General features: G+C 70.7%; 51 protein-coding genes and 1 pseudogene (2 of these 52 only partly in view). 26 read left to right on the top strand and 26 right to left on the bottom strand.

Annotation, left to right across the window (positions count from 1 at the left end):
- Positions 1-305, bottom strand: the start of a protein-coding gene (locus OG507_RS33785; RefSeq protein ID WP_327370898.1) for an FAD binding domain-containing protein. 586 nt of this gene lie to the left of the window's left edge; only the first 305 of its 891 coding nucleotides appear in the window; the start codon lies at positions 303-305; its stop codon lies beyond the left edge, outside the window.
- Positions 306-565: 260 nt separating this feature from the next.
- Between OG507_RS33785 and OG507_RS33780 the strand changes: the two genes are divergently transcribed.
- Together OG507_RS33780 and OG507_RS33775 are read left to right on the top strand one after the other, a co-directional pair.
- A complete protein-coding gene (locus OG507_RS33780) occupies positions 566-2,320 on the top strand; it encodes a PucR family transcriptional regulator (protein ID WP_327370897.1) in 1,755 nt (584 codons plus the stop codon).
- A gap of 163 nt (positions 2,321-2,483) precedes the next feature.
- Entirely contained in the window at positions 2,484-3,269 is a 786-nt protein-coding gene (locus tag OG507_RS33775) for a hypothetical protein (RefSeq protein WP_327370896.1), read from the top strand.
- A 55-nt stretch (positions 3,270-3,324) separates the two neighbouring features.
- On the opposite strand, the gene OG507_RS33770 is transcribed toward OG507_RS33775, so the two are convergent.
- Positions 3,325-4,161: a GntR family transcriptional regulator gene (locus OG507_RS33770; protein ID WP_327370895.1), complete on the bottom strand. Its 837-nt coding sequence runs from the start codon at positions 4,159-4,161 to the stop codon at positions 3,325-3,327.
- Between the two features lie 145 nt (positions 4,162-4,306).
- On the opposite strand from OG507_RS33770, the gene OG507_RS33765 reads away from it, so the two are divergent.
- Positions 4,307-5,155 carry a (2Fe-2S)-binding protein gene (locus OG507_RS33765; RefSeq protein ID WP_327370894.1) on the top strand — a complete coding sequence of 283 codons (849 nt, stop codon included), beginning with the start codon at positions 4,307-4,309 and terminating at the stop codon, positions 5,153-5,155.
- A gap of 191 nt (positions 5,156-5,346) precedes the next feature.
- Positions 5,347-6,423, top strand: coding sequence for a DUF2637 domain-containing protein (locus tag OG507_RS33760; RefSeq protein ID WP_327370893.1), 1,077 nt, complete (start codon positions 5,347-5,349; stop codon positions 6,421-6,423).
- Positions 6,424-6,533: 110 nt separating this feature from the next.
- Here OG507_RS33760 and OG507_RS33755 read toward each other — a convergent pair whose 3' ends face one another.
- Positions 6,534-6,896 carry an ATP-binding protein gene (locus OG507_RS33755; RefSeq protein ID WP_327372192.1) on the bottom strand — a complete coding sequence of 121 codons (363 nt, stop codon included), beginning with the start codon at positions 6,894-6,896 and terminating at the stop codon, positions 6,534-6,536.
- 354 nt (positions 6,897-7,250) lie between these two features.
- Between OG507_RS33755 and OG507_RS33750 the strand changes: the two genes are divergently transcribed.
- Positions 7,251-7,643 (top strand): ribonuclease domain-containing protein, encoded by a 393-nt coding sequence (locus OG507_RS33750; protein WP_327370892.1) that lies wholly within the window; start codon positions 7,251-7,253, stop codon positions 7,641-7,643.
- A gap of 94 nt (positions 7,644-7,737) precedes the next feature.
- Positions 7,738-8,127, top strand: coding sequence for a barstar family protein (locus OG507_RS33745; protein WP_327370891.1), 390 nt, complete (start codon positions 7,738-7,740; stop codon positions 8,125-8,127).
- A gap of 49 nt (positions 8,128-8,176) precedes the next feature.
- On the opposite strand, the gene OG507_RS33740 is transcribed toward OG507_RS33745, so the two are convergent.
- The 8 genes from OG507_RS33740 to OG507_RS33705 form a co-directional block, all read right to left on the bottom strand.
- The gene (locus OG507_RS33740; RefSeq protein ID WP_327370890.1) at positions 8,177-10,498 is read right to left on the bottom strand and encodes a M9 family metallopeptidase; all 2,322 of its coding nucleotides are present in this window, start codon (positions 10,496-10,498) and stop codon (positions 8,177-8,179) included.
- 401 nt (positions 10,499-10,899) lie between these two features.
- Complete coding sequence (locus OG507_RS33735) at positions 10,900-11,628, bottom strand: GntR family transcriptional regulator (RefSeq protein ID WP_327370889.1); 729 nt, start codon at positions 11,626-11,628, stop codon at positions 10,900-10,902.
- Between the two features lie 88 nt (positions 11,629-11,716).
- On the bottom strand, positions 11,717-12,661 hold the full coding sequence (locus OG507_RS33730; protein WP_327370888.1) for an ornithine cyclodeaminase family protein: 945 nt from the start codon (positions 12,659-12,661) through the stop codon (positions 11,717-11,719).
- A complete protein-coding gene (locus tag OG507_RS33725; protein ID WP_327370887.1) occupies positions 12,658-13,659 on the bottom strand; it encodes a proline racemase family protein in 1,002 nt (333 codons plus the stop codon). Before OG507_RS33725 ends, OG507_RS33730 begins: the two co-directional genes overlap by 4 nt.
- A gap of 74 nt (positions 13,660-13,733) precedes the next feature.
- Positions 13,734-14,642 (bottom strand): dihydrodipicolinate synthase family protein, encoded by a 909-nt coding sequence (locus OG507_RS33720; RefSeq protein WP_327370886.1) that lies wholly within the window; start codon positions 14,640-14,642, stop codon positions 13,734-13,736.
- Between the two features lie 62 nt (positions 14,643-14,704).
- Positions 14,705-16,231, bottom strand: coding sequence for an FAD/NAD(P)-dependent oxidoreductase (locus OG507_RS33715; protein ID WP_327370885.1), 1,527 nt, complete (start codon positions 16,229-16,231; stop codon positions 14,705-14,707).
- Positions 16,212-16,538, bottom strand: coding sequence for a (2Fe-2S)-binding protein (locus tag OG507_RS33710; protein ID WP_327370884.1), 327 nt, complete (start codon positions 16,536-16,538; stop codon positions 16,212-16,214). Before OG507_RS33710 ends, OG507_RS33715 begins: the two co-directional genes overlap by 20 nt.
- 35 nt (positions 16,539-16,573) lie before the next feature.
- On the bottom strand, positions 16,574-17,740 hold the full coding sequence (locus OG507_RS33705; protein ID WP_442811061.1) for an NAD(P)/FAD-dependent oxidoreductase: 1,167 nt from the start codon (positions 17,738-17,740) through the stop codon (positions 16,574-16,576).
- Between the two features lie 159 nt (positions 17,741-17,899).
- Here OG507_RS33705 and OG507_RS33700 point away from each other — a divergent pair, with 159 nt between their 5' ends.
- Positions 17,900-21,013 (top strand): alpha-mannosidase, encoded by a 3,114-nt coding sequence (locus tag OG507_RS33700; protein WP_327370882.1) that lies wholly within the window; start codon positions 17,900-17,902, stop codon positions 21,011-21,013.
- A gap of 29 nt (positions 21,014-21,042) precedes the next feature.
- On the opposite strand, the gene OG507_RS33695 is transcribed toward OG507_RS33700, so the two are convergent.
- The 3 genes from OG507_RS33695 to OG507_RS33685 all read right to left on the bottom strand — a co-directional run bounded on the left by OG507_RS33695 (position 21,043) and on the right by OG507_RS33685 (position 28,083).
- Positions 21,043-22,785, bottom strand: coding sequence for a pyruvate dehydrogenase (locus tag OG507_RS33695; RefSeq protein WP_327370881.1), 1,743 nt, complete (start codon positions 22,783-22,785; stop codon positions 21,043-21,045).
- Between the two features lie 65 nt (positions 22,786-22,850).
- Positions 22,851-24,188, bottom strand: coding sequence for a protein phosphatase 2C domain-containing protein (locus OG507_RS33690; protein ID WP_327370880.1), 1,338 nt, complete (start codon positions 24,186-24,188; stop codon positions 22,851-22,853).
- A 127-nt stretch (positions 24,189-24,315) separates the two neighbouring features.
- The gene (locus OG507_RS33685) at positions 24,316-28,083 is read right to left on the bottom strand and encodes a S8 family peptidase (RefSeq protein ID WP_327370879.1); all 3,768 of its coding nucleotides are present in this window, start codon (positions 28,081-28,083) and stop codon (positions 24,316-24,318) included.
- A gap of 210 nt (positions 28,084-28,293) precedes the next feature.
- On the opposite strand from OG507_RS33685, the gene OG507_RS33680 reads away from it, so the two are divergent.
- Both OG507_RS33680 and OG507_RS33675 read left to right on the top strand, forming a co-directional pair.
- Positions 28,294-29,283, top strand: a complete 990-nt coding sequence (locus tag OG507_RS33680) for a helix-turn-helix domain-containing protein (RefSeq protein WP_327370878.1) — start codon at positions 28,294-28,296, stop codon at positions 29,281-29,283.
- 104 nt (positions 29,284-29,387) lie between these two features.
- Positions 29,388-29,870, top strand: a complete 483-nt coding sequence (locus OG507_RS33675) for a DUF456 domain-containing protein (RefSeq protein ID WP_327370877.1) — start codon at positions 29,388-29,390, stop codon at positions 29,868-29,870.
- Between the two features lie 100 nt (positions 29,871-29,970).
- Here the strand turns inward: OG507_RS33675 and OG507_RS33670 are convergent, their stop codons facing one another.
- Both OG507_RS33670 and rsgA read right to left on the bottom strand, forming a co-directional pair.
- Positions 29,971-31,320: an AlkA N-terminal domain-containing protein gene (locus tag OG507_RS33670; protein ID WP_327372191.1), complete on the bottom strand. Its 1,350-nt coding sequence runs from the start codon at positions 31,318-31,320 to the stop codon at positions 29,971-29,973.
- A 71-nt stretch (positions 31,321-31,391) separates the two neighbouring features.
- Complete coding sequence (gene rsgA / locus OG507_RS33665) at positions 31,392-32,576, bottom strand: ribosome small subunit-dependent GTPase A (protein ID WP_327370876.1); 1,185 nt, start codon at positions 32,574-32,576, stop codon at positions 31,392-31,394.
- A 362-nt stretch (positions 32,577-32,938) separates the two neighbouring features.
- On the opposite strand from rsgA, the gene OG507_RS33660 reads away from it, so the two are divergent.
- Positions 32,939-33,439 carry a DUF5949 family protein gene (locus tag OG507_RS33660; protein ID WP_327370875.1) on the top strand — a complete coding sequence of 167 codons (501 nt, stop codon included), beginning with the start codon at positions 32,939-32,941 and terminating at the stop codon, positions 33,437-33,439.
- Between the two features lie 89 nt (positions 33,440-33,528).
- On the opposite strand, the gene OG507_RS33655 is transcribed toward OG507_RS33660, so the two are convergent.
- The 6 genes from OG507_RS33655 to OG507_RS33630 form a co-directional block, all read right to left on the bottom strand.
- Positions 33,529-33,939 carry a rodlin gene (locus OG507_RS33655; RefSeq protein WP_327370874.1) on the bottom strand — a complete coding sequence of 137 codons (411 nt, stop codon included), beginning with the start codon at positions 33,937-33,939 and terminating at the stop codon, positions 33,529-33,531.
- 120 nt (positions 33,940-34,059) lie between these two features.
- Positions 34,060-34,260, bottom strand: a complete 201-nt coding sequence (locus tag OG507_RS33650) for a hypothetical protein (RefSeq protein ID WP_327370873.1) — start codon at positions 34,258-34,260, stop codon at positions 34,060-34,062.
- Positions 34,261-34,527: 267 nt separating this feature from the next.
- Entirely contained in the window at positions 34,528-34,938 is a 411-nt protein-coding gene (locus tag OG507_RS33645) for a rodlin (RefSeq protein WP_327370872.1), read from the bottom strand.
- A 185-nt stretch (positions 34,939-35,123) separates the two neighbouring features.
- Complete coding sequence (locus OG507_RS33640) at positions 35,124-35,414, bottom strand: hypothetical protein (protein WP_327372190.1); 291 nt, start codon at positions 35,412-35,414, stop codon at positions 35,124-35,126.
- A 246-nt stretch (positions 35,415-35,660) separates the two neighbouring features.
- Positions 35,661-35,894 (bottom strand): chaplin, encoded by a 234-nt coding sequence (locus OG507_RS33635; protein ID WP_327370871.1) that lies wholly within the window; start codon positions 35,892-35,894, stop codon positions 35,661-35,663.
- Positions 35,895-36,188: 294 nt separating this feature from the next.
- Entirely contained in the window at positions 36,189-36,590 is a 402-nt protein-coding gene (locus OG507_RS33630) for a rodlin (RefSeq protein WP_327370870.1), read from the bottom strand.
- Between the two features lie 484 nt (positions 36,591-37,074).
- On the opposite strand from OG507_RS33630, the gene OG507_RS33625 reads away from it, so the two are divergent.
- Positions 37,075-37,953, top strand: a complete 879-nt coding sequence (locus tag OG507_RS33625) for a chaplin (protein ID WP_327370869.1) — start codon at positions 37,075-37,077, stop codon at positions 37,951-37,953.
- A gap of 134 nt (positions 37,954-38,087) precedes the next feature.
- On the opposite strand, the gene OG507_RS33620 is transcribed toward OG507_RS33625, so the two are convergent.
- Positions 38,088-39,317, bottom strand: a complete 1,230-nt coding sequence (locus OG507_RS33620; RefSeq protein WP_327370868.1) for an acetyl-CoA C-acetyltransferase — start codon at positions 39,315-39,317, stop codon at positions 38,088-38,090.
- 139 nt (positions 39,318-39,456) lie between these two features.
- Positions 39,457-40,356: a LysR family transcriptional regulator gene (locus OG507_RS33615; protein ID WP_327370867.1), complete on the bottom strand. Its 900-nt coding sequence runs from the start codon at positions 40,354-40,356 to the stop codon at positions 39,457-39,459.
- A 176-nt stretch (positions 40,357-40,532) separates the two neighbouring features.
- On the opposite strand from OG507_RS33615, the gene OG507_RS33610 reads away from it, so the two are divergent.
- The 4 genes from OG507_RS33610 to OG507_RS33595 all read left to right on the top strand — a co-directional run bounded on the left by OG507_RS33610 (position 40,533) and on the right by OG507_RS33595 (position 44,293).
- Complete coding sequence (locus OG507_RS33610; RefSeq protein ID WP_327372189.1) at positions 40,533-41,444, top strand: CoA transferase subunit A; 912 nt, start codon at positions 40,533-40,535, stop codon at positions 41,442-41,444.
- Between the two features lie 26 nt (positions 41,445-41,470).
- Complete coding sequence (locus tag OG507_RS33605) at positions 41,471-42,232, top strand: CoA-transferase subunit beta (protein WP_327370866.1); 762 nt, start codon at positions 41,471-41,473, stop codon at positions 42,230-42,232.
- 40 nt (positions 42,233-42,272) lie between these two features.
- Positions 42,273-43,835: a 3-hydroxyacyl-CoA dehydrogenase gene (locus OG507_RS33600; protein ID WP_327370865.1), complete on the top strand. Its 1,563-nt coding sequence runs from the start codon at positions 42,273-42,275 to the stop codon at positions 43,833-43,835.
- A gap of 65 nt (positions 43,836-43,900) precedes the next feature.
- Positions 43,901-44,293: a VOC family protein gene (locus OG507_RS33595; protein ID WP_327370864.1), complete on the top strand. Its 393-nt coding sequence runs from the start codon at positions 43,901-43,903 to the stop codon at positions 44,291-44,293.
- On the opposite strand, the pseudogene OG507_RS33590 reads toward OG507_RS33595, so the two are convergent.
- Positions 44,233-45,020, bottom strand: a pseudogene (locus OG507_RS33590) (DUF6597 domain-containing transcriptional factor). The gene OG507_RS33595 and the pseudogene OG507_RS33590 overlap by 61 nt on opposite strands.
- Before the next feature lie 69 nt (positions 45,021-45,089).
- Positions 45,090-46,289, bottom strand: a complete 1,200-nt coding sequence (locus OG507_RS33585) for a YihY/virulence factor BrkB family protein (protein WP_442811060.1) — start codon at positions 46,287-46,289, stop codon at positions 45,090-45,092.
- A 17-nt stretch (positions 46,290-46,306) separates the two neighbouring features.
- Here OG507_RS33585 and OG507_RS33580 point away from each other — a divergent pair, with 17 nt between their 5' ends.
- The 11 genes from OG507_RS33580 to OG507_RS33530 form a co-directional block, all read left to right on the top strand.
- Complete coding sequence (locus OG507_RS33580) at positions 46,307-47,944, top strand: acyl-CoA dehydrogenase family protein (RefSeq protein WP_327370862.1); 1,638 nt, start codon at positions 46,307-46,309, stop codon at positions 47,942-47,944.
- Positions 47,945-48,266: 322 nt separating this feature from the next.
- Complete coding sequence (locus tag OG507_RS33575) at positions 48,267-49,484, top strand: helix-turn-helix domain-containing protein (RefSeq protein ID WP_327372186.1); 1,218 nt, start codon at positions 48,267-48,269, stop codon at positions 49,482-49,484.
- Between the two features lie 80 nt (positions 49,485-49,564).
- Positions 49,565-50,155, top strand: a complete 591-nt coding sequence (locus OG507_RS33570) for a GNAT family N-acetyltransferase (RefSeq protein WP_327370861.1) — start codon at positions 49,565-49,567, stop codon at positions 50,153-50,155.
- A 170-nt stretch (positions 50,156-50,325) separates the two neighbouring features.
- The gene (locus OG507_RS33565; RefSeq protein ID WP_309500612.1) at positions 50,326-50,409 is read left to right on the top strand and encodes a putative leader peptide; all 84 of its coding nucleotides are present in this window, start codon (positions 50,326-50,328) and stop codon (positions 50,407-50,409) included.
- 114 nt (positions 50,410-50,523) lie between these two features.
- Positions 50,524-52,221: a nitrite/sulfite reductase gene (locus OG507_RS33560; RefSeq protein WP_327370860.1), complete on the top strand. Its 1,698-nt coding sequence runs from the start codon at positions 50,524-50,526 to the stop codon at positions 52,219-52,221.
- A complete protein-coding gene (locus OG507_RS33555) occupies positions 52,218-52,397 on the top strand; it encodes a hypothetical protein (RefSeq protein ID WP_327370859.1) in 180 nt (59 codons plus the stop codon). Before OG507_RS33560 ends, OG507_RS33555 begins: the two co-directional genes overlap by 4 nt.
- Entirely contained in the window at positions 52,394-53,095 is a 702-nt protein-coding gene (locus tag OG507_RS33550; protein ID WP_327370858.1) for a phosphoadenylyl-sulfate reductase, read from the top strand. The genes OG507_RS33555 and OG507_RS33550 overlap by 4 nt, the downstream gene beginning before the upstream one ends.
- Positions 53,096-53,118: 23 nt before the next feature.
- On the top strand, positions 53,119-53,664 hold the full coding sequence (cysC, locus tag OG507_RS33545; protein ID WP_442811059.1) for an adenylyl-sulfate kinase: 546 nt from the start codon (positions 53,119-53,121) through the stop codon (positions 53,662-53,664).
- The gene (gene cysD, locus OG507_RS33540; protein ID WP_327370856.1) at positions 53,661-54,596 is read left to right on the top strand and encodes a sulfate adenylyltransferase subunit CysD; all 936 of its coding nucleotides are present in this window, start codon (positions 53,661-53,663) and stop codon (positions 54,594-54,596) included. The genes cysC and cysD overlap by 4 nt, the downstream gene beginning before the upstream one ends.
- The gene (locus OG507_RS33535) at positions 54,597-55,937 is read left to right on the top strand and encodes a sulfate adenylyltransferase subunit 1 (RefSeq protein ID WP_327370855.1); all 1,341 of its coding nucleotides are present in this window, start codon (positions 54,597-54,599) and stop codon (positions 55,935-55,937) included. It abuts the gene before it with no gap.
- Between the two features lie 243 nt (positions 55,938-56,180).
- On the top strand, positions 56,181-56,947 hold the 5' portion of the coding sequence (locus OG507_RS33530; RefSeq protein WP_327370854.1) for an aliphatic sulfonate ABC transporter substrate-binding protein. It continues 346 nt past the right edge of the window; 767 of the gene's 1,113 nt are visible here — the first part of the coding sequence; it begins with the start codon at positions 56,181-56,183; the stop codon falls past the right edge of the window.

The following is a 56,947-nucleotide window of genomic DNA, read 5'->3' as shown; positions in this document are numbered from 1 at the left end:
CCGCGATTGCGGATCTGCGGCGATGCGACGGTGTGCGAGGCGAGCGCAAGACCGGGCAGCTCGGCCCGCAGGTGCTCCATGATGTGGCTGTACGGCACGGAGGCGCCGAGCCGCACGTTCTCCTGGCTCACCTCCCACTCGGACAGCTCACCGATGCGGTTCAGGTCCAGGAGGTACTCGGGCCGCCGGTGGTCGAAGTTGATCTCGACCATCACATCGGTGCCGCCCGCGATGGGCACAGCCGTCGGGTGCTCGGCCTTGGCGGCGAGCGCCTCCTCCCAGCTGGCGGGGCGAAGGAAGTCCATGAGTGGCTCTCTTCTTCTCAATCGGGTCGTTCGCTGGGGCTGGGGACGGCCGGCCCTCGATTGGCTCGTTCATGTGCTGTTAACGCGGTGTGTGGCCCAGTACACAACCGGGACTCCACGCGGTGCAGTCACCGAAACCATGAAGGAGTTGGCTGGTCTCCGTCCTCGTCTTGTAGATTCGAACGAATGGCGGGGCTCAGTAACCTCACCGCAATACCCAGTTTTCACCCGCACCAACGAAAGAGATCGGCGGCAACGACATGCGGCTGCGCGCCCTGCTGGAAACCGATGCGCTGGGCCTGCGGCTGCTCGGCGGCGAGGACGAACTCGACCGGTCCGTCCGCGGCGTCATGACCACCGACCTGCGGGATCCGAGCCGCTATCTGACCGGCGGCGAACTGGTACTGACCGGCCTGGCGTGGCGCCGGGACGCGGCGGACTCGGAGCCGTTCGTACGGATCCTCACGGGCGCCGGGGTCGCCGGGCTGGCGGCGGGCGAGGCGGAACTCGGCGAGATCCCGGGCGATCTGATCGAGGCGTGCGAGCGGCATCACCTGCCGCTCTTCGCCGTCCATGAGACCGTCGCGTTCGCAACGATCACCGAACATGTGGTGCGCCAGGTGTCCGGCGAGCGGGCGGGTGATCTGGCGGCGGTCGTGGACCGGCACCGCAGGCTCATGACCTCGGGTCCGGCGGGCGGCGGCCCCGAGGTGGTCCTCGATCTGCTCGGCTCCGACCTCGACCTGCACGCCTGGGTGCTCTCCCCCACCGGCCGGCAGATCGCGGGCGCCGGTGACGCACCGCTGGCCGGAACGGTCGGCGCGGCGCTCGCCGGCCACCATCTGGCCGCCACCCGCACCGGCCGCCGGGCCCCGCACCGGGCCACGGTCGAGGGCATCACGTATTCGCTCTTCCCGATCCGCAACGCCGTGCGGGGCGCGGTCCCCGCCTCCCGCGACGTGCGCGAGTCGGTGCTCTCCGACTGGCTGCTCGCCGTCGAGGCGGACGCGAGCGACTGGCCGCCCGCCCGGCTGGATCTGCTCCAGGGCGTCACCCAGCTGATCGCCGTCGAACGGGACCGGCGCGACGCGGCCCGTACGGTACGCCGCAGGCTCGCCCAGGAAGTCCTGGAACTGGTCCAGACGGGTGCCGCGCCGGCCGAGATCGCGGCCAGGCTGCGGGTCGCCGCCCCGGTGCTGCTGCCGGGCCTCGGGACCGCGCCGCACTGGCAGGTCGTGGTGGCGCGGGTCGAGTGGGGCGGCGCGGAGGGCTCCGCCGCGGCGGGCGGCCCGGCCGGAAGCTCCGGCTCCGCCCTCGCGGGCGGCCCGGTCGCCCAGGCGCTGCTGGAGGAGATCCTCGTCGACCCCGCGGTCGCGGGCCCCGAGTCCGCGGACCGGATCGCGGTCGCCCACACGGGCGACGAGGCCGTCGCCCTCGTACCGCTGCCCGCCGTCACCGCGCCCGTACCGGCCGACGAAGCCGACGCGGCGTACGCCGGGGAGTCCGCCGGTCAGGACCCCGCGCTCCACGCCGATGTGCTGCTCGCCGCCGTCCGCGAACCGCTCTCCGCGGGCCTCGCCGACGACGGCCGGCTGACACTGGGTGTCAGCGCGGCCGTGCACTCGCCCGAAGGTCTGCGCGGCGCCCTGGAGGAGGCCCGGCACGCCCGCCGGGTGGCGGCGGCCCGCCCCGGCCGGGTCTGCGCGGCCGGCCACCACGAACTGGCCTCGCACGTCCTGCTGCTGCCGTTCGTCCCCGACGACGTGCGCCGCGCGTTCACCGCACGGCTGCTCGACCCGCTGCGCGACTACGACCGGCGCCACCGCGCGGAGCTGATCCCGACGCTGGAGGCGTTCCTGGACTGCGACGGTTCCTGGACCCGCTGCGCGTCCCGGCTCCATCTCCATGTCAACACGTTGCGCTACCGGGTCGGGCGAATCGAGCAGTTGACGGGGCGTGACCTTTCGCGCCTGGAGGACAAGCTCGATTTCTTCCTCGCCCTGCGTATGAGCTGACTTCCAAGCCCTGCCACGGCTCCGGGCGGGTCCGGTCGTTTGTGAAATCTTTCACCTGACATTGACCCGACCCCTTGGCCCGGCGTGCCATTCCGTGCTGAGATGCGGCCAGACTCAACAGCTCAATGGCGTGCTCGGGGAGGGCAATGTGGCGCATACCGCCATGTCTGGTTCCGGAACGACAGCAGATGACGATCCGCCGCTCCAGACAGCGGTATGGCGGCTGCGATCACGCGCCTGCTGGACGGACGCCGCCGCGCTGCTCGAACAGGACGCCGCCACCGATCCGGCGGCGGCCCTCCAGCGGACCGCGCTGCTGACCGAGCGCTGCCTGTACACCGGGCAGGGCTGGACCGACGCCGAGGACGCCTTGCGCACCGCCGAGGCGCTGGCCCAGGACGACGCCGAACGCGGTGCGGCCGCCTGTGAGCGCGGCCATCTGGCGTACGCGTCGACGCTTCTGGGAGTACGTGACCGGGCCGACGAGGCCAGCGTCGCCCTGAGCCGGGCCGCCGCACTGCTCGCCCCGTCCGCGCCGGGCCGCCCGCTGCTGGACTTCCGCCGGGGCCTGATCGCGCAGAACATCGCCGACTCGCCGCAGGCCGCGCGCGCCGCGTACCGCAGGGCCCACGCCGGTGCCACCGCCCAGGGCGACGCGCTGCTGCTCTCCTCGACCTGGCGTCATCTCGCCCTGCTCGCCCTGCGCGACGGCGAACTGGCGGAGGCGCGGCACGGCTTCGCCGAGTGCCTGCGGATAAGGGAGGAGCTCGGCTATCTGATCGGTACGGCCCCGGCCCTCATCGCGCTGGCGGACTCCGAGCCGGAGCCCGAGGCCGCGACCCGGCTGCGCGCCGAGGCCGGCCGGCTCTTCCGGCTGCTCGGGGGCGTACCGACGTGGCTGGCCCCGCATCTGGACCCGCCGCCCCCGGAGACGGCCGGGGCGAACTGAGAGGGCCCGGCAGCAGGCGTCATGGCCGCCGGCCGGGCCGACAGGGCCGCACGGTTCAGCCCTCGGCGCCGGTGAAGTGCTCCCGTACGAGCGACTGCACGACGGCGAGGTCCTTGGCGATGAGCGCGTCGAGCAGGGCGGTGTGTTCGGCGGCGTCGGCCAGGAGGTCGGCGCGGCGGGTGACGGGATTGTTCCCCAGGGGCCACTGGGAGCGGCGGTGCAGATCGTCTGCGACCATCACCAGCTGCTCGTTGCCGCAGAGCGCGAGGACCGCGCTGTGGAAGACCCGGTCGGACTCGGCGTAGCCGGCCCGGTCGCCCACGGCCGCGGCCGCTACGGTGGCGTCGGCCAGCGGGCGCAGTGCGCACCAGCGGGCGGGCGGGACGCTGCGGGCCAGTCGCAGCATGACCGGGACCTCGATCAGGGCCCGCACCTCGGCCAGCTCGGCCAGCTCACGCGGGCCCCGCTCGGACACCCGGAAGCCGCGGTTCGGTACGACCTCGACGGCACCCTCGATGGCCAACTGCTGCATGGCCTCACGCACCGGGGTCGCGGAGACCCCGAAGCGGACACCGAGGACGGGGGCGGAGTAGACCTGCCCGGGGACGAGCTGACCGTCGACCAGGGCGGCGCGCAGGGCGTCCAGGATCTGGCCGCGCACGGAGTGACGCCGTACCGCATGGCGCGGGGCGGTCGGCCCGCTGTGGGTGTGCTCGCCACGCACCTGCTCACTGCGGGGCTGTTCACCGCGAGCCTCATCACCGCGTACCTGTTCACCGCGAGCCTGATCGCCGCGTGACTGCTCGGGCACCCGGACGGAGGCCGGGGTCGCCATGGACGCGATGGACGTGTGCGACGTCCGTGCCTGCTCACGCCCTCTGCGCTGCTCCACTGGGACCTCCTCGGCCTGCCGCGGGCGCGGCTCGCGTGCGCCATGCCCCTGTGCACGATAGGCGCAGGGGGCCGCAGTTCAAACATCGATCCGTTCGGGTAAGGTAAGGCTTACCTGCAAACGATCCCGATTCGGCGGTCCCTGCATGACACCCCCCGTTCTCCTTCCCGGTACCACCGCGTCCGCCGTGACGGGCGCGTACGCACGCCTGGCCGAGGTCTTCCCCGGGCTGCGCGCAGAGGTGCTGACGGACGGCGAGAGCGCCCCCCGCGATTCCGGCTGGGTGGGAGCGCACGAGCTGGCCGCCGGTGGTGCCGCGCTCGACGCCTTCCTCGCCTGGGACCACGAGCAGGTGGTGCGGGACTACGGGCAGCAGCCCCGCCCCGATGTGGTCGCAAGCTTCGGACTGCACCGGTACGCCTGGCCCGCCTGCCTGCTGGTGACGGTGCCGTGGTTCCTGCACCGGCGAGTGCCCCGGGTCCCCGTCGAGGATGTGTCGTTCCAGCGGACCCTGGGCCATCTGACCCTCCGCGTAAGGGAATTCGCCTGCCTCCCGGACGATCCGGCGGCCGGGCTGCCGGGTGCCCGGGTGGTCTCCGACGAGGCGGCGCTGCGGGCAGAGGTGCTCGCCGCCGTGGCCGACCACATCGGCCCGGTGCTGGACGGCTTCGGACCACGGATGCGGCGCGGCAAGCGGGCGCTGTGGGGCATGGCGACGGACGAGGTCGTCGAGGGCCTCTGGTACATCGCCCATCTGCTCGGCGAGGAGCGGCGGGCGATGGCCGAGCTGGAGGCGCTCCTGCCGGGCACCACGAAGCCGTACGTCGGCACGGCGGGCTTCCGTGAACTGACCGGGCCGAACGGCGAATCGCTGCCCACCCGCGACCGGGCGAGCTGCTGCCTCTTCTACACGCTGCGCCCCGAGGACACCTGCGTCACCTGCCCGCGCACCTGTGATGCCGAGCGCGTACGGAAACTGACGCCCACTCACTGATCCACACCGCCCGTACGGGTAGTACTATTCGAACACAGATCAGTGGCCGTGTACGGATATTCGATCAGATCCCGGCTATCCGTATGCCCTGCCAACCCAATGGCGTTCTCTTGCCCCGAAACCCCCTGAGCGTGACGGGGTTTCGGCAATCATGGCGCCCGAAATGCCCTACGCGATGCAAGGGACCGCGCATGAGACTGACCGACATATCGCTGAATTGGCTGCTTCCGGGCGCCGTGCTGCTCGCGGGGGTCCTGGCGGCGGTGGCGGTGGTCGCACGCGGCAAGCGCGCCGCTGACAACTCCGCGGCCGACGACAGCTGGGAGCGCAGCGAGGAGCGTCGCCGACGCAAGGAGGCGCTGTACGCCACCGCCTCGTACGTCCTGCTGTTCTGCTGCGCCGCCGTCGCCGCCGCACTCTCCTTCCACGGGCTCGTCGGCTTCGGCGAGCAGAACCTCGGCCTCTCCGGTGGCTGGGAGTATCTCGTTCCGTTCGGCCTCGACGGGGCCGCGATGTTCTGTTCCGTACTCGCGGTGCGCGAGGCCAGCCACGGCGACGCGGCGCTCGGATCGCGGCTGCTCGTATGGACGTTCGCCGGTGCGGCCGCCTGGTTCAACTGGGTGCACGCGCCGCGCGGAATCGACCACGCGGGCGCCCCGCACTTCTTCGCGGGGATGTCGCTCTCGGCGGCCGTGCTCTTCGACCGCGCGCTGAAGCAGACCCGCCGGGCCGCGCTGCGCGAGCAGGGCCTGGTGCCCCGTCCGCTGCCGCAGATCCGGATCGTACGGTGGCTGCGCGCCCCCCGGGAGACCTTCGGCGCCTGGTCGCTGATGTTGCTGGAGGGCGTACGTACCCTGGACGAAGCGGTCGACGAGGTGCGTGAGGACCGGCGGGAGAAGGAACAGAACCGCCTCCGCAGGAGGGACCAGGAGAAGCTGGACCGGGCCCACATCAGGGCGCTGAACCGGCAGAACCGGGCCTGGCGCCGGGTCGGCCGGGGCGGCACCCAGGTGGACGTCCAGGCGATCGCCCCCGCGACGGCCTCCGCGCAGTCCGTCGTGGAGCCCGCCATATCCGAGCCGGGACAACTGCCCCTGCGCGCCCGGCCGTCCCTGCAGGCCGTGACGGGTCCGAGCTCTCACGCCTCGGACCGGAACGCGAATGACCCGATCACCGTCGACCTCACCGCCGAGGACGACACCCAGGCACTGCCCCGGCTCGACTCGCTGGAGCGGAAGCTGAAGGATCTGGAGCAGCAGTTCGGCTGATCCGCCGCACGAGGCCCTGACAGCTGATCACTCGCACGAGGCCCTGACGGCCCGGACCCTTCCGCGCTCTCAGGGCCTCTTCGCGCTCTCCGGGCTCCCTCAGGGCACTCTCAGGATCTTTCGCCGTCCAGCTCGAACCACACGACCTTGCCCAGAGCGTGCGCGCCGACCCCCCAGGCGTCCGCGAGGCTCTGCACCAGAATCAGCCCCCGGCCATGCGTACCGTCGTCGGCGTTCGGTACGTACGACAGGGGCATTGCGGGCACGAAGTCCCGTACCTCCACCCGTAGTTTCGCGGGCACCACGCTCACCGTGACGACCGCGCCGCGCCCGGTGTGGACCAGTGCGTTGGTCACCAGCTCGCTGAGCAGGAGCTCCGCCACCTCGGCCGGCTCAACCCGCCACCGGTAGCGCAAGAACTCCCGCAGCGCACACCGCACTTCGCTCACGGCCGCCAGATCGGTGCGGTCCAGTCTGCGGTGCAGCCGGACCGGCTGCTGTCCCCGGGCCCCTGGCTCGTGCGCCTCCCCGCCCGCCCTGGCATCGGCATCTCCGTGACGCTCCATCGTCTCCCCCGCCCGCACAGTGAATCGCCCCCTTCTCGACTTCTCATCGCGCTCCTTCGCGGAACACCTTCACGGGGATGCATGCCCCACTGGCGGGCTGCCACGCTTGTCGATTCATCAATAAGTGAACAGGGAACGGGCGATACCGTCCGGAGCTGCGGACACACGGCTGTCACATTCCCACCCCTCCGGTTAACTCCCAAAAAATTCACACCGGTTGGCGTTGACGGGACCATGTCTACGCGCGTCATCATGATGGCTATGCGAATCCCCCCACGGATCACCACGCTCGGTGGCGCAGCCGCCCTCCTGTCCGTCCTGCTCGTCGGCAGCCCGGTCACCACGACCGCCACGGCCTCCGCCGCCTCGGTCGGCAGCATCTGTTACTCGGCACTGCCCGCCCAGGCACACGACACCCTCGACCTCATCGACGAGGGCGGCCCGTTCCCCTACTCGCAGGACGGTTCCGTCTTCCAGAACCGCGAAGGCGTCCTGCCCAGCCGGAGCACCGGCTACTACCACGAGTACACGGTCATCACTCCGGGCTCCCCGACCCGCGGCGCGCGCCGGATCGTCACGGGTGAGGAGTTCCAGGAGGACTACTACACCAGCGACCACTACGCCACGTTCGACCTGATCGACCAGGGCTGCTGACGCCCGGTCATCCGAGCCGATCCGCGCCGTAGCCCCCCACCTGCGGCGCGGATCACAAACCTCCGGGAAGCGGTCGGAGTTGTACCCTCCCCACATGACCGTGACCTATGTGATCGACGGCTCCCGGGTCACCGGCCTGGAACAGTTCTGGGAAGTGATCGGCGAGGCGGTGAACGGCCCCGGCGGATACTTCGGCCGCAACTTCGACGCCCTCGCGGACTGCCTCGGCGGTGGAATGGGCACCCCGGACGACGGCGACTTCGTCTTCGAATGGCGCGACCACGCCCTCTCCGCGCGGGCCCTGGGCCATGAGGAGACGGCGCGGTATCTGCGGCAGAGCCTGAGCCGGGTGCACCCCAGCAACAGATCCGCGTTCCGGCAGCGGCTCGACGAGGCCCTGGCCGGGCGCGGACCGACACTGTTCGACCTGCTCGTGGAGACCCTGAGAGACGGAACGGCACCCGGCGCCCTACGGCTGTTGTGAGCCGTGGAGCGCCGGGTGCCTCGTATACGAAGGCACTCCGTACCGGCGCTCAGTAGTGAGTGGAGACGGTCACACCGTCGAAGCCCTCGACGGCGTGGAGACTGATGAAGTGGGCTCCGGCCGCCGGGTGGTCGATGGTCAGCGTGTGCGCGTTCCCGGCGCCGACGGCCCGCTGGGAGTACGCACCCGTGGTCGCCCAGCCGTCCGCGCCGTAGTAGAGGTCGGCGTCGCCAGTGCCGCCCGACGCGGTGATCGTCAGCCGGGCGGTGCCCGCCGGAATGTAGAGGTACAGATAGGAGTAGTTGCCCCGGGTCGCGGCGAGCCCACTGCGCCTGCAGTCCTTGCCCAGCTCCCGGGTGTCGCCGCCCGTGCACTCGGCCGAGGGGTCGGTGGGCGGGTCGGTGACGGTACCGCAGCTGCCGGCCGCGCAGGCGGTCAGCCAGGCGTTCCAGTCGGCGTCGTAACGGCTTCCTATGGTCGAGGTGAGCAGGGTGCGGGCGCCGTTCCAGTCGCCCCTGCGATAGAGGCCGAGGAGGGTGTCCACGTCCGCGCGGTGGGACTGCAGCATGTAACGGACCGCCAGATAGCCCCAGTTGTAGACGCGGATCTGGTCGGCGTTGTCGTACGTGGTGTCGAACAGGGTCCGCAGGGTGTAGGTGTGGGCCGCGGCCCGGGCGACGGCGTCGTCGTACGTGACATCGCGGTACGAGTACGAGACGTACTCCGCGAAGCCCTCGACCCACCAGATGGTCGGCGTGATCGTTCCGGCGTCGAAATCGCCGTACATGTCGAAGCGGCCGTCAAGGTAGTGCGTGTACTCGTGGTTGAGGTTCCAGATCTGGAACTCGGGGCGGACCCACTCGGCCTCGTAGGCGATGAACCGGGGCTGGTTCCCGGCGGCCGAGGGATCACCCTCCAGGTACATGCCGCCGTTGTCGGTGTCGATGCCGTAGATCGCGCCGGCGTAGGTCTGGTAGTCGGTGCTGGAGTCGAAGACCACGACCTCGATGGTGGTGTTGCGGTCGCCAACGACCGGCCCCTGGTCCCGGGCGATGCCATGGAAGTAGGAGTCCTGGCCGCGCAGACTGGTACAGCTCGCGGCGAGGTCCGCGGCGGACATCTGCTGCGCCAGGATGCGGATGCTGTCGCTGCAGGCGTGGTTGACGGGCAGGACGGCGCTCTTGAGACGCTGTGCGAGGTCGCAGGTGCCGTAGTACGAGCAGTTCGCCCTGTCGTAGGCGTCGGCCATCTCCGCGACACCGACCCAGAGCGGGGCGGTGGGGCCGGTGAGGGAGCTCCGGCCGAGCAGTCCGGCGGCGAGCGGACGCACCGACGGTCGCAGTGATGCCTCCTGGAGGAAGCGGCCCAGCTCGCGCCCGGCGTTGGAGGTCAGGTACGACCGGTCCGTACCCAGCAGGTCGAGATGGCGCGATGCGAAGTCGTGGAGCGCGTCCAGCAGACTCGGATCGGACTCCACGGCACTGATGAACTCCGGCAGTTGGTGACCGCGGAATGTCACCGTGTATACGTTGTTCAGCGCGTTGAGCATGTACCAGGAGCCGTCGTACGAGGCGTCGTAGTCGGCCAGCATCCGCTTGACGACATACAGGTAGCGGGCATTCTGCTCGGCGCTGTCGATCAATGTGACGGCCTCGGCCAGGGTCTCACCGTTGGCGTCGGTGACGTCGAAGGCGTGGGAGGCGCCGAAGAACGCGTCGAGCCCGCCCTGCACGGCCATACGCAGCTGCGGCCCGTAGCTGCCCACGGTGCCGGGGTCGTAGTACTGCACGTAGTACCCGGCCCGGAGATAGAGGACCAGCTGGGGCATGCCGGTGCTGCTGTCCCCGGGATAGGCGGCCGACCCCTCGCGCAGGGCGCCGGCGACGGTGACCATCTGCGCCTCGCGGAAGGCCAGATAGCCGTCGTTGCCCTTGACCCCGAACAGCGTGTTGACGCAGTCGGCGGTAGATGCCTTGATCTGCTGGACGAGGGCGCTTCCGGTGCGGCCGGTGAAGTCGCCGACCTCGCAGGCGGCCGCGGGCCGGGCCCCGGCTCCGGCCTTCATCGAAGGAGCCGGGTGGCTCGGGAGCGCGGCGCCGGGGTCGTCGTAGTCGCGTCTGAGCGCGTCCTTGGACGCGGACAGGGGCGGCCGGTCGGCGGCCTTCAAGGCCTTGCGGCTGATGTGGGCGGCGTCGTTGGCGGGCGCGGTCGGCGCCTCGGCGGCGGGGCCGGTGCGGTCGGTCGCGGACGGTGCGGTGGGGCGCTGCTGGACGGCCTGGCTCGGTGCGGAGAGCAGGCCCAGGCCCAGGCATGCCGCCAGGACCGCAGTGGACAGTCCGGTCAGTCTCTGTCGAACCGTTCGGTTCTTCACGTGCCGCCTCCCAGCGGAGTGGTGACCGCGCGACCGCGCGCGGCTGTGGGGGAATGCGCGGGGGCCGGGTCGGGCCGGGTCCGACTTCGGCTCACGTTGTGACATGGACACGACCCATTCCCTCTGTGCGCTGTACAATGGCACATGTCACATGTCCTTCGGAAGCCCTCTCGTACGCATTCGCCTCCGCGTCAACTCCCCCAGCCAGCAACGGATTTCAGCCGAAGCCCGCGCTCGCACCCGGTCGCCGCCACCGGTACGGGCGCTCGGCGGCGTGGCCCCGTCCGTCGATGCGACGGTGACGGGGTTCGAGGATGTGGTGGAAGTCTTCCGCGGGCGCGACGGCACGCGTGGCGAGCGCTGCTTCGCGCTCCCTGGAACTCCCGGACGAGGCAGTCGGTTCAGGCTTCGGCGACCGGCAGCGGCACCCTTTTGATCCGCCTGTCTCCCGTGCCCGTGTCGCGCGCCTGCTCCTCGGCCCAGAGGTTCCTGACATGTGACATATGGGTCAGCATGCGTCGCTCGGCGCGCTGTGCGTCACCGGCGATCATGACATCGAGCAGTTCGACGTGCTCCTCGGCCGATGCGGTCAACATTCCCGTCGCGGCAAGCCGGTTCAGCCCGAAGAGGCGCGACCGCTTGCGCAGATTGCCGACCTCCTCCACCAGCCGACGGTTGCCGGCCAGGGCGAGCAGTTCGAGATGGAAGCGGCGGTCGGCCTCCAGGTAGCCGATGATGTCGTGCTCGGCAGCGGCGGCGACGATCTCCAGGGCGAGCGGCCGCAGCGCCTTCAGCTCCTTGGCCTTGCCCATCCGGGCGATGCGCCCGACGGTGGGGACCTCGATCATGGCCCGGAGTTCGGTGAAGTCGTCGAGATCCTGCTCGGTCAACTCGGTTATCCGAAAGCCCTTGTTGCGGACCGCTTCGACCAGGCCCTCGCGCGCCAGGTCGAGCATGGCCTCGCGGACCGGGGTGGCGGACACCCCGAATTCGGCGGCGAGCGCGGGAGCGGAGTAGATCGTGCCCGGACGGAGATCCCCTGCGATCAGGGCCGCTCTGAGGGCGTTCGCCACTCGGTCGCGCAAGTGCTCCTGCGCCGAGAGGGTGTTGAGCGTCGTCAGGCGGGCCATATCTGCTCCTCCAGCGCCGTACGGGCCCTCAGAATACAATGTCAAATTTCCACCCGGGCCCGTCGTTCCCCGCCTGTGGACAACCAGGTCAGGGCGCCGACTTCCGGTGCACCGCGGCCGCGACCGCGAGGTCCTCCCAGCCCATTCCGACGCTCTTGAAGAGCCGTGGGCGCTCCGGGTCGGCCGCTTTCCCACCGAGGCTCCGGCCCGCCACCAGCTCGGCAAGATTGGCGGCGACGGACTCGGCTGTGAACGCTCCTTCCGCCATCGGGATCAGCAGATCGCCCGCCTCCGACAGGGCCGCCGACCTCGATTCGACGATCACGGCGGAGCGCGCCACTAGAGCGGTGTCGACCTCCCGGGCATCCGGGCTGTGCGAGCCGACCGCCACGACCGTCGCCCCGTCCGGTACGAGGGTGCCGTCGAACAGCGGGGTTGCGGACGTGGTGCAGCAGAGCACCAGATCGGCCGTCGCGACCTCCTCGGCCCCGCGCGCCCCACCCGCACGGGCGTCCGTGCCGAGCCGGCGGGCGTGCTCGACCAGTGCGGCGACCCGGTGCGGGGTACGGCCGATCACGGTGACGCGTTCGACGGGCCGTTCGGCGAGCACCGCGGCAAGGTGTCCGTATGCCTGGGGGCCGGTTCCGAAGAGCACCAGATGCCGCACGACGGGCCCGGTGAGGTGCCGGATCGCGAGTGCGGACACGGCCGGTGTGCGCAGCGCGGTGAGCGCGGCCCCGTCGAGCAGGGCGAGCGGCAGCAGAGTGGGGCCGTCGAGCAGCAGATAGCTCCCGGTGATCCGGGGCAGGTTGCGCGCCGGGTTGCCCGGCGCGACTCCGGCGATCTTCACCCCGGTCACCTGCCGGGTGGTGGCGGGCATGATCAGCAGTTCCCCGCCGGGCACGGTGACATGGTGCCGGGCGGGGGTTCTCTCCGGATCGAGTCCCCCGCTCAGCGCCGCCTCCAGGGCGTCCGCGGCTCCGGTCGGTCCCAGGGCCTCGATGTCGTCGGCGCCGAGCAGGGGCAGATTCACAACAGGAATCCTTCGGGGAAGGGGTCGGACGGGTCCAGGAAGAATTGTGCGGTACCGGTGATCCAGGCCCGTCCTGTGACGGTGGGGACGACGGCGGGCCGCCCGGCCACGGTGGTCTCATCGACGAGGCGCCCGGTGAACGAGGTGCCGATGAAGGACTCGTTCACGAAGTCGGTGTCCAGGGGAAGTTCACCGCGCGCGTGCAGCTGGGCCATACGTGCCGAAGTGCCGGTTCCGCAGGGCGACCGGTCGAACCAGCCGGGGTGGATCGCCATCGCGTGCCGGGAGTGGCGGGCATCGGAACCGGGTGCGACGAACTGCACGTGCTTGAGTCCGTGGATGTCCGGATCCTCCGGGTGGACGGGCCGGTCGGCGGCATTGACCGCGTCCATCAGGGCGAGTCCCGCCGACAGGATGTCCTCCTTGCGTGCCCGGTCGAAGGGCAGCCCGAGGTCGGAGAGGTGCACCATCGCGTAGAAGTTGCCGCCGTAGGCGAGGTCGTAGCGCACCGCTCCGTAGCCGGGCACGTCCGCCGTCCGGTCGAGTGCGACGCTGAACGCGGGGACGTTGGTCAGGGTGACGGCGACGGCCGCGCCGTCGCGTACCCGGACGTCGACGCTGACGAGTCCGGCCGGGGTGTCCAGCCGTACGGTGGTGACGGGCTCGGTCACCTCGACCATGCCGGTCTCCACCAGAACGGTCGCGACGCCGATGGTGCCGTGCCCGCACATCGGCAGAAAGCCCGAGACCTCTATGTAGAGGACGCCGAAGTCCGCGTCGGGCCGGGTGGGCGGCTGGAGGATGGCGCCGCTCATGGCGGCGTGGCCGCGGGGTTCGTACATGAGCAGGGTGCGCACGGCGTCCCGGTGCTCCTGGAAGTACCTGCGCCGTTCGGCCATCGTGGCACCGGGGATGGTGCCGATGCCACCGGTGATGACGCGGGTGGGCATGCCTTCGGTGTGTGAGTCGACGGCATGGAAGATATGACGTGTCTGCAAGGCTCTCCCTGGTTCGGCAAGAAGGACACGGCCGGGTCGGGTACGGGCAAGGGTGTGCGTCGGCGGGCCGGCGTTCAGGCGAGGCCCCCCGCCAGTACCTTCTCCGTCGCGGCGCGTACGGCGGCCGCGTCGTCGGCGGGCAGGGGAAGGCGTGGCGGGCGGGTACGGCCGCCGTGGCGTCCGACCACGTCCATGGATGCCTTGATGGCCTGGACGAACTCCGGCTTCGAGTCCCATCGGAGCAGGGGATGCAGCTCCCGGTACAGCGGCAGGGCAGTTGCCATGTCACCCGTCACAGCGGCCCGGTACAGCTCGACGCAGCAGGACGGCAGCATGTTCGGGCAGCCCGCGATCCAGCCGACGGCCCCGGCGAGTGCCAGTTCCAGCAGGACGTCGTCGGCGCCCACGAGCAGGTCGAGGCCCGGCGCTCGCTCGGCGATCTCGTACGCCCTTCGCACGTCGCCGCTGAACTCCTTGACCGCCACGATGCTGCCCTCCTGGTGGAGGGTGGCGAGCAGGCCCGGGGTCAGATCCACCTTGGTGTCGTAGGGGTTGTTGTACGCGACGACCGGAACCCCTGCTTCGGCCACGGCCGCGTAGTGGGCGCGGACCGCCGCGTCCTCGCAGCGGTAGCCGTTGGGCGGCAGGAGCAGAACACAACCGGCGCCCGCCTCCGCGGCCTGTTCCGCCCAGCGCCGTGACTCCGCGCTGCCGTAGGCGGAGACCCCCGGCATGACGCGGCTGCCGTCGCCCGCCGCCTCGACGGCGACCCGGACCACCTGCTCGCGTTCGCTGTCGGTCAGGGTCTGGTACTCCCCCAGCGATCCATTGGGCACCACACCGTCGCAGCCCGCCGCGATGAGCTGGTGGACGTGCGCGGCGTACGCGTCGTAGTCGATGGTGCAGTCGTCGCGCAGGGTCAGTGGTGTGGCGACCATGACACCGTGCCAGGGGCGGCTGCGCGGGTGGGCGTTCGTCTGCATCGTGACTCCTTGAGAGGTGTGACATGCCACGGCGCGGTGTGCCGAGGCGTAGGAGAGAGGTGTCAGGGTGTGGCTGTGGTCTCCCCGGGGTCGGTCAGGCCGGCGAGCGTGGACAGTGTCACGGGGCAGGCCAGCGGTCGCCGGTCGGGGCCGGGCCCCTCCTGCTCCTCAACGCAACGACGTCGGGAGCCGCCTCCGGTGCCGTGTCCCGTGCCGTGTGCGGCAGCCAGTTCGCGGACGGCGAATCCGCAGGTCCGGCCCTGGCACCACCCCATTCCGGCCCGGGTCAGCAGTTTGACGGTCCTGGTGTCACCGGCTCCGAGTTCCTCGCACGCGGTACGGATCCGGCCCGCGGTGACCTCTTCGCAACGGCAGACCTCCGTGTCGGCGGTGAGCCACTCGCGCCATCCCGCCCCCGGCCGGTGCACGGCGCCCATCAACGAGGCGAAGGCCCGCAGGCGGCGCCGGGCACGACGCAGGGCGACCGCTCTGCGCGCCGCTGTCCGCCGCACCTCGTCCCGTACCTCACAGCTGATGGACAACGCCGCCAACTCCCCTTCACACAGGGCAAGTTCCACACCACCGATGCCGCCGGTCTCCCCTGCCGCCCAGACCCCTGGCACGGTGGTCCTGAGCCGCTCGTCGAGGGTGACCGCATGCGTACCGTCGGCGCCCACGCGCGTATCGCAGCCCGCCGCCAGGGCGAGTTCCAGCTGAGGAACGAGCCCGTGTCCCACGGCGAGCGCATCGCAGGCGATCTCGCGGCCGGTCCCGGGCAGCGGACGCCACTGTCGGTCCACCCGGCTGACGGTCACCGCCTCCACCCGGTCATCGCCGTGCACTTCGGTGACCGCCCGGTGGGTCAGCACCCGGACTCCGGCACGGGTCAGTGACGCCCCGTGCCGGACTCCTTCCGCCAACTTGCCGGGGTTGGCGGCCAGCACCCCGGGTGCACGTGCGTACACCCCATAGCCCGACGCCTCGATCAGCACAGGAACGCTCGCCCCGGCACGCGTCAGCGAGAGGGCGACGGCCTGCAGGAGCGGTCCGCTCCCCGCGACCACGATCCGGCGACCGGGCAGCACCAGACCGGACTTGAGCAACGCCTGGGCACCGGCCGCGCCCACGACACCGGGAAGTGTCCAGCCGGGGAAGGGTAGTTGGCGTTCATGGGCGCCCGTGGCCAGCAGCAGCCGGCGGGCCCGGACGACAGAGTGGCGATCCTCCTCGGTTCCGGTCACGGCGTGCAGCACCCAGTCGCCGTCACCGGCTCGTTCGAGCGTCCACACCTGGTGACCGGGGAGATGGCGGATCGCGCCGGACGCGCGGTGCGCGGCAAGTCGTGCGGAGAGTGCGGCGAAGACCGGCCAGGCGTGGTGGAGGGCGGCGGGCCGGGTGGCGCCGAGCCCGTCGGCCGGGCTGCGGTAGTACTGCCCACCGGGCGTGACGGACGCGTCCAGCAGAACCACGGCGAGCCCGTGGTCCGCCGCTGTGACGGCCGCGGCCAGGCCGGCCGGCCCCGCGCCCACCACGGCGAGCTCGGCGCGGTCCCCATCCCCTGACCGGTGGTCATCCGTCGAGCACGGCATGCCCGTCGCCCTCCTGTGTGGTGATGGCGTCGCCGGGCCGGGCGGGCAGCAGGCACGCGCGCTGGTTGGGCCGGCCGTTGACGGTGGCCAGGCAGTCATAACAGGCACCGATGCCGCAGAAGGCTCCCCGCGGCCTGCCGTGGACCCGGGTGGTGCGCCAGGTCAGGATGCCCGCCGACCAGAGTGCGGCGGCGATGCTCTGGCCCGGCAGTCCACGGATCGCACGTCCGTCGAAGGTCAGCCGGAATTCCGGTCCGGGCTGTGCCCCGACGAGTTCGGCGGGGGTGCGTGCACGGCTGCGTCTCACAGGGTCCTCTCCCGGGGCACGGGGCCCCTCCGCCGTCATGGGGCATGGCATGTGGTGTCGAACCGGTCCGGGGCGAACGGTCCGAGATCGAGTACGGGCTGTTGCCCGGCCAGCGCTTCGGCGATCAGCAGGCCGGTCGCGGGGGCCAGCCCGATTCCGGCTCCTTCGTGCCCGCAGGCGTGGAAGAGACCGGGCACCCGGGGGTCCGGGCCGATCGCGGGCAGATGATCCGGCAGGTAGGGGCGAAACCCGTGGTAGGCGCGCAGTACCCGCACATCCGCCAGTACGGGAAAGAGTGCGGCGGCCTGGGCGGCGAGCCGGGCGATCACCGGGACCGACAGCGTCCGGTCGAAGCCGACCCGCTCGCGGCTGGCCCCGATCAGCACCGGCCCCGCGGGGGTTCCCTCCACCACCGGGGAGGTCTGGAGCGCCGCGGACCCGCTCGACACATCGGCCACGTACTCCGCCGCGTAGACCTTGTGCCGGATCAGCCGCGGCAGCGGCTCGGTGACGAGCACGAATCCCCGGCGCGGCAGGACCGGCAGGCCCACCCCGGCCAGCGCGGCCAGTTCGCCGCCCCAGGTGCCCGCCGCGTTGACGACCACCGGGGCGCGCAGTTCGTCCCGTGCGGTGCGCACCCCGCGTACCGCGCCCTCCCGGTCCCTGAGGATCCCGACGACCTCCTCCCCCAGGCGCAGGCGAGCCCCGGCCCGACCGGCTGCCCGTAACAACTCGGCTGCTGCCAGGGCCGGTTGGACCTGGGCATCCTGCGGGTAGTGGCACCCTCCGGCGAGGCCCGGTGCGAGGTGGGGCTCGACATCGCGGAGCCGGTCGGATGTGACGTGGTACGCCTCGACTCCGGCTCCCCGCTGGCCGGCGGCGGTCGCGTCCAGGGCGGTCAGCGAGTCCCCGGACGCCGCCACGACCAGGCCGCCCTTCTGCTCGTACTCGATGTCGGAGGCAAGTTCCTCCGACAGCCGGCGCCACAAGGAGGCGGAGAGAAGGGCCAGTTCCAGTTCGGGTCCCGGTACTTTGTCGGAGACCAGGAGGTTGCCCTCCCCGGCTCCTGTGGTGCCCCCGGCGACCGGTCCGCGGTCGACGACGGCCACGGACAGTCCGGACCGGGAGGCGTAGTAGGCGCAGGCCGCACCTACCACTCCGGCCCCGACGACGACGACATCCAGGGGCTGTCTCATGAGCACGGCAGTAATATGTCACATTGCTTTTGGGTCGCCAAGGGTGCGCGCACAGGGCCGGTTGACCGGCCGTCACCCCCTCGCACCGATCGCAGGGGTGCCGGTCGCGCCGCCGGGGAAGTGGAGCCATGGACACACCCCAGGCGCCGACCCCGAGGAGCCGTGATGCACGACGACCGCACCCTGGTGGAGGACCGCCTCGAACGGGCCCTCCACCAGTTCATCCGCCCCGCCCAGTACCCGGCCCGCACCTGGCTCACCCTCTCCGTCCACCACATCCCCGGCGAGCCCGTACCGGTGGCCGAGGCGCTGAAGGGGACGTACGAGCCCTTCAGCGCGGGTACGGAGTGGGGGAAGCCATGGTCCACCAGCTGGTTCCGGCTGGAGGGAACGGTGCCCGAGGACTGGGCGGGACGACGGGTCGAGGTGGTCGTCGACCCCGGCTTCTCCGGTCAGGGCCCCGGATTCCAGGCCGAGGGCATGCTGTACGACACCGAGGGCGTCCCGCTCAAGGGCGTCCACCCGCGCAACCGGCATCTGACGGTCGCGTCCCCGGCCGCGGGCGGCGAACCTGTCTCGCTGCTCCTGGAGGCCGCGGCCAACCCGGCGGTCCTGGAGCACGGCTTCACGCCGACGCCTCTCGGAGACGTAAGGACGGCGGGTGACCGGCCCCTCTACCGGTTCGCCTCCGCGGACCTCGCCGTGCTGGACGAGGAGGTCTGGCATCTCGTACTGGACATCGAGGTGCTCTGCGAGCTGATGCGGGAACTGCCCGTGGACCGTTCCCGGCGGCACGAGATCCTGCGGGCGCTGGAGCACATGCTGGACGCGCTGGATCTGCACGATGTGACGGGCACGGCCCGGGCCGGCCGGGAACGGCTGACCGAGGTCCTGTCGCGCCCGGCGTCGGCGAGCGCACACCGGATCTCGGCCACCGGGCACGCGCACATCGACTCGGCCTGGCTGTGGCCGCTGCGCGAGACGGTGCGCAAGGCCTCGCGCACCTTCGCCAATGTCACCGCCCTGGCCCAGGACTATCCGGAGCTGGTCTTCGCCGCTTCGCAGGCCCAGCAGTACGCCTGGGTGAAGGAGCACCAGCCGCACATCTGGGCGCGCATCGAGCAGGCCGTGGCGGACGGGCAGTGGGCGCCCGTGGGGTCGATGTGGGTGGAGTCCGACGCCAATATGCCGGGCGGTGAGGCACTGGCCCGGCAGATCGTGCACGGAAAGCGGTTCTTCGAGCAGGAGCTGGGGGTGGAGACGGAGGAGATCTGGCTGCCGGACTCCTTCGGCTACACGGCTGCCTTCCCGCAACTGGCGCGACTGGCAGGGGTGAAATGGTTCCTGACGCAGAAGCTGTCCTGGAACCAGAGCAATAAGATGCCGCATCACACCTTCTGGTGGGAGGGCATCGACGGGACCAGAGTCTTCACCCACTTCCCGCCCGTGGACACCTACAACGCACAGTTCCATGGCCGAGAACTCGCCCACGCGGAACGGAACTTCGCGGAGAAGGGACCGGCGACCCGTTCCCTCGTCCCGTTCGGCTGGGGTGACGGCGGAGGCGGCCCGACCCGCGAGATGCTGGAGAAGGCGCGCAGGCTCAGGGATCTGGAGGGTTCGCCGAGGGTCGAGATCGTCAGGCCGTCGGCGTTCTTCGCGGCGGCCGAGCAGGAGTACGGGCCGCAGGCGCCGGTCTGGTCGGGCGAGCTGTATCTGGAGCTGCACCGGGCCACGTACACCACCCAGGCCAAGACCAAGCAGGGCAACCGCCGCAGCGAACACCTGCTGCGCGAGGCCGAGTTGTGGGCCACGGCGGCGGCGCTCCGGGCGCCCGGCTACCGGTACCCGTACGAGACTCTGGACCGGGTGTGGAAGACGGTCCTGCTGCATCAGTTCCATGACATCCTGCCGGGCTCGTCGATCGCCTGGGTGCACCGTGAGGCCCGCGACACCTACGAGCAGGTGCGCGCCGAGCTGGCGGAACTGGTGGCGGACGCGGTGACGGCGCTGGGCGGCGCGCAGGGGCTGGTGGCTCTCAACTCGTCCCCGTACGACCGCAGTCAGGTGATCGAGCTGGACGCGGAGGCGAGCGCGGTGCTGCCGTCCGGCGCGCTTGTGCAGCCGCTGGGCGGCGGGCGTACGGCGGTGCTCGCCGAGTCGCCGGGGCTCGGCGCGGGACCGCTCGACGGTGCGGCGGCGCCGCGGGCACGGGCCACCGCGACCGGCACGGCGGACGGCGGGACCGTCCTCGACAACGGGCGGCTGCGCGTCACTGTCGACTCCGACGGGCTGATCTGCGCCGTCCGCGATCTGGACGCCGGGCGCGAGGTCCTTGTCCCGGGGCACCGGGCCAATCTCCTCCAGCTGCACCCGGATCACCCCAACCACTGGGATGCCTGGGACATCGACCGGCACTACCGTCGCTCGCACACCGATCTGACCGGTGCCGACTCCGTGGAGCCGGTCGAGCGGGGGCCGCTGCGGTCCGCCGTGCGCGTGGTGCGTTCGTTCGGGAAGTCGCGGATCGTGCAGGAGATCCGGCTGGCGGCGGGCAGCCGGCAGATCGACATCGACACCGAGGTGGACTGGCAGGAGTCGGAGAAGGTGCTCAAGGCCGCGTTCCCCCTCGATGTGCACGCCGAACGGTCCACGGCCGAGATCCAGTTCGGCCACATCCACCGGCCCACGCACGACAACACCGGCTGGGACGCGGCCCGTTTCGAGATCTGCGCGCACCGCTGGCTGCGGGTGGCCGAGCCGGGTTACGGGGTCGCGGTGCTCAACGACTCGACGTACGGGCACGAGGTGACCCGGACCCCGCACGATGCGGGTCTCGGCACGACCGTACGGCTGACGCTGCTGCGCGCCCCGCACAGCCCGGATCCGGAGACCGACCTCGGCACGCACCGGTTCCGGTACGCGCTGGCGCCCGGGGCACAGGTCACGGACGCGGTACGGGAGGGGCTCGCGCTCAACCTGCCGTTGCGGGCGGCGGTGGCCCCAGCGGTGCCGTCGCTGATCACCACCGGGCATCCGGCGGTCACCGTGGAGTCGGTGAAGCTCGCCGAGGACCGCAGCGGCGATGTGATCGTGCGGCTGTACGAGTCGGCGGGCGGCCGGGCCGAGGGCTCGCTACGGGTCGGCTTCCCCGTCGTACAGGCACAGATCACCGACCTGCTGGAGCGGCCCCTGCACGGGGCGACGACCGATGAGCACGGTCTCGTACTGGCGCTGCGGCCGTTCCAGATCCTGACGGTGCGGCTGACCCCGGCATGAGCGAACGCCCGCCCCGTCCCTCGGACGGTTCAGGGGCGGGGCACGTTGCGCAGGTTGGAGCGGGCCATCTGGACCATCCGGCCGACTCCGCCGTCCAGCACGATCTTGCTGGCGGAGAGCGCGAAGCCGGTCACCATCTCCGCGCTGATCCTCGGCGGGATGGAGAGCGCGTTGGGGTCGGTGACGACGTCGACGAGCGCCGGTCCCTTGTGCTTGAAGGCGTCCTTGAGGGCGCTTTCGAGCTGCTTGGGCTTCTCCACCCGTACGCCGTACGCTCCGCAGGCCCGGGCGACCGCGGCGAAGTCCGGGTTCTTGTTGGCCGTACCGAAGGACGGCAGTCCGGCGACCAGCATCTCCAACTCGACCATGCCGAGCGAGGAGTTGTTGAACAGCACGACCTTCACCGGCAGGTCGTACTGCACCAGGGTGAGGAAGTCGCCCATCAGCATGGAGAATCCGCCGTCGCCGGACATCGACACCACCTGCCGGTTCCGGTCGGTGAACTGGGCGCCGATGGCCTGCGGCAGCGCGTTGGCCATCGAGCCGTGGCTGAACGAACCGATCACACGGCGCTTGCCGTTGGGCGAGAGATAGCGGGCGGCCCAGACATTGCACATGCCGGTGTCGACGGTGAACACGGCGTCGTCGTCGGCGATGTCGTCCAGCACCGAGGCGACGTACTCGGGGTGGATCGGGATGTGCTTCTCGACCTTGCGGGTGTACGCCTTGACCACGCCCTCCAGCGCGTCGGCGTGCTTCTTCAGCATCCGGTCGAGGAACTTGCGGTCGGTCTTGACCTTCACCCGCGGGGTCAGACAGCGCAGCGTCTCTCGGACATCGCCCCAGACCGCCAGATCCAGCTTGGAGCGGCGGCCGAGGTGCTCGGGGCGCACATCGACCTGGACGATCTTCACATCGGTGGGGAGGAAGGCGTTGTACGGGAAGTCGGTGCCGAGCAGGATGAGGAGATCGCACTCGTGGGTCGCCTCGTAGGCAGCGCCGTAGCCGAGCAGTCCGCTCATGCCGACGTCGTACGGGTTGTCGTACTGGATCCATTCCTTGCCGCGCAGCGCGTGCCCGACCGGGGCCTTCACCCGCTCGGCGAACTCCATCACCTCGGCGTGGGCACCGGCCGTCCCGCTGCCGCAGAACAAGGTCACGCGTTTCGCCTCGTCGACCATCCGGCAGAGCTTCTCGATCTCCTCGTCACCGGGCCGTACCGTCGGCCGCGAGGTGACCAGGGCGTGCTCGACCGACTTCTCCGGGGCCGGCTGCGAGGCGATGTCACCCGGCATCGAGACGACGCTCACCCCGCCTCGGCCGATCGCGTGCTGGATGGCCGTCTGGAGCAGCCGCGGCATCTGCTGCGGGTTGGAGATCATCTCGTTGTAGTGGCTGCACTCCTGGAAGAGCAGTTCCGGATGGGTCTCCTGGAAGTAGCCGAGACCGATCTCGCCCGAAGGGATGTGCGAGGCGAGAGCGAGCACGGGCGCCATGGAGCGGTGGGCGTCGTAGAGGCCGTTGATGAGGTGCAGATTTCCGGGGCCGCACGATCCGGCGCAGGCCGCCAGCGAGCCGGTGATCTGGGCCTCGGCCCCGGCGGCGAACGCGGCGGTCTCCTCGTGCCTGACCTGGATCCAGTCGATGGCCGAGTTGCGGCGGATGGCGTCGACGACGGGGTTGAGGCTGTCGCCGACGACGCCGTACATACGCCTGACGCCCGCCCGGACGAGGATGTCGACGAACTGCTCCGACACGTTCTGCTTGGCCATGGGTGGGTGCCCTCTCCGCGCTTCGGCTTCCGGATTCCGCATCCATCAACCCATGGCGCGCGCGGTTACGCCTCCCAGACGCCGGCAGTCGTACGGTCGTCGGAGTACCCCTTCACCCGGAGCTGGGTGTCCGCGAGAAAGGCGGCGAGCCCGGGGGCCGGGTGGTTGTTCCAGCGTTCGGCGAGCTCCCGGGCCAGGGCGGGCTCGCCGCGCAGCGGTTCGGCGAGGCCGGTGCTGCACAGCAGGAGCGTGTCCCCCGGCCGGGCCACCGAGGCCCTGAACCGGAACGGCTCGGCGGGCGGTGCGAGCGGGCTTTCGATGTAGGGGGACGGGGGCGTGGCGATGCCGAGATCCATGGTGAGGTGGTCATCGCTGCCCGGGCCGCTCCCGGGAGGCGGGGAGCCGAATCCGACCACGGGTTCGCCGCCGAGGTCGGCGGCCTCCGGAACCTCGGGTTCGAGATCCCGCCACACGCCGTCGCGCAGCCGGAAGAGCCCACCGCCACCGACGCCGAAGAAGACCCTGGTACGGCAGTCGGGGTCCGCCGACAGCAGGAGGCAGCGCAGGCTCGCCGTGTACTGCTGCGGTTCGAGCCCCAGCTCGGCGGCGCGGGCGCGCAGCTTGCCGTAGCTGCGGTCGGCCAGACGGTGCAGGCCTGACTTGAGGTCGCCGCGGCGGCCGGCCCTTATGTCCTCGGAGAGCCTGACGTGACTGCGGCCGACGGCACCGCCGATCCAGTGGCAGGCGTCGGCCGCCGCCAGATGCGCCCGCGCGGTGGCGCGGGCCCCGGTGGCGACGGCGACCAGGACGAGCGCGCTCCTGTCGGTGCCGAAGCGCACGGTGAGCAGCGCGTCGCGGCGGGGATCGCCCCGGAAGCGCGCGGAGTCCCCGCGCACGGAGGCGGCACGCAGGGTGTACGTGCCGTACTGGGCGCCGTCGAGCACGGTGTCGGCGACGAGACCGTGGAGTTCCTGGGGGACGGTGGCGGGCAACGCGGTGGGCTCGGCGTCGTACGTGGGCGGCCGGTCACCCACATGGCCTATCACCGGTCGGTGGGGGGCGGGTTCGGGCTCGGGAACCGGCGGTGCGGCAAAGGTGCGCGGCTGCGACGGGCCTGCCGGGGACGCCTCCGGGGCGCGTACGTCCTCACCGGGCGGCTCCCACGGTGCACGCACGCGCACCCGCTCGGGCACCACCGGCACGGAGGGCGGAGGCGGCGTCGGAGTCGGCGGCGGGAGCGGGAGCGGCGGCCCACTCGGACTCACCGCGTCCGATGCCGAGTCGAAGCGGTCGTCGAGGCTGTCGGCCGCCCGGCTCGCCCTGGCGTCCATGGCGGTCTCGTCGTACAGCCTGCGCCACCAGTCGTCCTCATGGGCGGCGGGCCTCTCCCCCTGCTGACTCATGCCCTTATTGTCGACCGCACGGGCCGTACGAAAACGGGTCATCCGGAAAAAGTGGCCGTGAAAAAAGGTCCGCCGGGCGGCCCCACCCCCCACGGGAAGGACGCCCGGCGGACCGGTCGGGACGTGATCAGCGCACGGCGTATGCGTCGTTCACGGTCTGGACGACGAAGTTGCCGTTGGCGTCCGTCAGTTCGGTCTTCAGAGCGACCGGCTTGCCCGCCGCGCCCGCGTGGTTCACGGTCGCGGTCCAGTGGCCGCCGCGCTGCGCGGTGGTGGCCGTGGTCCAGGTCTCGCCGCCGTCGTAGGAGTACGAGACCTTGGCGGCGACCAGCTTGCCGGGCGTGTAGCCCGCGTGGCCGGTGACGTTCAGGCCGATGGTCTGACCGTCCTTCGCGGCAAGGGTCTTGAGCCCGTCGGTGTCCAGGTCGTAGCCCGGGAAGAGCAGCGGAATCCCCTGCGAGTACACGTTCTCGTCCCGCTTCGAGCGGAACTTCCAGGTGGTCTCGGTGTGGGTGGACCGCTTCCACACGGCGGCGGGCTGACCGACCTTGAAGGTCGTCATGGTGAGTTCGTACGCCGCGTCCTCGGACGGGACGGTGAACACCCCGGACGGCCACCCGGACTCGCCGAGGACCTGACCACCACTGGTGAGCCGCATGTTGCCGAGGTCTCCGAAGGAGCCCTGGACGCCGCCGTGTTCGGTGTCGGCCCAGAAGCCGGGAGCGACGCCGATCAGGTTGTCCTGACGTTCCGCGGCGAGCAGCTGCTTGCCCTGGGTGTCGAGCGGAGCCGACGGGCCGACCACGCCCCGGTACCAGCTCTCCGTCCGCTGCGAGCCCGCCTTGTACGTGCGGGAAGGATCGACCATGGTCTCGCCCCAGGGGAAGCTGGAGGAGATGTACCGCTCCCAGCCGGTGTCACCCGCCGAGTAGTACTCGGTGCGCCTGCCCGGGGCGGCGACGGTGTCGAACGTCCCTGCGGAGTAGCGCCCGCCGTAAGGCCGGTTGAAGACGGCCGAGTCGACGTAGTCGGCCGCGACGCCCATTGCCTCGTACGTGGCGGTGGACTTGCCGAGCTTGCTGTCACGGACCTTGTAGGTGCGGTCCGAGGTGATGGGGCCGGTCTCGGGGAAGGCGAGGTTGTAGACGAACGGGCTGACGGCGGTGCCCTTCCAGCGCAGCGTCACGGGGCCGTCGGCCAGGGCGGCCTTCAGGCCGTCGGCCTCACTCGTCTCGATTCCGAGGGAGGGCAGCGGCGCCGCGCCGAAGCCGACGGACGGCTGCCAGGGGCCCGCCGACGGCCGGTACGCGATGACCGCCTTCGCACCGGCCGCCTTGGCGTCCCGTGCCGGGACGGCCATCGCGGCGCCGTCGGCGATCTTGACCAGGGCGATCTTGTTCGAGACACCGGCGGCCTTCAACTCGTCGGGGGTGCCGGCGCCCGCGTCGACGAGGGCGGCCTCACCCCTACCGTCGAGGTTGACGGATCCGGTACTGGCCAGTTGCGCGTGCAACTCGCCGCCGCCGACGACCGAGAGCTTTTCGAGCTGCGGTGCGTACGCACGCCAGACACCGGCGAACTCGAAGTCGCCGTCACCGGCCCTGCCCTCGACATCGACCAGGTAGTTCTTGATGGCGCGGCCGGCGGAGATGGAGCCGGCGTGCAGCCAGGTGTCGTCCCAGCTGCGGCCGAACGTGAGCGTCGTGGAGCGGTTCTCGGACTTGCGGTCCTCGGTCTTCACCTGGATCCGGTGGGCCTTGCGGGCGTCCAGGACCAGGGTGGTGTCCTTGGTGACGTTCAGCTGCGGCCGTGCGAGGTAGCCGACGGACTCGACCATCCTGCCGGTGGCGTCCTTCGCGTCGGGCGTCGTGATGAAGCTGGAGACGAAGTACGCGCCGGGGCGCACCTGGTAGACCTGGTCGGTGGCACCGTCGTTGAAGCGACGCTCACCGCCGGCGGTGTCGGTGGCGATGACGTCCAGCGAGGAGGAGCCCGTGGCGGGCTTGCCCGCGCGGTCGACGAGCTTGACGCGCAGGGTGACGGTCTCCGGTCCGACGTACATCGAGAACGGGGTGGAGACCTTCACACCGCCGGGCCCGGTGGCCAGCACGCGTCCGGTGACGTCGCCGTACTGGGCGGCCTTCAGCCTCGCGGTCGGGTCGATCTCCAGCGGTACGTCGACGGTGGCTCCGGCCGGGACGGTGACGGTGCTCGCGTCGAGCTTCGCGACCGAGGAGCGGACATCCGACCCGTCGTTGCCGGTGACGCCCTGGACCTTCAGCGACAGCTTCACCGGCTCGGTGCCGGAGTTGGTGTACGGGACCTCGACCGTGGTGCGGTCGCTCCTGTCCTGCGGCCAGTTGAAGGTGCCGCCCTGGACGGCGGGGGCGCCGACGACGGTGGTGTCGACGGCGGCCTTCACATCGAGGCGGCCGCCGCCGATCTCGCGCACGTCGCCGGGGACGTCGCTCTTCGCGGACGACACGAGGTCCGCCTTGATCTGCTGAGCGGTCCAGTCCGGGTGACGCTGCTTCACGATGGCCGCGGCGCCCGCGACATGCGGGGTGGCCATCGACGTACCGGACATCGTCTGGTACGCGTAGACGCCTCGGCCACCGGCAGCGGCGGCCGAGATGGCGACGCCGGGAGCGGCGATCTCGGGCTTGAGCGTGTGCGATCCGATCACGGGTCCGCGGCTGGAGAACTGGGCCGTGGAGTCGTCTCGGTCGACGGCGCCGACGGTCAGCACGCTGGGGGCGCAGCCCGGCGAGGACACGGTGTTCAGCGTCGGTCCCGAGTTGCCGGCCGCGATCACGAACAAGGTGTTGCCGCTCCGGGAGAGCTCCTCGGCGGCGACGCCCATCGGGTCGGTGCAGTCGGTGGGCGTCGGGCTGCCGAGGCTCATCGAGACGACGTCGGCCTTCTGGTCGACGGCCCACTGCATACCGGCGATGATCCAGGACTCGGCGCCGGATCCGCCGTCGTTGAGGACCTTGCCGGCGAGCAGGTCGGCGCCGGGGGCGACGCCCTTCTTCTTGCCGCCGCTGGCCGCGCCGGTGCCGCCCACGGTGGAGATGGTGTGGGTGCCGTGGCCCTGACGGTCGTCGGTGGTGTCGGAGTCGGTGAAGTTCTCCGAGGCGGCGATCCGGCCCTTGAGGTCGGGGTGCTCGGCGTCGACACCGGTGTCGAGCACGGCGACCTTGGTGCCCTTGCCGTCGTATCCGGCGGCCCAGGCGAGGTCGGCACCGATCTGCTTTGTCGACTTGTCGAGGGTGGCCTGAACCTTGCGGTCGAGCCAGAGCTTCTTCAGACCGGAGGCCGAGCGGGAGCGGGTGTCGGTGACGTCCGACCAGAAGTCGGCGGCCTTCGCCTTGTCGGCCTTGAGGGCGACGCCGTCGATCGCGTCGAGCGCGAGTCCGCGCTTCGCGCCGCGCGGGGTGACGGGAGCGGAGCGGGCCATGTCCTGGCCGTAGACGGCGATCAGCGGCAGCGACTTGGTGCTCGCGTCGTCGTAGCCCTGGCGGATGAGTCCGGTGACGTTGAAGAGTTCCTCGTCGACCTTGCCCGCGGCCAGCGCCTCGACGGCGTCGTCCGGGTAGACGTACAGGTCATCGCCGGACTGCCTGGTCTGCACGAGGGGGACGGTGCCGTCCTCGCGCGGCAGCGCGGTGACCGACGGCGCTCCCGAACCGCCCCTGCTCACCAGGACCTTGTCGCCGGTGACCAGGGTGACGGTGGCCGGTTCGCCCTTCTTGGCACCGGCGGCCGCACTGCCGGTCAGTGGCCTCTTCGCGGTCGTGTCGTCCTGCGGCGCTGCCGCGGACGGTGCGATCGCGGTGACGGCCAGGACCGCGGCGGTGGCCGCCCCCAGCGCCGTACGCGATATCGGACGCATCGCTCTCCCCAAGTGAAACCGGAACACCATCGAACAAACCGTGGCATTCCGGAAGTTGTTGGTACTGCGGTGGCGCCACATTGGCAGAGCGACGAAGGATAAAGGGATGATGTACACGGCGGGTTTACGCCGTGGCCGCTTTCCGCCACGACCGGGCGCCCGCGGACAGTGACATCGTGCGGAATCAATGCGTCCGGGAGGGGTCCGGGGATGCTGGGAGCCATAGGTCTCGACGAGATTCAGGAGTCGGCGTACCGCGCCCTCGTGGCGGTGGGAGCAGCGGAGGTCTCCGATCTCGCGCATCGGCTGGCACTTCCCGAGCCGGACACCGAACGGGCGCTGCGCCGGCTGGAGCAGCACGGGCTGGCCGCGCAGTCGTCGGCCCGCCCGGGCCGTTGGGTGGCGGCGCCACCGGGAGTGGCGCTGGGTGCGCTGCTGACCCAGCAGCGTCATGAGCTGGATCAGGCGGAGCTCGCGGCGGTGCTGCTCGCCGAGGAGTACCGGGCCGAGGCCACCGATTCGGCCGTGCACGATCTGGTCGAGGTGGTCACGGGCGCGAGCGCGGTGGCGCACCGGTTCCACCAGTTGCAGCTGGGTGCCGCGCGCGAGGTGTGCGCCCTGGTCACCGGGAAGCCGATCGCCGTGAGCGGCATGGAGAACGAGTCGGAGGAGCAGGCGGCCGCGCGCGGGGTGTCGTTCCGGGTGGTGATCGAGCGCGAGGTGCTCTCGCTGCCGTCCGGGATCACGGAGCTGGCGGCCTCGCTGAACCGTGATGAGCAGTGCCGGGTCGTCGACCGGGTGCCCACCAAACTGGTCATCGCCGACACGGCCCTGGCGATGGTGCCGCTGACCGGTCGGGGAGTCGAGCCCGCGGCGCTGGTGGTTCACGCCTCCGGGCTGCTGGAGTCGCTGATGGGGCTCTTCGAGGCGGTGTGGCGCGAGGCCATGCCGCTCCGGATCGGCGAGCACGGCCGGCTGGAGGAGGAGTCCATCGGGCCCGATACGACGGACCTGGAGGTTCTCTCGCTACTGCTGGCCGGGCTGACGGACGCGAGCGTGGCGAAGCAGCTGGATCTGGGGTTGCGGACCGTGCAGCGGCGGGTGAAGGGCCTGATGGAGCTGACCGGGGTGTCGACCCGGCTGCAGCTGGGCTGGCACGCGTACGAACGGGGCTGGGTGTCCCGGACACCACGGGCCTGACCGAGACGTCCCCACCGCGTCGACACCGCTCTGAGCTGCACCGACGGCCCCGGACCCGGCCGTGTTGACGGGCGGGAGCGGCCGGACTCCGGCAGGCTGGTGAGATGGGTGTGTGGCAACTCGTCGCGGTCGGCCTGGTCATGCTTCTCGGCCTGGTCGGCGTGCTGGTGCCGGGGGTGCCCGGGCAGGCGATCGTCTGGGCCGCCGTGCTGTGGTGGGCGTTGACCGACATGACTCCGGTCGCCTGGGGTGTCCTCATCGCCGCCACCGCTCTGCTGCTGGTGAACCAGGCGCTGAAGCCGTTGTTGCCGCCGCGCCGCCCCCATGAGTCGGGGGCACCGCGCAAGACGCTGATGCTGGGCGGGATCGGCGCGATCGTGGGCTTCTTCGTGGTGCCGGTGGTGGGCGGGATCGCCGGATACGTGGGGGCGATCTACGGGGCGGAGCGGCTGCGGCTCGGCAGCCGCGGGGCGGGGTGGGCATCGGTCCGCTCGGTGATGCGGGCGACCGGCTATGCGGTGCTCGTCGAGCTGTTCGCGTGTCTGCTGGTGACAGGGGCCTGGCTGGGCGCGGTGATCTGGTCCTGACAGGCCGGCCCCATGGACATCCGGATCGACACCGGCACGGACACCCGCTGATCCACGGGGAGTTGACCGCGCCGCGCCGGGGCCCGGACGAGGAGGAGACCTAGAGGCTCAGATGGCGTACGGCGTACGAGCGCCAGGGCCGCCACCGCTCCGCCTCGGGCCTCCCGTCCGGATCCACATCGGGGTCACCGAGCGCACGCATCCTGATGAGCGCAGCGTCAGCCGGACCGATCCCCGGCAGCCGCAGCAGTGCCTGCTCGGCCTCGTCGCGGTCGGCCCCGGCGTCGAGCCGTACGTCCCCGTCGGCGAGCGCGGTCGCCAGGGCCCGCAGCTCCGGGCCGTCCGCCGCACCGGCCAGCACTCCAGGCTCGGGAAACACATGCGTGAGCCCTCCGCAGGGGATGTCGAGGACCTTCCCGTACGTCTCGACGAGCCGCTCGGCCCCGGCCCTGCCCACCAGCGTCCGTACGGCGAACTCCTCCGGGTCCGCAGCACCCGGCGAGCGCAGTCCGGGGCGGGCGGCGACCCCCGGTGCGAGCCGCGGGTCGCCGCCGAGCCGCTCGTCGACGGCGTACGGATCGGCGTCCAGGTCGAACAGACACCGCAGCCGCTGCACGGCCGTCGTCAGATCCCGCAGATCCGTGAGGTGGATCCGGGCATCCAGCCAGGACCCGGCGGACCGTTCGTCGACGGCCACGACGCCGGTGCCGTAAGGCAGCCGCAGGGTGCGCCGGTAGGTGCGGGCGCCGGGCGCCCCGCCGACCTCCTCGATCCGGGCGACCGTCTCACCGGCCAGGAGATCGAAGACCTCGCGGACCGCGTACGGGCCCCGGTGCGCGAGCCGCAGCGGAATCCCGGTGGTGCGCGCCTCCCGTACCGCCGCCCCCAGCCCCGTCCCTGCCTCGGCGCGCAGGGCGCTCGGCGTACGGGCGTAGATCCGCCGGATCGTGTCGTTGAACTGCCGGACGCTGGCGAAGCCGGAGGCGAAGACGATCTCGGTCACCGGCAGCCCGGTCGTCTGGAGCAGCACTCGCGCGGTGTGGGCCCGCTGGGCGCGGGCGAGAGCGACGGGTCCGGCGCCCAGCTCCGCGTTGAGCTGCCGCTGCACCTGGCGTGAGCTGTAGCCGAGCCGGTGGGCGAGACCGGGCACGCCCTCCCGGTCGACCACGCCGTCGCCGATCATCCGCATGGCCCGGCCGACGACATCGGCCCGGACGTTCCAGTCCGCCGAGCCCGGCACGGCGTCCGGGCGGCACCGTCGGCACGCCCGGAAGCCGTTGCCCTGGGCGGCGGCCGCGGTCGGGAAGAAGCGGACGTTCTTCCGCTTGGGGGTGACGGCGGGGCAGCTCGGCCGGCAGTAGATGCCGGTCGTTTCGACGGCGAAGAAGAACTCACCGTCGAAACGGGCGTCGCGGCTGCTCACCGCCTCGTACCTGGTCCGTTCGTCCATCACACCGTCCAGTGTGCGACACCCGCGGGTGCCGCACTGGCGGTTTTCGGACGTCGGCCGGGTCGCTGCCGCTACCGGAGCCTGCCCTGCTTCGCTTTCATGGCGGCCCGGCCCTCGGCGCCCTTGCGCTTCCAGTCGCGGAGCATTTCGGAGCGCACCCGGGCATCGGTCTTCGAGACGATGCGCTGGTTCTCGCGGAGCAGCTTGCGGAAGCTGTCCAGGCGCCGCTCGGGCAGCGAGCCGTCCTCGATCGCGGCGAGCACCGCGCAGCCGGGCTCGGACACATGGGCGCAGTCGTGGAACCGGCACTGCGCGGCCAGCTCCTCGATCTCGGAGAAGACCTGGCCGACACCAGTCTCCGCGTCCCAGAGGCCGACCCCGCGCAGCCCGGGGGTGTCGATCAGCACGCCCCCGGAGGGCAGGACCAGCAGATTGCGGGTCGTGGTGGTGTGCCGGCCCTTGCCGTCGACGTCACGGGCGGCCTGTACGGCCATCACGTCGTCGCCGAGCAGCGTGTTGGCAAGGGTCGACTTTCCCGCGCCGGACACTCCGAGCAGCACACTCGTGCCGCTCGCGACGATGGCGCCGAAGACATCGAGCCCCTCCCCGGTGGCGGAGCTGACGGGCAGCACCTGTACACCGGGCGCGACGGCTTCGATGTCCTGGACGAAATACGACAGCGTGTCGGCGTCCGGCACCAGATCGGCCTTGGTCAGCACCACGATCGGCTGGGCGGTGCCGTCCGTGGCGGACGCACCGTCCCTCAGCAGCGCGTCACCGCTGGAGCTGGACATGGCGAGCGCGAGGAAGCGCTCCACCCGCCCGAGGTCGAGCTCCACGGCGAGCGAGACACAGATGACGATGTGGTCGACGTTGGTGGCGAGCACCTGTCCTTCGGAGCGCTGCGACGATGTCGAGCGCACGAAAGCGGTGCGTCGCGGCAGCAGTGTCCGTACGAACTGCGGATCTCCGTCGGGGTCGACGGCGACCCAGTCGCCCGTGCAGACGATGCGCATCGGATCGCGCGGTACCACGAAGGCGGTGTCGGCCCGGAGCATGCCGTGCGGGGTGACGACATCGCACTGCCCGCGGTCCACCCGCACCACGCGTCCGGGCAGCAGGCCCTGTTCGGCGTACGGAGCGAATGCGACGGCCCAGTCGTCGTCCCAGCCGTACGGGGACAGCGGGTGCGACGCGGAGGAACCCTGAAGAGAGGAAGCGGAGGAGGAAGAGGAAGGAGAAGACGGGAAAGACAAGGGAAACCCTTCACAGGGTGGCCCCGGCGGCGCGCACAGACGCGCAGAGATTCGGAGAGGTCAGCCGGCGACCACGGGGGTGGGAACGATGCTCTTCTGGTTGTGGGCAGCGCCCACCGCAGCGACAGTCATCAATGTCCTCACCTCCTGGTTCGAGCACGGGGCCGACACCGGCGGTTCTTGATCTCGTCCGCCGTCCGGAACGCTGCACACGATAGCCCGCGCCCATCGGGTGACGTCAACACATTTAGAGCGCCGGCAGTAGGCCTCGCGACCGCATCAATCGGAGATGTCCACCGATCTCCCTCGATCAGGTGATACGCATGCACAACGACCGGTCCCGGGCCGTTATCGTGCCGAGCATGACCTCACCCCAGACCGCCACCGGCACGTTCACGCAGGCCCAGTTGGGCACGATGACGCTGATCGGGTGGAGCGGCGAACACCCTGACGGCAGCCACGACGTCGCCTTCCTTCTCGTGTACTCACTGGGCGACGGGATCGACGGCCCGGCCGCCGGTGAGGCCGCCATGCGCGTGGCCCTGAGCCGCAGCGGCCTGCCGGTCGGCTCCGGCCCTGTGTACGCCGCCGAGACCCCGGGGCTTGCGGTGAAGCTTCTCGTCCAGGCCGGCCAGGCGGTCCTGACGCTGCCTCACTTCACCGCGCAGTACCCCGTACCGCCCGAGTGGCTGGCCGCGGCCGGGCAGCGGGGCGAGGTGCACGCGATGTTCGCCACCCGCCCGTGGCCCCAGGGCGCTCCGGGCCTGCCGGTGAGCGAGGAACTGCTGCGCTCGTTCGCGGGAGACGCGGAGGTCATCATGACCTCCGCCCACTGCGTCCTTCCGGTACGCAGCCTGGGCTGAGCCGCCCCGTACGCCGGATGCCCACCGCCCCCCGTGGAACGGTGGGCATCGTCATGCGTGGAGCCCTGGGACCGCGCCCCGGATACTGCTCAGCTGTTGCCGGTCCCGTTGCCCGAGAGCACCGGGATGTCGTCCGCGATGTGCGACAGCGCCTCGTCGCCCTTGGCCTGGGTGGAGTTGTCGGCACACTGCTGGTTCTGCGGCGAGGCCAGCACGTTGACGTCCTGAACCGCGACCGGAACCAGCACGCCGACGAGCGAGCCGACGTTGCCCTTGAGCGGCACGCCGAGGCAGGCCTTGTTCAGCGTGCCCTGGACGAGCTGGACCTGCGGGCTGCCGTCACCCCGGGTCACGCTGTTGCCGAACTCGCTCACGGTGTCGTTGCCGTTGACCGACGTGGTCCCCCGGTCGTCACCGATCGCCATGGCCGTCGGGGCCGCAGCGGCCGACAGGCCGACCAGGGACACGGCCACTGCTGCGCCGGCCATCATCTTCTTCATCACGCTTCACCTTTCGGAGCGTCCCGTTGTGGAACGTACTGATCAACCTGCTACGGAAGCGTCGGTTCCGCAGTACCACTCAAATGGGTTCGATCCGGCCTGAGTTCGACGCTCCCGCCGTCACCCGTCGACGGCCTCGTCAGAAGTGCGGGCGGCGGGAACGCGACGTCCCGCGCAGGGGCGTTCGGGCTGCGCGGACGGCGCCGGCTCCGGTCCGCCGCGGGCCGCCTGCCATTCGGCGAGCAGCCGGTCGTAGATGGGTGTGACGTCCTGTGGCTGCCGTTGCCGACCGCAGGGGTGTTGACTGTCGTACTGGTCCATGACTGGCCCCTACCCGGTGAGGCGGGTCTCGCCTGCCGCCACTACGGCAACCGGCCCAGTCCGCCCGCCCCTTCGAGGGGTCGACGCCACTCCGGACGCACGAAACGAGGCCGGCACATCCGGGCCGCCGAAGAATGGCTGCCGCGTGGATGTGCCGGCCCCACGGGGTGTTTCACGCACTGCGGGCAGGCATGCTCGAAGCCGCCCGTGGCGCTGTCCCACAAAGGGTTCGAGGGATCAGCGACGAGCGGCCGGAGCCCTACGGTTCTAGTTGTTGCCGGTGCCGTTGCCGGAGAGGACCGGAATGTCGCTCAGGATGTGCGACAGGGCCTCGTCACCCTTGGCCTGGGTGGAGTTCTCCGTGCACTGCTGGTTCTGCGGCGAGGCCAGAACATTGATGTCCTGGACCGAGATCGGAACGGCGCCGACGAGCGAACCGACGTTGGCCTTGGCAGGCAGAGCGATGCAGGGCTTGTTGAGCGAGCCCTGGATGAGCGCGAACTGCGGGCTCCAGTCGCCGTGGGTGGCGGAGTTGCCGTAGGACTGGACGGCATTGTTGCCGTTGACCGACGTCGTGCCGGTGTCGTTGCCGATGGCCATGGCCTGCGGGGCGATCGCGGCGGAGACGCCGACGACCGAAGCAGCGACGGCCGCCGAGGCCATAATCCTCTTGATCATTAAATAGCCCTTCTGGGGTTTTCTGTTGCCCGCCTGTCCGGAGCGTCCTGATCAACTCGCGGCGACGGGGATGGTTGTGCCGGTTCACTCGAACGGTGCTTTTGCTGTCCGGCTGTTCGTCGAATGCGCGGCACCGGAGGAATGCGAAAAACTACGAATGAGGGGAACTGCCGCGGCTCGGCGGATCAGCCGCCGATCGGCAGGCCGCCCATCAGCGGAGCCGCACCCTTGGCCGCCCCGGTGGCCTGCCCGGCCAGCTTGGTGACGGTGCCGTTCTTCTGCACCGAATCGGCGGCGCCGCCGATCGCGTCGACGACCGGGTCGACAGCCTGTGGAGCGCTGTCCACGACCTGGTTGACGCCGCCGTTGAGGCTGAAATTGGGGGCCGTGGCGGTGGTAACGGCGAAGGCGGGAGCAGCCGTTCCTAGAGCAACCACGGAACCGGCAACGAACGCAGCAGTCTTCGCGTACTTCACTTTCGGGTTCCCTTCTGCAGCGGCATCTGTTTCGGTCGCATACACGCGCCGCACAAGCCTTCTTTAGCTGTGACTTCTGCCGCTTTCCCCCTGGGTAACGATGCGGTTGCGACACGGCAACTGGACAGGGTCACTTTCCCTTGGGTACCACTCGATCGATTACCGGAAAAGGGGATGGCCCCGGTACGCATCGGATGCGTACCGGGGCCTTCCGGTCTTGAGCATTCGGCTCGGCAGACCAGAGATTCAGCTGTTGGCGCAGGAGTTGCCGAAGGCGGGGTTGAGCAGGGCGATCACGTTCACGGTGTTGCCGCAGAGGTTGAGCGGAACGTGGACCGGGACCTGGACGACGTTGCCGGACAGCAGGCCCGGGGAGTTGGCGGCGCCACCCTCGGCACCGGCGTCGGCGAAGGCAGGCGCGGCGGCACCCATCGCCATCAGAGTCCCGGCGGCGATGGCGGCAACCTTGGTGTACTTCACTTTATTTCCTTTCTTGGACGGAGTCCGGAGCGGCCACGTCTTTCGTGCCGCACGAGCGCGGTCCTGAATCACTCGTAACTCCGACGCTGCAATTCGTAACGATTTAAGACCGTAGGTGAAACTCTTCGAGAAGAAGATTCCCGAAAAACCGCCCGAATGACGCAGTGTCGATCACCCGATGCAACGGGCGCGATCATCGGACAATCCGATGTGCCAGTACAGGGATGGGCGGCATCGGGCCCGGGCCGCGCGGAGGAGGAATGCCGACGGCCCGGGCCTGTCATTGCGGCTGGATCAGCTGTTGCCGGCACCGTTGCCGGAGAGCACCGGGATGTCGTCCAGGATGTGCGACAGCGGCTCGTCACCCTTGGCCTGGGTGGAGTTCTCCGTGCACTGCTGGTTCTGCGGCGAGGCCAGCACGTTGATGTCCTGGACCGCGACCGGGACCAGGCCGACGAGCGAGCCGACGTTGGCCTTGGCGGGCAGGCCGATGCACGGCTTGTTCAGGCTTCCCTGGACCAGGCCGAACTGCGGACTGCCGTCACCATGGGTCTCGGCGTTGCCGAACGACTGCGAGGCTCCGTTGCCGTTGACCGAGGTCGTACCGTTGTCGTCGCCGATCGCCATGGCCTGCGTCGCGCCCAGGCCGAGGATGGAGGCGGCAACGGCGCCCGTAGCCAGAACCTTTTTGATCACGATTAGCCCTTCTCGTACTGGATGCCCCGTACCGGAGCCCCCTGACCAACTCGCGACCGGACGTTTGGTTCTCTCCATTCACCCGTATGCCAAGGCTCATGGACAGCAGTACGAAGCGAAGTCGGACCAACTTCCTTGTTCCGATGCAGAGTTGGGCAGCTGCGCGCCGCGAAATACGTCAAGGTGAGCACGCCCGCATAACCCGTTCGAGCGATTACAAAATTTCCACGAAATTTCGAGTTTCCTCAACAATTCATCCTCGTTATGGGTTTCATCAAGCACGCAGCTTGGGCGTTCACCGAGCAGGAACAGGACTTATCACATGAAGAACGCCTCTTCGTGGTCTCTCGAGCCTTTCCGCAACCACCGCTGCCGACTCACGTAGGAAGACCCCCGGGGTGGCGCCCCCGGCATAAGTTGCACCGCCTGATGAATGAACCGCGAGCGTTCCGCTCGCACGGAATGTCCTAAGGAAGGGCAACCAATGCGAAAAGCCTTGAGTAAGAGCGTGCTGGTCATGGCGGCGGCGTCAGGAATTCTGACCGCAGCGGGCGGGTACGCCTTCGCGGACGCGTCGGCCGATGGCGCCGCCATCGGATCGCCGGGCGTCGGCTCGGGCAACGCCGTGCAGGTGCCGGTGCACGTTCCCGTCAACGTGTGCGGCAACACGGTCAATGTGGTCGGTCTGCTGAATCCCGCGTTCGGCAACGAGTGCTCCAACGGGGGCGGCTCCGACAACGGCAACAGCGGCCAGGGGGCGAGCGCCGAAGGCGTCGCGACCGACTCTCCTGGTGTGCTGTCCGGAAACCTTGTCCAGGCACCGGTGGACGTCCCGGTCAACGCCTGCGGCAACAGTGTCGACATCGTCGGCGCGCTGAACCCTGCGTTCGGCAACGAGTGCTCCAATGGGGGCAGGCCTAGCAACGAGCCTCCGGTGGTCGAACCCCCCGTGGTCGAACCCCCCGTGGTCGAACCCCCCGTGGTCGAACCCCCCGTGGTCGAACCCCCCGTGGTCGAACCGCCCGTGGTCGAACCCCCCGTGGTCGAACCGCCCGTGGTCGAACCCCCCGTGGTCGAACCGCCCGTGATCGAGCCCCCCGTGGTCGAACCGCCCGTGATCGAGCCCCCCGTGGTCGAACCCCCTGTGGTCGAACCCCCCGTGGTCACAACCCCGGTCTCCACGTCGGCCGTCGATGACGCCCTGATCGACAGTATCCCGGCGGCCTCCACCGGGACCTTGAGCACCGACACCCAGCTGGCCCGCACCGGTGCTGCCGGCCTCGGCCTGGCCTCCGGAGCGAGTGCCGCGCTGCTGCTCGGTGGCGCGGTGGTAATGCGCCGAGCCCGTCGCTCGCAGGTCTGATCCACGGATCAGTCCGCGGGGAGACGAACAGGTCCGGTCGGACAGCCGATGCTGCCCGACCGGACCTGCTGCGTATGCGTGACGCGAACCGTCTGCCGCCGGTCCGGTGAGCACGCCCAGGTCCGCGGTGCGACTCAGGGCACGATGCGTTCGAAGATCGCGGCGAGGCCCTGGCCGCCGCCGATGCACATGGTCTCCAGACCGTACCGGGCCTCGCGGCGGTGCAGTTCGCGGGCGAGTGTGGCGAGGATGCGGGCGCCCGTGGCACCGACCGGATGGCCGAGGGAGACGCCGGAGCCGTTGACGTTGATGCGCTGCTCGTGGTCGGTTTCTCCGAGGCCCAACTCACGTGTGCAGGCCAGGACTTGGGCAGCAAAGGCCTCGTTGAGCTCGATCAGATCCAGGTCGGCGAGGGTGAGTCCCGCACGGTCGAGGGCGGCCCGGGTCGCCGGGACGGGGCCGATGCCCATCGTCGCGGCGGGTACCCCGGCGCGGGCGAAGGAGACCAGCCGGACCAGCGGGTTCAGGCCGAGCCGTTCGGCGGTGGCCGCGCTGGTCACCAGGCAGGCGGCGGCCGCGTCGTTCTGGCCGCTGGCGTTGCCCGCGGTGACGGTCGCCCCGGGGTCCGACTTCACCATGACCGGGCGCAGCGCGGCGAGTTGTTCGGCGGTGGTGTCGGGGCGGGGGTGCTCGTCGGCGGTGACAAGCGTCTCGCCCTTGCGGGTCCGTACGGTGACGGGGACGGTCTCCGCGTCGTACCGGCCCTCCGTCGCTGCCCGGCCCGCGCGCTGCTGCGAGCGCAGGGCGAGGGCGTCCTGGTCGGCGCGACTGACGCCGTACGCACGGCGCAGGTTCTCGGCGGTCTCGATCATGCCGCCCGGTACGGGGTGGTTGACGCCGCCCGCGGTGACCCTGCCGCGGGCCAGTGCGTCGTGGAGCTGGAGGCCGGGGCCCTTGATGCCCCAGCGGCCCTCGTGCGTGAAGTACGGGGCGGCGCTCATCACGTCGACGCCGCCCGCGATGACGACCTCACTGAAGCCGGCCCTGATCTGCATCGCCGCGTCGAGGACGGCCTGGAGGCCGGAGCCGCAGCGGCGGTCGATCTGGGCGCCGGTGACGGTCTCGGGCAGTCCGGCGTCCAGGGCGGCGACCCGGCCGATGGCGGGGGCCTCCGCGGACGGGTAGGCGTGGCCGAGGATCACTTCGTCGACCTTCGCCGGGTCGATGCCGGTGCGGGCGACGACCTCGGCGATGACGCGTGCGGCGAGTGCGGCCGGTGTCTGCTGTGCGAACACCCCGCCGAAGCGGCCGATGGGGGTGCGCAGCGGTTCGCAGATGACGACATCGAGCTGCTGGTCGGGCACGGCGTGACCTTTCGGTGGCGAGGGGCGGGGGGCAAGAGGTGTGGGGCGAGAGCAGTGGGTGTGTGTTGTGTCGACCCTTGCATCCGGCTACTGAGTCGGTCCAATATCCAGTTCGCCCTGGTTCAAGACGTGGTGCGTCTCAATGGCCGACCGGCGTCGGCAGCGCGCTCGCCGCCACCGCGAGCACCGCGCGCAGAGCGGCGGAGGGGTTGTCGGACCGCCAGGCCAGCGCCGCCTGGAGCCGGATGGGCGGTCCGGACAGGGGCCGGTAGACGAGGCCGTTCTGCTGGATGTGCTGGACGGAGGTGACGGTGAGCGTCACGCCGACGCCCGCGGCGACCAGGGCCAGGATGGTGTACGAGTCCGGCGCCTCCTGCACCACGCGCGGGTTGAACCCGGCGGCCTCGCAGGCCCCCACCATCGCGTCGCGCACGGTGGAGCCGGTGTTGGCGGGGAAGGAGACGAAGGGTTCCAGGGCGAGCGCCCCGATCGGGACCCGGTCCAGCCTGGCGAGCGGGTGGTCGAAGGGCAGGGCACAGATCAGCTCCTCCTCGTCGATCACCCGGTACTGCACACCCGGCCGGGTCACGGGCAGCCGGACGAATCCGAGGTCGAGCGAGCCGTCCGCCACTCCTGCCAGGGCGACGTCCGCGTATGTCTGGCCCTTCATGACCAGTTCCAGGGCGGGATGGGCGGCGCGCACCGCCCTGGTCAGCTGCGGCAGTGTCTCGTGGCTGGAGGCGCCCGCGAAGCCGATGGTCACCCGCCCGTACTCGCCTCGGCCGGCCGCCCTGGCGGCCCGTACCGCCGTGTCGAGGCCGTCGAGCACGGTCCGTACCGGCTGGAGGAAGGACTCGCCCGCGCTGGTCAGCCGTACCGACCTGGTACTGCGTTCGAAGAGCTGGACCCCCAGCTCCTTCTCCAACTGCCGGATCTGCTGGCTCAGTGGTGGCTGGGCCATCTGCAGGCGTTTGGCGGCGCGGCCGAAGTGCAGTTCCTCGGCCACGGCGAGGAACGCGGACAGATGACGCAGCTCCATTCCCCGCCCCTCCCTGCCTCATTCATGATTGATATACCAGGAGTCTTGATTCGACCTTAATTTGGTATTGGACAGCAATCAATGGCCACTGACACGGTGGGGCCACGCGTACGCACACGCAGAGGAGCACCGTGGTCACGACGGACAGGGCCGGCAGGGCGGACAAGAGACTGTCGATGAGGGAGGCCATCGCCTCCTTCGTCCACGACGGCGACACCGTCTGCCTCGAAGGCTTCACCCATCTCATCCCGACCGCCGCGGGCCACGAGATCATCCGCCAGGGCCGCCGCGACCTGACCGTCGTCCGGATGACCGCCGACATCGTCGTCGACCAGATGATCGCCGCGGGGTGTGTCTCACGGCTGGTCTCCTCCTTCGTCGGCAACTCCTCGGCCGGTTCGCTCGGCGAGCTGCGGCGGCGCGTCGAGACCGGCGATCCCGCGCCGCTCGCCTTCGAGGAGTACAGCCACTACGGGATGATCTGCCGCTATCTCGCCGGTGCCCAGCGGCTGCCGTTCCATCCGCTGCGAAGCTACGGCGGCAGCGATCTGCCGTCCGTCAACAGCGATCTGCGGAAGGTCACTTCGCCCTATCCGGGCCCGGACGGCGAACCCGAGCAGATCTATGTGGTGCCGCCCGTCAACCCGGATGTGACGATCATCCACGCCCAGCGGGCCGACCGCCGGGGCAACACCCAGATATGGGGCCTGACCGGCATCCAGGCGGAGGCCGTGTACGCGGCGGACAAGGCGGTCGTCGTCGTGGAGGAGATCGTCGACGACGAGGTGATCCGCTCGGACCCGAACCGTACGCTCGTCCCGGCCCACGCGGTCGACGCCGTCGTCGTCTGCCCGCGCGGCGCGCACCCCTCGTTCGCGCAGGGGTACTACGACCGCGACAACGCCTTCTACCGGTCCTGGTCGCAGATCAGCAAGGATCCGCAGCGGCTGCGGGAGTGGCTGGACGAGTGGGTGCGCGGCACGGCCGACCACGCCGAGTACGTCGACAGGCTCGGCGAGGAGTTCTGGGAGGGGCTGGCCGTCGGCGAGGCGCTCAGCGAACCGGTGAACTACGGGCGGCGGCTGTGAGTACGGAACGAGAGAGGGAGCCTGGCATGGCCACCGTCACCTCGTCGGAGCTGCTCTCCGTCGTCGCCTCGCGCGAACTGGCCGCGCGCCGGACCGTGTTCGCCGGGATCGGCCTGCCGACGCTCGCCACCGAGCTGGCGCATCTGACGGTCGCTCCGGACATCGAGGTCGTGTACGAGTCCGGGGTCTGCGGCACGCACCCCTCGCATCTGCCGGAGACCATCGCCGACGCGGTCCTGATCACTGGCGCCGAAGCGGTCCTCTCCATGCCCGCGCTCTTCGGCTGCGTCCTCCAGGGCGGCCATATCGACGTCGGATTCCTGGGGGCCGCGCAGATCGACCGCCACGGCAATCTCAACACCTCCGTGATCGGCGACTGGGACAGCCCGACGGTCCGGCTGCCCGGCTCCGGCGGCGGCATCGAGGTGATGGCCAACGCCCACGAGGTCTTCGTCGTGATGCGCCGCCACGATCCGCGCTCGTTCGCCGAGACCCTCGACTTCTGCACCACCCCCGGCCCGGACCGGGCGCTGGACGAAGGCATCCGGCCGCTGGGCGCCGGTGTCACCCGGGTCATCACCGAACTGGGCATCCTGGCCCGCGCGGGCGTCGGCGAGGAGCTGCGGCTGGTCGCCGTCCACCCGGGCGTCACCGTCGAACAGGTACGGGCTGCCACGGGCTGGGACCTGGGGGTCGCCGACGCGGTCGGGACCGTACCACCGCCGACCGCGGCCGAACTGCGGCTGCTGCGCGAGGACGTGGACCCGGACCGCGTCTATCTTCGCTGAGACGGATCACCTGTCACATCCCGAGAGGACCGCAACCGCCATGCGTATCAGGATCGTCGGCGCCGGGGCCATGGGCCGCGGCATCGCCCAGTGGGCGGCGACCGCCGGACACACCGTCGAGCTGTGCGACGTACGCACGGAGGCGGTGACGGCCGCCGTGGACTTCGTACGGTCCATGCTCGAACGGGCCGTGCAGAAGGGCCGGATGTCCGCCGAGGACTGTACGGCCGCCCTGGAGCGGCTGGTTCCGCTGGACGACCCGTGGGCGCAGGGCCCGGACGTCGAGCTGGTCATCGAGGCCGTGCGGGAGGACCTCGGCACCAAGGCGGAGGTCTTCGGCCGGCTGGAGCAGGCGCTGCCCGCCTCGGCCGTCTTCGCGACCAACACCTCGTCCCTGTCGGTCACCCGGATCGCCGCGGCTCTGAAGGACCCGACGCGCCTGGCCGGGCTGCACTTCTTCAACCCGGTGCCGCTGATGAAGATCGTCGAGATCGTGCCGGGCGCGGCCACCCGCCCGGAGATCCCGCCGACCCTGACCGCGCTCGTCGAGGGCTGCGGACACCGGGCGGTGACGGTCGCCGACACCCCGGGTTTCCTCGTCAACCACGCCGGACGCGGCCTGGTGACCGAGGCCCTCGCGCTGCTGGAGGAGGCGGTCGCCGACCCGGCGGACATCGACCGGATCGCGCGTGACGTGCTCGGCCTGCGCATGGGCCCGTTCGAGCTGATGGACCTCACCGGTCTGGATGTGACGGCCGCGGTGATCGACTCGATCTGGGAGGGATTCCGGTACGCGGACCGGCTGCGCCCCTCCTATCTCACCCCGAACCGGGTGGCCGCCGGGCTGCACGGCCGCAAGACCGGACGCGGCTGGTTCGCGTACGGCCCCGAGGCGTCCTCCCCGGCCCCGGAACCGCTGGTCGCGGGCGACGCGGACCGGCCGGTGTTCGTCCACGCCGCCGCTGCGCGGGACGGGGACGCGGCCGCGCTGACCGCCGCGCTAACCGCCGCGGGCGCCGTCATCGAGACCGGCCCGGAGCCGTCCGCCGACGCTCTCGTGCTGGTACCGGTCTGGGGCACCACGGTGGCCTCCGCGGTCGCCGGGCACCGGCTGCCCGCCGGGCGCGCCTTCGGGGTGGATCCGCTGCCTCCGGCCGGTCGCCGCCGGGTGCTGGCCGTGACCCCGGCGGCGGACCCGGCCGCGGCGCGCGACGCCCGCGCGGTGCTGGCCAGGGCCGCGGACGGCGCTGGGCCGTACGCGGTCTCGGTGGTGCGGGACACGGCGGGTTCGGTCGCTCAGCGGCTGCTCGCCTCGATCGTGTCGGTCGGGGCTTCGATCGCGGAGCGCTCCCTCGCCGCCCCCGCCGATATCGATCTGGCCGTCACGGCCGGGCTCGGCCACCCCGTCGGCCCGCTGGCCTGGGGCGACCGGGTCGGCGCCGAACGGATGCTGGAGCTGCACCGGGCCCTGCACCGTACGACGGGCGACCCGCGCCACCGCCCCAGCCGCTGGGTCACCGAACGCGCCCAGCTCGGTCTCGCGCTGACGGACCCGGGGACATCGCCCGCCGACTGCACGGCCGCCGGGGCCGCGTCCTCGTGACGGCGGGGCGGGGCCCTGTCCGTTTCGTACAAGACCCGTGCCGCGGTCCCGCCTACGGTCGGAGCATGACTCCACGCATGGACGCGATCGGCATCATCACCGCGGATCTGGCCGCATCGCTCGCCTTCTACCGCCGGCTCGGTCTCGACATCCCCGCCGAAGCGGAATCCGCACCCCATGTCGAAGTGACGCTCCCCGGCGGGCAGCGCCTGCTGTGGCACACCGAGGACGTGATCCGCTCGTTCGACCCCGGATGGGCCGCGCCGAGCGGCGGGGAGCGCCTAGGTCTGGCCTTTGTCTGCGAGAGCCCGGCGGAGGTGGACGCGGTGTACGAGGAGCTGACCGGCGCCGGGTACCGGGGGCATCTGAAGCCGTGGGACGCGGTGTGGGGGCAGCGTTACGCGGTGGTTCTCGATCCGGACGGCTGCACGGTGTCGTTGTTCGCCGGGAACGGCTGAGTCCGGGTGTCCGACCGGCGGCCCGCCGTCACGAGGGCCTGAGGTAGGCGGTCAGGGTGGTCCCGGCCAGGTCGCGCATCTCCCGTGCGAGATGGGCCTGGTCGGTGCAGCCCGCCTCGACGGCCGCCTCGGCGTACGGCGTTCCGGAGCGGGCGAGGGCGAGCGCGCGCTGCAGCCGCAGGACCCGGGCGAGCGTCTTGGGACCGTAGCCGAAGGCCTTGAGCGAGCGTCGGTGCAATTGGCGGGCGCCCAGGCCGACCGTACGGGCGGTGTCCGCGACGGAGTGGCCGTCGCCGAGCCGTGCGGCAACAAACCGCATCACCGGGTCCGGCGGTGCGGTCCCGGCCGCCCGCCGCAGGGCGATGGCCTCCAACGCGGCTGCCGGGTCGGGGGCTTCGGCGAGGCGCTCGGTGAGTACGCGGACCAGCGCGCCAGGCCACAGGTCCGCGAGGTCGACCCGGCGGTCGCGCAGTTCGTGCGCCGGTACGCCGAGGAGCGCGGGGGCGGTGCCGGGCGCGAAGCGGATGCCGGTGCACTGCCCGCCGGTCCCGGCCGTGGGCGTCTCGGCATGGGTGTCGGGGCCCGCGACGAGCAGCCGTCCGCCGATCCAGAGCAGGTCCATGCAGCCGTCGGGCAGCACCGGATGAACGGATCCTTGCGGCACGCTCAAGGTCCACACGGTCGCACCGTCGAAGCGCGACGCCCACTCCTCGTACCTGTCGCCCATACCCCCACGCTAATCCCGGCGGCCGGCGGAATCAGCCTGCAGGCACCTTCAGCCCTCGGTCATCCGCCCTCAGCCGTCGGACGGGGGGTTCGGCTTGTCCGCGTCCTTGTCGCGGCTCGGCTGCAGCCGGGACTTCACATCGTCCGGCGGCAGGAACCGCGACCAGCGCTCCGGGAACTCGGACGGCATATAGGGACTCTCGCCGTCGTCATCATCATCGTCATCGTCATCGTCATCGTCATCGCCGTCGTCCCAGTCCCCCTCCCCGCCCTGGTTCCCCGCTTGCTTCCTCGCCACGAACTCGGCGGCCTGGGCCACCCGTACCCGGTCATTGGCCGCACGGGCAGCGGCCGTCGCCACCGAGGGCCACACCCGGTCGATGGCGGCGTTCACCGCGGCGCCCACCAGCACCGCGAACGCGGAGATACCGATCCACAGCAGCACGGCGATCGGGGCCGCCAACGAGCCGTAGATCGTGGGCCCCTCGACCGTACTGGTGAGGTAGATCCGCAGCAGGAAACTGCCGAGCACCCACATCGCGAGCGCCACCAGCGCCCCCGGCACGTCCTCGATCCAGGGCGAACGGACCGGTACGGACACGTGGTACAGCGTCGTCAGGAAGGCCACCGACAGCACGATCACCAGCGGCCAGTACAGGACGCTTATGACCTCGGTGCCCCACGGGATCAGCTCCACGACCCGGTCGGGTCCGACCACGAGCAGCGGCAGCACGACGGCGCCGAGCAGCAGCGCGACGACGTACAGCACGAAGGAGAGCAGCCGCGTCTTGACGATGCCGCGCTGACCGTCGAGGCCGTACATCACGGTGATCGTGTCGATGAAGACGTTCACCGCGCGGGAGCCGGACCACAGTGCGATCGCGAAGCCGATGGAGATGACATCGGGCCGCGCGCCGGTGGTGACGTCCGCGAGGAGCGGTTTGGCGAAGTCGTTGACGCCCCGCTGGCTGAGCACCGTCTGCGCGGCGTTGAGGATGTTGCGCTCGATGGAGGCGACCGTGGTGGTGTTGGTCCACTCGTCGACGTATCCGAGCAGTCCGATCAGGCCGAGGAGCAGCGGCGGCAGGGACAGCAGAGTGAAGAACGCCGCCTCCGCGGCGAGTCCGAGAATGCGGTACTCCATGCACGAGTTGACGGTGTCCTTGAGCAACTGCCAGGCCATCTTCCGCTTGGATACGTTGCGGTAGAGGACTCGGGCCCGGTGGAGCCGACCCGGTGGCCGCTCGGGTGTTTCATTTGCTGCCTGCACGTCCTTACCGTATCGGCATGGCAGCCACCACCCACACAGTGTCCAACCAGGTACCGCCGCTGGTCGGCTACGACGTCTTCGCCGCCGACCTCGCGCTTTCCGAAGCGGTGCGGCGTCACATGCCGCCCGAACTCCTCGCTGGGGCCCTGGGCGGTCTCGGCGAACTGGGCAGGGCCGCGGGCTCCGCCCAGGCGCAGGCGTGGGGGGTGCAGGCGAACGAGAATCCGCCGGTGCTGCGTTCCCACGACCGCTATGGGAACCGCATCGACGAGGTGGAGTTCCATCCGTCCTGGCACCGGCTGCTGGGTCATGCGGTCGGCGCGGGGCTGACCGACGCCTGGGGCGGGCCCGGTGGTCATGTGCGTCGGGCGGCCGGCTTCCTGGTGTGGACGCAGGCCGAGGCGGGGCACGGCTGCCCGCTGTCGATGACGCACGCCGCTGTGCCCGCGCTGCGGACCGATCCGGAGCTGGCCTCCGAGTGGGAGCCGCTGCTGACCTCGAAGGTGTACGAGCAGGGGCTGCGGCCCGCCGCGCAGAAGGCCGGGGTGCTCTTCGGGATGGGCATGACGGAGAAGCAGGGCGGCACGGACGTGCGGTCCAACACCACGCGGGCCGAGCCCCTGTCCGCGGAGGGTGAGTATCTGCTCACCGGGCACAAGTGGTTCTGTTCGGCCCCGATGTCCGACGGCTTCCTGGTGCTGGCGCAGGCGCCCGGCGGCCTGACGTGCTTTCTGCTGCCCCGGGTGCTGCCCGACGGCACGCGGAACATGTTCGCGATCCAGCGGCTGAAGGACAAACTGGGCAACCGTTCCAATGCGTCGAGCGAGGTCGAGTTCGACGGGACGTGGGCGCGCCGGGTCGGTGAGGAGGGGCGCGGGGTGCGCACCATCATCGAGATGGTGGCGGCGACCCGGCTGGACTGTGTGGTCGGTTCGGCGGCGCTCATGCGGCAGGCGGTGGCGCAGGCGATCCACCACTGCACGTACCGCAGCGCGTTCGGCGGGGTGCTCATCGAGAAGCCGCTGATGCGCAATGTGCTGGCCGATCTGGCGCTGGAGTCGGAGGCGGCGACGGTGCTGGCGCTGCGGCTGGCGGCTGCGTACGACGCCGATACGGAGGCGGAGCGGGCGTTCCTGCGGATCGCGGTGCCTACGGCGAAGTACTGGGTGACGAAGCGGTGCGCGCCGATGGTGGGCGAGGCGCTGGAGTGCCTGGGCGGCAACGGCTACGTCGAGGAGTCCGGGATGCCACGGCTGCTGCGCGAGGCGCCGCTCAACTCGATCTGGGAGGGCTCGGGGAACGTACAGGCGCTGGATGTGCTGCGGGCGCTGCAGCGCGAGCCGTCGGCGCTGAACGCGTTCCTCCAGGAGGTCGGCAGGGCGCGCGGCGCGGATCACCGGCTGGACGGGGCGATCAAGGCCATGCTGACCGAGCTGGCCGACCTGAACGGGATCGAGGCACGGGCCCGCCGGCTGGTCGAGCGGATGGCGCTGGTGCTGCAGGGTTCGCTGCTGGCGCGCTGGGCGCCGCCGGAGGTCGCCGACGCGTTCTGCGCGTCACGGCTGGGCGGGGACTGGGGCGCGGCGTTCGGGACGCTTCCGCACAGCCTCGATCTGGCCTCGGTCGTGGAACGGGCGCGGCCCGTCGATCGTTAGCCGGATAGGTCCGGCGGGGGACAGCGACGGAGGGTGGTGCTGCGCCGACACGGCACCACCCTCCATGCTGTGCACGCCGGACGACAGGGCACAGGCCCTGCCGTACGGTGTGTCGTCACTCTCGTACGGACCCGTACCTTCTCGCCAGAGTTGCAAAGGGTTGCAACCATTGTGCGGAGTATGCACTGTCGGATCCCTCGCGGCGGCAGGATGAGCCCGGGGGCTTTCGGACCGGCTCCGGCATCTGGGGGGAATGAGAGTGGAGACAAGCGCTGCCGAAGTGACACGGTCGGCTGTGCCGCAGTCCGTCCTGGCCCTGCGCATGATCCACCGGGCCAGGGAGGCGAGGCTCGTGGGCGAGCGTGCACCGGTTGCCCCGCGGGCGGAGATCGGTGCCTCGTGGGACCGGGTGCTCCGCAGCGGTGTCGACCCCGATCAGTCCACCGAGAGCGTGCTGCTGGAGATGGACGAGATCGAGCACCGTCGCCGCAGTTCGACGCTGGGCGAGATGATGCCGCTGCTGAGCGAGGGGCTGGTCTCGCTGGCGGATGCGGCCCAGCAGATCGTGGTGGTCACCGATGTGGACGGCCGGGTGCTGTGGCGCCAGGGCAATACGGGGGTGCTGCGCCGGGCGGACGGCATCTGTCTCGCGGAGGGCGCGGCCTGGGCGGAGGCGAGCACGGGGACGAACGCGATCGGTACGGCGCTCGTCTCGCGGACACCGGTCCAGGTCCATTCCTCGGAGCACTTCGTGCGCAGTCTGCACAACTGGACGTGTGCGGCGGCCCCGGTCCGTGATCCACGGGACAGCCGGCTGATCGGCATCGTCGACATCAGCGGTCCGGTGTCCACGTTCCATCCGACCTCGCTGGCCCTGGTCGGTTCGGTCGCCAGGCTGGCCGAGAGCGAGATCAGGAACCGGCATCTGCAGTCGGTCGACCGGCTGCGTTCGGTGGCGGCGCCGCTGCTGTGCCGGCTGGGCGGCCGGGCCCTGGCGGTGGACACCCATGGGTGGCTCGCCGCGGTGACCGGGATGCCGCCGGTCGACCGGCTGCCGCTGCCCAAGTCCTTGCAGCCGGGCCGGGTGTGGCTGCCGTCGCTCGGCATGTGCCAGGTCGAGCCGCTGCCCGGCGGCTGGCTGGTGCGGGTGACGGACGGGACGTCGGACGGACCGCCGCGGCGGGTGGTGCTGGACCTGAGCCGGCCGCGCGGTCTCACGGTCAATGTGGTGGGTGCGGTGGGCACCTGGACGCAGCGGCTCTCGCCGCGCCACGCGGAGCTGCTGTACGCCCTGGCGCTGCATCGCGAGGGGCGTACGGCATCCGAACTGGCCGAGGACATCTTCGGCGACGCGACCCGGACGGTGACGGTGCGCGCGGAGATCTCGCGGATGCGCCGCCATCTCGCGGAGGTGCTGGCGCACCGCCCGTACCGCTTCGGCGAGGGGGTCGAGGTGCAGGTGATCCACCCGGACCATCCGGCCGATCTGCTGCCGCGCTCGACGGCTCCGGTGGTGGTCAGGGCGCGCACGGACGCGTAGGGCCTTTCGTGCAGGGTTCCGCCGTCCGGGCCGTGGGACCGGCTTGGGTCCCGGCCGGGCGGCACGGTTCCCTGGCAGCCATGAGCAACCCCGCGCACACCGCCGCCGCCGAGGTGACCATCTGGTCCCTGGAACAGACCTCCCCCGACGATCTGCGCCCCGCCGCGGTCCCGGAGGGTGATGTGCGGATCGTGCGGTCCGAGGTGCCGCTGCCCGAGTTCAGCCGGTTTTTGTACACGGCGGTCGGCGGCGACATCCAGTGGACGGACCGGCTCACGATGACGTACGCGCAGTGGCAGGAGGCCCTGGACCGGCCCGGTGCGGAGACCTGGGTGGCGTACGAGAACGGCACCCCGGCCGGTTACATCGAGCTGGACCCGCAGGACGACGGCGTGGTCGAGATCATGTACTTCGGTCTGATACCGGCCTTCCGCGGGCGCCGGATCGGCGGCCATCTGCTTTCCACGGGCGTTGCCCGCGCCTGGGACCTGGCGGAACGCTGGCCGCTGGAGCGGACGCCGACGAAGCGGGTGTGGCTGCACACCTGCTCCAAGGACGGCCCGCACGCGATGGACAACTATCTGCGGCGCGGCTTCAGGCTCTTCGACACGAAGGTGGACCTGGAGCCCGAGGTGGCCACGCCGGGGCCGTGGCCGGGAGCGGCGCGGTAGCGCGCGGACGGCGACTCCCGGCGACAGGTGGGGCGATTGCGACCATTACGGACACCCCGGTTCGGGCGGGCCGGGTGACAGACACCACACCGTCTCATACTGCGGGACAGTCTCGTCCACATCATGGATAGTGGTGGACTGCTCCGAGACTCGCGTGACACGCTTCCGTCATGTCTGGAACTGGGATTGCCTTGGTGAGTCGACGCCACGTCGACCTCGGCCGCATGTCCAGCGCCATCTGTCCGGCGGGCTGAGAGTCCCAGCACCGCCGCGATCCCCTTTTCTCTGCAAACCCTGCGCACCGCCGCGCCTCAGCGCGAGTGTGCAGTTCAGAGCCGCCCTCCTGCAGTCCCGAAGGACGTACTGTCATGGCCGCTACCCCGGAACAGCCTGCGACCACCACGCCCCGCCGCAAGGCCGGACGCCACCGTGGCGAAGGCCAGTGGGCCGTGGGACACCACACTCCGCTCAACGGCAATGAGCAGTTCAAGAAGGACGACGACGGTCTCAATGTGCGGACACGCATCGAGACGATCTACTCCAAGCGCGGCTTCGACTCGATCGACCCCAACGACCTGCGCGGACGCATGCGCTGGTGGGGCCTGTACACCCAGCGCAAGCCCGGGATCGACGGCGGCAAGACCGCGATCCTGGAGCCGGAGGAGCTGGACGACAAGTACTTCATGCTGCGGGTCCGGATCGACGGCGGCCGGCTGACCACCGAGCAGCTCCGGGTGATCGGTGAGATCTCGCAGGAGTACGCGCGCGGCACCGCGGACCTCACCGACCGGCAGAACGTCCAGTACCACTGGATCCGGATCGAGGACGTACCGGCGATCTGGGAGAAGCTGGAGGCCGTCGGGCTCTCCACCACCGAGGCCTGCGGTGACACGCCCCGTGTGATCCTCGGCTCCCCGGTGGCCGGCATCGCGGAGAACGAGATCATCGACGGCTCGTGGGCCATCGACGAGATCCAGCGGCGGTTCATCGGCAACCCCGACTTCTCCAACCTGCCCCGCAAGTTCAAGTCCGCGGTCTCCGGCTCCCCGCAGCTCGATGTCGCGCACGAGATCAACGACATCGCGTTCGTCGGCGTGGACCACCCCGAGCACGGCCCCGGCTTCGACCTCTGGGTCGGCGGCGGACTCTCCACCAACCCCAAGCTGGGCGTGCGGCTCGGCGCCTGGGTGCCGCTGGAGGAGGTGCCCGACGTCTACGGCGGTGTCATCGGCGTCTTCCGCGACTACGGCTACCGTCGGCTGCGCACCCGTGCCCGGCTGAAGTTCCTGGTCGCCGACTGGGGCGCCGAGAAGTTCCGGCAGGTCCTGGAGGACGAGTACCTCCAGCGGAAGCTGGTCGACGGCCCGGCGCCCGAGCAGCCGCAGGGCACCTGGCGCGACCACCTCGGTGTGCACAAACAGAAGGACGGCCGCTTCTACGTCGGTTTCGCCCCGCGCGTCGGACGCGTGGACGGCGCGACCCTCACCAAGATCGCCGAGCTGGCCGACGCGCACGGCTCGGGCCGGCTCCGTACCACCGCCGAGCAGAAGATGATCGTGCTCGACGTCACCGAGGACCGGGTCGACTCCCTGATCGCGGGGCTGGAGGCACTCGATCTGCGCGTCACGCCCTCGCCGTTCCGGCGCGGCACGATGGCCTGCACCGGCATCGAGTTCTGCAAGCTCGCCATCGTCGAGACGAAGGCGCGCGGCGCCTCATTGATCGACGAACTGGAGCGGCGCATCCCGGAGTTCGACGAACCGATCACCATCAACATCAACGGCTGCCCCAACGCCTGCGCCCGTATCCAGGTCGCCGACATCGGCCTCAAGGGCCAGCTGATACTGGACAGCAACGGCGATCAGGTCGAGGGCTTCCAGGTGCACCTGGGCGGCGCGCTGGGCCTGGACGCCGGATTCGGGCGCAAGGTCCGTGGCCTGAAGGTCACTTCGGCCGAGCTGCCCGACTACATCGAGCGGGTCCTGGGGCGCTTCCAGGCGGAGCGCGAGGACGGCGAGCGGTTCGCCACCTGGGCGTCCCGCGCCTCCGAAGAGGCGCTGTCATGAGCGAGCGTGCCGCGCCGTTCCACTGCCCGTACTGCGGCGACGAGGACCTCAGGCCCAACGAGACCGGGCACGGCGCCTGGGAATGTGCCTCCTGCAACCGCGCGTTCCAGCTGAAGTTCCTGGGTCTGCTGACCCGGGGCCTTCGGCGCAACGACGGTGACGGGGACGGGATATGACGGACACTCTGCAGACCGATGACCTCAGAAGCCTGGCCGAGCGGGCGGGCCGGGAGCTGGAGGACGCCTCCCCGCTGGAGATCCTGAAGTGGGCCGCCGACACCTTCGGCAAGCGGTTCTGCGTCACCTCCTCGATGGAGGACGCGGTCGTCGCCCACCTCGCCTCGCGCGCCTTCCCGGGCGTCGACGTGGTCTTCCTCGACACCGGATACCACTTCGAGGAGACGATCGGGACCCGCGACGCGGTCGACGCCGTGATGGACGTCCACGTCATCACGCTGACCCCGCGGCAGTCCGTGGCCGAGCAGGACGCCGAGTACGGGCCGAAGCTGCACGACCGCGACCCCGACCTGTGCTGCAAGCTGCGCAAGGTCAAGCCCCTTGAGCAGGGCCTGACTTCGTACGCGGCCTGGGCGACCGGGCTGCGCCGCGACGAGTCCCCCACCCGGGCGAACACCCCGGTCGTCGGCTGGGACGAGAAGCGGCAGAAGGTGAAGATCTCACCGATCGCCCGCTGGACGCAGGACGACGTCGACGCGTACGTGGCGGAGCACGGCGTTCTCACCAACCCGCTGCTGATGGACGGTTACGCCTCCGTGGGCTGCGCGCCCTGCACCCGCCGGGTGCTGGAGGGCGAGGACGCGCGCGCCGGACGCTGGGCCGGCCGGGGCAAGACCGAGTGCGGGCTGCACGACTGATGACGACTGATCAGGAGAATTCGATGAGCGTGACGGAGACGGGAGCCACCATCTGGCTGACCGGTCTGCCGAGCGCCGGCAAGACCACCATCGCGTACGAACTCGCCGGGCGACTGCGCGGCGAGGGCCACCGCGTGGAGGTGCTCGACGGAGACGAGATCCGGGAGTTCCTCTCCGCGGGTCTCGGCTTCTCCCGCGAGGACCGCCACACCAACGTCCAGCGGATCGGCTTCGTCGCCGAGCTGCTGGCGGCCAACGGCGTGAAGGTGCTGGTCCCGGTCATCGCCCCGTACGCGGACAGCCGGGACGCGGTGCGGGGGCGGCACCAGGCCGAGGGCACCGCGTATCTGGAGGTGCATGTCGCGACTCCGGTCGAGGTGTGCTCCGTACGCGATGTGAAGGGCCTCTACGCCAAGCAGGCGGCCGGCGAGATCAGCGGGCTCACCGGGGTCGACGACCCCTACGAGGCGCCCGAGTCGCCCGATCTGCGCATCGAGTCGCACCGGCAGACCGTGCAGGAGTCCGCGGCGGAGCTGTACGCGCTGCTGAGCGAGAGGGGTGCAGCGTGACGACCGTCGCGACCGTGTCGGAGGGCACCGGCAATCCGTACGCACTCAGCCACCTGGACTCCCTGGAGTCCGAGGCCGTCCACATCTTCCGTGAGGTGGCGGGAGAGTTCGAGCGGCCGGTGATCCTGTTCTCCGGCGGCAAGGACTCCATCGTGATGCTGCATCTGGCGCTCAAGGCGTTCGCGCCCGCTCCGGTGCCGTTCACGCTGCTGCACGTGGACACCGGCCACAACTTCCCCGAGGTGCTGGAGTACCGCGACCGCACGGTCGCCCGGCACGGGCTGCGGCTGCATGTCGCCTCCGTACAGGAGTACATCGACGCCGGGAAGCTCCGCGAGCGCCCGGACGGCACCCGCAACCCGTTGCAGACCGTGCCGCTGACGGAGGCCATCCAGCAGCACCGCTTCGACGCCGTGTTCGGCGGCGGGCGCCGTGACGAGGAGAAGGCGCGCGCCAAGGAACGGGTCTTCTCACTGCGCGACGAGTTCTCCCAGTGGGACCCGCGCCGCCAGCGCCCCGAGCTGTGGCAGCTGTACAACGGCCGGCACGCCCCGGGCGAGCACGTACGGGTCTTCCCGATCTCCAACTGGACCGAGCTGGACGTCTGGCAGTACATCGCGCGCGAGGGCATCGAGCTTCCGGAGATCTACTTCGCCCACGACCGCGAGGTCTTCAACCGCTCCGGCATGTGGCTGACCGCCGGTGACTGGGGCGGCCCCAAGGAGGGCGAGCGGGTCGAGACCCGGCAGGTCCGCTACCGCACGGTCGGCGACATGTCGTGCACCGGCGCCGTCGACTCGGACGCGACGACGCTGGACGCCGTGATCACCGAGATCGCCGCCTCCCGGCTCACCGAGCGGGGCGCGACGCGTGCCGACGACAAGATGTCCGAGGCCGCGATGGAAGACCGTAAGCGCGAGGGGTACTTCTAAATGACCGTCATCAGCGAGCAGTTGTCGACGACCACCCTGCTGCGGTTCGCCACCGCGGGGTCCGTCGACGACGGCAAGTCCACCCTCGTGGGGCGTCTTCTGCACGACTCCAAGTCGGTTCTCACCGACCAGTTGGAGGCCGTCGAGCACGCCTCGCGCAGCCGGGGCCAGGAGGCGCCCGACCTGGCGCTGCTGACCGACGGTCTGCGGGCCGAGCGCGAGCAGGGCATCACCATCGATGTCGCGTACCGCTACTTCGCGACGCCGCGCCGCCGGTTCATCCTGGCCGACACCCCGGGGCATGTGCAGTACACCCGGAACATGGTGACGGGTGCCTCGACGGCCGAGCTGGCCGTCGTCCTGGTCGACGCCCGCAACGGCGTCGTCGAGCAGACCCGCCGCCATGCCGCGGTCGCCGCGCTGCTGCGGGTGCCGCATGCGGTCCTGGCCGTCAACAAGATGGACCTGGTCGACTACGCGGAGCCCGTGTTCGCCGCCATCGCCGAGGAGTTCACCGCGTACGCGGCCTCCCTCGGCGTCCCGGAGATCACGGCGATCCCGATCTCCGCGCTGGCCGGCGACAACGTCGTGGAGCCGTCCGCCCACATGGACTGGTACGGCGGTCCGACCGTGCTGGAGCACCTGGAGACGGTGCCGGTCAGCCATGACCTCACCGCCTGCCACGCTCGCTTCCCCGTCCAGTACGTCATCCGGCCGCAGACCGCCGAGCACCCCGACTACCGGGGCTACGCGGGGCAGATCGCGGCCGGTGCCTTCCGCGTCGGCGAGGCCGTCACCGTGCTGCCCTCGGGCCGTACGTCGACGGTCACCGCGATCGACGCGCTCGGCGACAGCGTGGACATCGCCTGGGCGCCGCAGTCCGTGACGATCCGGCTGGCCGACGACATCGACATCTCGCGCGGCGACCTGATCGCACCCACCGACGACGCACCGGCGGTGACCCAGGACGTCGAGGCGACCGTCTGCCATGTCGCCGACGAGCCGCTGACCGTCGGCCAGCGGGTGCTGCTCAAGCACACCACCCGCACGGTCAAGGCGATCGTCAAGGACATCCCCTCGCGCCTCACGCTGGACGACCTCTCCCAGCACCCGGCGCCCGGACGGCTCGTCGCCAACGACATCGGCCGGGTCGTCGTCCGTACCGCGGAGCCGCTCGCCCTCGACGCCTACGCGGACTCCCGGCGCACCGGCTCCTTCCTCCTGATCGACCCGGCGGACGGCACCACGCTGACGGCCGGCATGGCCGGTGCCTCGTTCGCCGCCGCGGCCGACCCCCAAGCCACAGCCACGGCCGCCGAAGACGCCGAATGGGACTTCTGATGAGTATCGACATCTACTCCACGTTCGCGAAGGAGGGCGGCCGCGTCGGCAGCGGCGCCCTCGGCAGCGGCCAGGGCGGGGTCGCGCGATGTGCGTGGTGACGTACGCGCACTGCCTGCGCGCCCGCTCGCACCAACCGCACCGCCCGCACAGCCAGTTCAGACGAAGACCTGCTGACTTCCCGGCCGCCTCCCCGTAGATCCGAGGGACGCGATCACCGGGCCAACGAGAGGAAAGCCTCCCGTGCCTGCCCCCCGTACCACGCTGCGCCGCAGCCTCGCCGCCGCCGCACTGCCGCTGCTCGCCGTCGCGCTCACCGCCTGCGGCTACGGCTCCGAGGCGAAGGACGACGACACCAAGAAGTCGGACGTCGCCGCCGACGCGAAGAAGCTCTCCACGGACACCGTGCGGATCGGCTACTTCCCCAACCTCACGCACGCCACCGCGCTGGTCGGTGACCAGGAGGGGCTGTTCCAGAAGGAACTCGGCGGCACCCAGCTCAAGACCTCGCAGTTCAACGCGGGCCCGTCCGAGATCGAGGCGCTCAACGCCGACTCGATCGACATCGGCTTCATCGGCCCGTCGCCCTCCATCAACGGCTTCACCAAGTCCAAGGGCAAAAGCCTGCGGATCATAGCCGGTTCGGCCTCCGGCGGTGTGAAGCTGGTCGTCAACCCGAAGAAGATCAAGACCCTGGACGACCTCAAGGGCAAGAAGATCGCCACCCCTCAGCTCGGCAACACCCAGGACGTGGCGTTCCTCAACTGGATCTCCGAGAAGGGCTGGAAGGTCGACGCCCAGAGCGGCAAGGGCGACGTCTCCGTGGTCCGTACGGACAACAAGGTGACCCCGGACGCCTACAAGTCCGGTTCCATCGACGGCGCCTGGGTCCCCGAGCCCACCGCGTCCAAGCTGGTCGCCGAGGGCGCCAAGGAGCTGCTCGACGAGTCGACGCTGTGGCCGGACAACAAGTTCGTGATCACGAACATCATCGTGTCGCAGAAGTTCCT

It is taken from the genome of Streptomyces sp. NBC_01217 (genome assembly GCF_035994185.1).
In the GTDB taxonomy this organism is placed as follows: domain Bacteria; phylum Actinomycetota; class Actinomycetes; order Streptomycetales; family Streptomycetaceae; genus Streptomyces.
This window is presented reverse-complemented; position numbering and strand designations above follow the sequence as displayed.

What these genes read in the sequence shown, in the direction of transcription:
- OG507_RS33780 (WP_327370897.1), top strand. Translation starts at nt 566, where the DNA reads ATGCGGCTGCGCGCCCTGCTGGAAACCGATGCGCTGGGCCTGCGGCTG.
- OG507_RS33775 (WP_327370896.1), top strand. Translation starts at nt 2,484, where the DNA reads ATGTCTGGTTCCGGAACGACAGCAGATGACGATCCGCCGCTCCAGACA.
- OG507_RS33765 (WP_327370894.1), top strand. Translation starts at nt 4,307, where the DNA reads ATGACACCCCCCGTTCTCCTTCCCGGTACCACCGCGTCCGCCGTGACG.
- OG507_RS33760 (WP_327370893.1), top strand. Translation starts at nt 5,347, where the DNA reads ATGAGACTGACCGACATATCGCTGAATTGGCTGCTTCCGGGCGCCGTG.
- OG507_RS33750 (WP_327370892.1), top strand. Translation starts at nt 7,251, where the DNA reads ATGCGAATCCCCCCACGGATCACCACGCTCGGTGGCGCAGCCGCCCTC.
- OG507_RS33745 (WP_327370891.1), top strand. Translation starts at nt 7,738, where the DNA reads ATGACCGTGACCTATGTGATCGACGGCTCCCGGGTCACCGGCCTGGAA.
- OG507_RS33735 (WP_327370889.1), bottom strand. Translation starts at nt 11,628, where the DNA reads ATGGCCCGCCTGACGACGCTCAACACCCTCTCGGCGCAGGAGCACTTG.
- OG507_RS33720 (WP_327370886.1), bottom strand. Translation starts at nt 14,642, where the DNA reads ATGCAGACGAACGCCCACCCGCGCAGCCGCCCCTGGCACGGTGTCATG.
- OG507_RS33715 (WP_327370885.1), bottom strand. Translation starts at nt 16,231, where the DNA reads ATGCCGTGCTCGACGGATGACCACCGGTCAGGGGATGGGGACCGCGCC.
- OG507_RS33700 (WP_327370882.1), top strand. Translation starts at nt 17,900, where the DNA reads ATGCACGACGACCGCACCCTGGTGGAGGACCGCCTCGAACGGGCCCTC.
- OG507_RS33695 (WP_327370881.1), bottom strand. Translation starts at nt 22,785, where the DNA reads ATGGCCAAGCAGAACGTGTCGGAGCAGTTCGTCGACATCCTCGTCCGG.
- OG507_RS33690 (WP_327370880.1), bottom strand. Translation starts at nt 24,188, where the DNA reads ATGAGTCAGCAGGGGGAGAGGCCCGCCGCCCATGAGGACGACTGGTGG.
- OG507_RS33685 (WP_327370879.1), bottom strand. Translation starts at nt 28,083, where the DNA reads ATGCGTCCGATATCGCGTACGGCGCTGGGGGCGGCCACCGCCGCGGTC.
- OG507_RS33680 (WP_327370878.1), top strand. Translation starts at nt 28,294, where the DNA reads ATGCTGGGAGCCATAGGTCTCGACGAGATTCAGGAGTCGGCGTACCGC.
- OG507_RS33675 (WP_327370877.1), top strand. Translation starts at nt 29,388, where the DNA reads ATGGGTGTGTGGCAACTCGTCGCGGTCGGCCTGGTCATGCTTCTCGGC.
- OG507_RS33670 (WP_327372191.1), bottom strand. Translation starts at nt 31,320, where the DNA reads ATGGACGAACGGACCAGGTACGAGGCGGTGAGCAGCCGCGACGCCCGT.
- OG507_RS33660 (WP_327370875.1), top strand. Translation starts at nt 32,939, where the DNA reads ATGACCTCACCCCAGACCGCCACCGGCACGTTCACGCAGGCCCAGTTG.
- OG507_RS33655 (WP_327370874.1), bottom strand. Translation starts at nt 33,939, where the DNA reads ATGAAGAAGATGATGGCCGGCGCAGCAGTGGCCGTGTCCCTGGTCGGC.
- OG507_RS33650 (WP_327370873.1), bottom strand. Translation starts at nt 34,260, where the DNA reads ATGGACCAGTACGACAGTCAACACCCCTGCGGTCGGCAACGGCAGCCA.
- OG507_RS33645 (WP_327370872.1), bottom strand. Translation starts at nt 34,938, where the DNA reads ATGATCAAGAGGATTATGGCCTCGGCGGCCGTCGCTGCTTCGGTCGTC.
- OG507_RS33625 (WP_327370869.1), top strand. Translation starts at nt 37,075, where the DNA reads ATGCGAAAAGCCTTGAGTAAGAGCGTGCTGGTCATGGCGGCGGCGTCA.
- OG507_RS33615 (WP_327370867.1), bottom strand. Translation starts at nt 40,356, where the DNA reads ATGGAGCTGCGTCATCTGTCCGCGTTCCTCGCCGTGGCCGAGGAACTG.
- OG507_RS33610 (WP_327372189.1), top strand. Translation starts at nt 40,533, where the DNA reads ATGAGGGAGGCCATCGCCTCCTTCGTCCACGACGGCGACACCGTCTGC.
- OG507_RS33605 (WP_327370866.1), top strand. Translation starts at nt 41,471, where the DNA reads ATGGCCACCGTCACCTCGTCGGAGCTGCTCTCCGTCGTCGCCTCGCGC.
- OG507_RS33600 (WP_327370865.1), top strand. Translation starts at nt 42,273, where the DNA reads ATGCGTATCAGGATCGTCGGCGCCGGGGCCATGGGCCGCGGCATCGCC.
- OG507_RS33595 (WP_327370864.1), top strand. Translation starts at nt 43,901, where the DNA reads ATGACTCCACGCATGGACGCGATCGGCATCATCACCGCGGATCTGGCC.
- OG507_RS33580 (WP_327370862.1), top strand. Translation starts at nt 46,307, where the DNA reads ATGGCAGCCACCACCCACACAGTGTCCAACCAGGTACCGCCGCTGGTC.
- OG507_RS33575 (WP_327372186.1), top strand. Translation starts at nt 48,267, where the DNA reads ATGATCCACCGGGCCAGGGAGGCGAGGCTCGTGGGCGAGCGTGCACCG.
- OG507_RS33570 (WP_327370861.1), top strand. Translation starts at nt 49,565, where the DNA reads ATGAGCAACCCCGCGCACACCGCCGCCGCCGAGGTGACCATCTGGTCC.
- OG507_RS33565 (WP_309500612.1), top strand. Translation starts at nt 50,326, where the DNA reads ATGTCTGGAACTGGGATTGCCTTGGTGAGTCGACGCCACGTCGACCTC.
- OG507_RS33560 (WP_327370860.1), top strand. Translation starts at nt 50,524, where the DNA reads ATGGCCGCTACCCCGGAACAGCCTGCGACCACCACGCCCCGCCGCAAG.
- OG507_RS33555 (WP_327370859.1), top strand. Translation starts at nt 52,218, where the DNA reads ATGAGCGAGCGTGCCGCGCCGTTCCACTGCCCGTACTGCGGCGACGAG.
- OG507_RS33550 (WP_327370858.1), top strand. Translation starts at nt 52,394, where the DNA reads ATGACGGACACTCTGCAGACCGATGACCTCAGAAGCCTGGCCGAGCGG.
- cysC (WP_442811059.1), top strand. Translation starts at nt 53,119, where the DNA reads ATGAGCGTGACGGAGACGGGAGCCACCATCTGGCTGACCGGTCTGCCG.
- OG507_RS33535 (WP_327370855.1), top strand. Translation starts at nt 54,597, where the DNA reads ATGACCGTCATCAGCGAGCAGTTGTCGACGACCACCCTGCTGCGGTTC.